Source organism: Pseudomonas kairouanensis, from assembly GCF_004682055.1.
GTDB classification, from domain to species: domain Bacteria; phylum Pseudomonadota; class Gammaproteobacteria; order Pseudomonadales; family Pseudomonadaceae; genus Aquipseudomonas; species Aquipseudomonas kairouanensis.
Window position 1 is genome coordinate 1 of record NZ_QUZU01000027.1, and the last position, 56,211, is coordinate 56,211.

Sequence of the window (56,211 nt, forward strand, 5' to 3'; positions counted from 1 at the left end):
CGCGAATGCGGTGGATCAGTCGATATATTCAGTGACTGACCCACCGCTTTCGCGAGCAAGCCCGCTCCCACATTTGATTGGGGGTGCTGCTATATCGGGGCTGCGAAGTTGAGTCGAAACTGCTGCGGCGTCACCCCAAGCCTGCGGTTGAACACACTGCGCATGTGCTGCGCATCGCGAAAACCGCACTGATAAGCCACGGTCTTGAGCGGTGCATGGCTGCTTTCAAGCATCACCCGCGCCGCGTCCACCCGCGCGCGCTCGACAAACTCCGCCGGGGTGATCCGTGCCTCACGGGCAAACACCCGCGAGAAGTTGCGCGCACTCATATTGGCCGCCTTGGCCAGGTCGACAATGCCCAGGTCTCCCGTCAGGTTCGCCAACACGTACAACTGCACCAGCGCCACCGCCGAGGTGGTTTCGGCGTGGGGCGTAAGAAACGGGCTGAACTGAGACTGCCCGCCCGAACGCTGGGTGAACACCACCAGGCGCTTGGCCACGCTCAACGCCACTTCCGGGCCGTGATCCTGGGCCAGCAGGTACAGCGACAGGTCGATGCCCGCCGTGACCCCGGCCGAGGTGTAGAGGTTGCCGTCCTGTACGTAGAGGCGGTCGGCCTCGACCTGGGCCGTGGGGCACAGGTGCGCCAGGTCGGCGGCATCGTTCCAGTGGGTGGTGACGGTTTTACCGTCCAGCAATCCAGCGCGGGCGAGCATGAAGGCGCCGTTGCAGATCGAGCCGAAGCGCTGGGCTCTTTGGGTTGCGCCGCGCAGCCAGTCATTGAAGGACGCGCCGAAGTCCTCGAAGGGCAACTGCGGGCCACCGGCGACCAAGAGCAGGTCGTAGGCTTGCAAGGCTTCGCTGTAATGCCGGTGAGCTTGCAATGACAGGCCGTTGGAGGCGGCCATGTTGCCCTGCACCAGACCCAGCACTTCAAGTTGGTAGTGGTCTTCAGGCGCCAGAAACCGATTGGCCTCGCAGAACACATCCAGGGGGCCGGTGACATCCAGCGACTGGACACCGGGGAAGATCAGGATGGCGACGGTTTTGCTCATGAACAGGCACACCTTCTCTAACTGGATAAACACAAACCCCTGTGGGAGCGGCGGTGCGACGATTCGACTTGCTCGCGAATGCGGTGGATCAGTCAATGGATGCATTAACTGACAGACCGCATTCGCGAGCAAGCCCGCTCCCACATTTGATCGAGTACACCGTTGGCGCGATGTACAACCACATTGGCCGAGATCGCTCCCCCGCCGCGATAGCCCACGCACTGGCACGCGGCCAGACTGGGATCTTTCCAGAGGAGCACCACCATGACCACCACCATCGCCGGTATCCCGATCCCCGACAGCGCCCTGGCCAGGGCCACCACCGAGTACATCCGCGACGTCGAATCCGACCTGCTCTACCACCACTCGCGCCGCGTGTTTCTGTTCGGCGCGTTGAGCGGTGAGCGCAAGCAACTGGCCTACAACCCGGAACTGCTCTACGTGGGCGCAATGTTCCACGACCTGGGCCTGGTGGAAGGCCATCGCAGTGACAACGACCGTTTCGAAGTGGACGGCGCCAACGCAGCCGCCGCCTTTCTCAAGCCTTACGGGCTGAGCGATGACGATATCGAACAGGTGTGGCTGTCCATCGCCCTGCACACCACGCCAGGCGTGCCGCAGCATCTGCGTCCCACCGTGGCCTTGGTGACGGCGGGTGTAGAAATGGATGTACTGGGCATGGACTACGCGGCGTTTTCCAGCGTGCAGCGCGAAGCGGTGGTGCATGCGCATCCACGGGGTGAAGGGTTCAAGGAGTGCATCATCTGTGCGTTTGCCGACGGCTTGCGCCACCGTCCGCAGACCACGTTTGGCAACGTGAAGACCGATGTGCTGGTGGATCAGGAGCCAGGGTTCAGGCCGATGAATTTTGTGGAGGTGATTCGTACATCACCGTGGGTTGCATAATCGTTGCCTTGAAATGCAATCAAATGTGGGAGCGAGCTTGCTCGCGAATGCGGTGGATCAGTCGGCAAACCTGGTGACTGACACTCCGTATTCGCGAGCAAGCCCGCTCCCACATTTTTTAACCGCGCTGCATCAGTTAGACCGGTGCAGGCGCCCGGCGCTTATCCGGCTGTTGCCAACCATCCGCCGCCGCTTCTTCAATGGCTTGCTGAATCGCCTTCTTGCGCTTCTCTTCAGCACGACGGCTGAAGAACCACACCAGGAAAGTCACCAACGACACCGCCAACAGGATCAGGCTGGCCACGGCGTTGATCTCGGGTTTAACCCCAAGGCGCACCGCCGAGAACACTTCCATTGGCAACGTCGTCGAACCCGGCCCCGACACAAAGCTGGCCAGTACCAGGTCATCGAGGGACAGCGCAAACGACATCATGCCGCCCGCGGCCAACGATGGCGCAATCATTGGGATGGTGATCAGGAAGAACACCTTCCACGGCCGCGCGCCCAAATCCATCGCCGCTTCTTCAATCGACAGATCCAACTCGCGCAAACGCGCCGACACCACCACCGCCACATAGGCCGCACAGAAGGTGGTATGGGCGATCCAGATGGTGACAATGCCCCGCTCCTGGGGCCAGCCGATCATCTGGGCCATGGCCACAAACAGCAGCAACAGCGACAGGCCGGTGATCACTTCGGGCATCACCAACGGCGCGGTCACCAGGCCACCGAACAGCGTGCGGCCCTTGAACTGGCTGATGCGCGTCAACACGAATGCCGCCAAGGTGCCCAGCGCTACCGCCGCCACCGCCGTGTAGCAGGCGATTTCCAGCGAGCGCGCTACCGAGCCCATCAACTGGGTGTTGTCCAGCAGGCCCACGTACCACTTGATCGACCAACCGCCCCACACCGTCACCAGTTTGGATTCGTTGAACGAGTAGATCACCAGGATCAGCATCGGCAGGTAGATGAACAACAGCCCCGCCACCAGCATGAAGCTTGAGAAACTGACGCGCTTCATATCTTGCCCTCCATCTCTTTGGCTTGGCTGCGGTTGAACAGGATGATCGGCACGATCAGGATCGCCAGCATCACCACCGCCAGGGCAGACGCCACCGGCCAGTCACGGTTGTTGAAGAATTCTTGCCACAACACTTTACCGATCATCAGGGTTTCCGGGCCGCCCAGCAGTTCCGGGATCACGAACTCGCCTACCACCGGGATAAACACCAGCATGCAGCCGGCGATGATGCCGTTCTTGGACAGCGGCACGGTGATTTTCCAGAAGCTGTTGAAGGTACTCGAACCCAGGTCGGAGGCGGCCTCCAGCAAGCTCTGATCGTGCTTAACCAGGTTGGCGTACAGCGGCAGGATCATGAACGGCAGGTACGAATAGACCACGCCGATATACACCGCAATGTTGGTGTTGAGGATCTGCAGCGGCTCGTTGATCAACCCCATGGACATCAGGAAGCCGTTGAGCAACCCGTTGTTGCTGAGGATGCCCATCCACGCATACACGCGGATCAGGATCGCGGTCCAGGTCGGCATCATGATCAGCAGCACCAGCACGGTTTGCATCTCTTTGCGCGCGGTGGCAATGGCGTAGGCCATCGGGTAGCCGATCAGCAGGCACAGCAGCGTGCTGAAGAACGCCATTTTCAGCGAGCCCAGGTAGGCGGAGATGTACAGCTCGTCCCCCGCCAGCAGCTGATAGTTGGCCAGGTTCAGCACCAGTTGCAGCTTCTGCTCAACGTAGGTGTAGATCTCGGTATACGGCGGGATCGCCACGTCGGCTTCGGCGAAGCTGATTTTGAGGACGATGAAAAACGGCAGGGCGAAGAACAGGAACAGCCACAGGAAGGGAATCCCGATCACCACCTGCTTGCCGCTGGGAACAAGGCGGTTCAAGCGCCGCTTGAGCTTTTTTGTGTTCATGAGCGCAGTACCACGCCGCTGTCGTCTTCCCACCACACGTACACCTGGTCACCCCAGGTTGGGCGCTGGCCACGGCGTTCGGCGTTGGCGACGAAGGACTGCACCAGCTTGCCGCTGGGCAGCTCCACGTAGAACACCGAGTGGCCACCCAGGTAGGCGATGTCGTGCACCTTGCCGCTGGACCAGTTGTGCTCGCAGGTCGGCATTTCGGAGGTGACCAGCAGTTTTTCCGGGCGAATGGCGTAGGTCACCGACTTGTCTTCCACCGAAGTGGCAATGCCGTAACCCACGTAGATGTCGCGGTCCAGGTCCGGGCACTTGAGCACTGCGTGGCCTTCGGCGTCGTCCACCACCTGGGTTTCGAAGATGTTGACGTTGCCGATGAACTCGCACACCAGGCGGCTGGTAGGGGTTTCGTAGATGTCGATCGGGCTGCCGATCTGGGCGATCCAGCCCAGGTGCATGATCGCGATGCGCTCGGCCATGGTCATGGCCTCTTCCTGATCGTGGGTCACCATCACACAGGTCACACCCACGCGTTCGATGATCTCCACCAGCTCCAGCTGCATCTGCGAGCGCAGTTTCTTGTCCAGCGCCCCCATGGGCTCATCGAGCAGCAGCAGTTTCGGGCGCTTGGCCAGGGAACGGGCCAGGGCCACACGCTGACGCTGGCCACCGGACAATTGGTGCGGCTTGCGCTTGGCGTACTGGCTCATCTGTACCAGCTTGAGCATCTCGGCCACGCGGGCATCGACTTCGGCCTTGGGGATCTTGTCCTGCTGCAGGCCAAAGGCGATGTTCTGCGCCACGGTCATGTGGGGGAACAAGGCGTAGGACTGGAACATCATGTTGATCGGCCGCTCATAGGGCGGCATATCGGTGATGTCCACGCCGTCCAGGTAGATGCGGCCTTCGGTTGGGCGCTCAAACCCTGCGAGCATGCGCAGCAAAGTGGATTTGCCCGAACCCGAACCGCCGAGCAAGGCGAAGATCTCGCCTTTCTTGATTTCCAGGGACACATCGTCCACGGCAATCGTCTCGTCGAACTTCTTCGTGACCCGGTCGATTTTGACCAGCACCTTCTTCGGTGTCTGGTCCCCTTCGAGGGCTTTCTTATAGGCGCCGGAGGCAACTGCCATTTACGAAACTCCCAACAAAATAAACAGTGCAGTTCGCCCGAGGCGGGCGAACCCAGGATAGGTTGAGCCTTACTTGCCCGTCTTGACCTTGGTCCAGCTACGGGTCATCAAACGCTGCACTTTCGGGGGTAGCTCGAAGTTGACAAATGTCCGGTCGAGAACCGCCTGCGGTGGGTAAACCGCTTCGTCGGTGCGTATCGATTGCTCCATCAGTTTGTCCGCCCCAGGGTTAGGGTTGGCGTAGCCGACGTAATCACTGACCTGGGCGATCACCTCAGGTTGCAGCAAATAGTTGATAAAGGCGTGGGCTTCCTTGACGTTGGCGGCATCCTTGGGGATCGCCAGTACGTCAAACCAGAGGTTGCCGCCTTCTTTGGGAATTGCGTAGGCGATGTTCACGCCCTTGCCGGCCTCGGCCGCACGAGCCTTGGCCTGGAACACATCGCCGGAGAACCCGGCAGCCACGCAGATATTGCCGTTGGCCAGGTCCGAGATGTATTTGGAGGAATGGAAGTAGGTCACGTAGGGCCGCACTTTGAGCAGCTTGGCTTCGGCCTTCTTGTAGTCTTCGGGGTTCTCGCTATTGGGGTTCAGGCCCATGTAGTTGAGTACCGCCGGCAGCATTTCATCCGCCGAGTCCATGAACGACACGCCACAGGTGGCCAGTTTCTTCATGTTCTCAGGCTCGAACAGCACGGCCCAGGAGTCGATATGGTCCACGCCCAGCACTTGCTTCACTTTGTCGACGTTGTAGCCGATGCCGTTGGTGCCCCACAGGTAAGGCACGGCGTACTGGTTGCCCGGATCGTTCTTTTCCAGGCGCTTGAGCAACGCCGGGTCGAGGTTGGCGTAGTGGGTCAGCAACGACTTGTCGAGTTTCTGGAACGCCCCGGCCTTGATCTGCTTGCCCAGGAAGTGGTTGGACGGCACCACCACGTCGTAGCCGGTACGTCCGGCCAGCAACTTGCCTTCCAGGGTTTCGTTGGAATCAAACACGTCATACACCGGCTTGATGCCAGTGGTCTTTTCGAAATCGGCCAGGGTGTTGGTGCCGATGTAGTCCGACCAGTTATAAATATGCACCGTTGGTGCGGCCTGCACGCTCAACGTCAGCGTGATACCTGCACCCACCAGCATGGCTTTGCGAAATAAAGAAATTGGCAAGTGGAGGTCCTCTTAAATAGTTGGGCCTGAAAGTTGTTGCCCGGCAACAAAACCGGCGCGCAACTTACCCTCGATAAACCGATCCGGCAAAACTTTCTGTCATTTAATTATTTGTAGGAGCGAGCTTGGGTGGGAGGGGGCTTGCTCCCGATAGCGGAGTGTCAGTCACTGAATCTGTTGCTGATACACCGCCATCGGGAGCAAGCCCCCTCCCACACAAGCTCGCTCCTACAGGTCTAAAGCCTTACTTGCCCGATTTGATCTTGGTCCAGCTGCGTGTCATTTCACGTTGAGTAGCGGCTGGCAGGTCGGCAATCGCGTAGAGCTTGGCTTGCACGTCCGCTGGCGGGTAGATGCCTGGGTCGCTGGTGATGTCTTTGTCCACCAACGCAGTGGCTTTCTCGTTACCGTTCGGGAAGTGCACGCTGTTGGTGATGGCGGCCATGACTTCCGGCTTGAGCAGGTAGTTCATGAACGTGTAGGCGGCGTCGACGTTTTCGGCATCTTTAGGGATGGCGACCATGTCGAAGAAGCTGCCAGCGCCTTCTTTAGGAATGTCGTACGCAACTTTGACCTTGCCGCCTGCTTCAGCTGCGCGGGATTTGGCCTGCTCGATATCACCCGAGTAACCCACGGCCACGCAGATGTTGCCGTTGGCGAGGTCCGAGATGTACTTGGACGAGTGGAAGTAGCCGATCGAAGGACGGATTTTCAGGAACAGGTCTTCGGCCTGTTTCAGGTCGGCCTTCTTCTGGCTGTCGGTCGGCAGGCCCAGGTAATGCAGCGCCACCGGCAACATTTCGGTTGGCGAATCGAGGAAGCTCACACCGCAGCTTTTGAGCTTGGCGATGTTTTCAGGCTTGAGCAGCACGTCCCACGAATCGATCTTGTCCACGCCCAGCGCAGCCTTGACCTTCTCCGGGTTGTAGCCGATGCCGATGGAGCCCCACATGTACGGGAAAGCGTGCTTGTTGTCCGGGTCGCTGACCGACACGGCTTTGAGCAGGGATTTGTTCAGGTTGTCGTAGTTGGACAGCTTGGACTTGTCCAGCTCCTGGTAGACACCGGCCTTGATCTGCTTGGCGAGGAAGTTGTTCGACGGCACGACGATGTCATAACCGGACTTGCCTGCCAGCAACTTGGCTTCCAGGGTTTCGTTGCTGTCGAATACGTCGTACACCACTTTGATGCCCGACTCTTTTTCAAAGTTGGCGATGGTGTCCGGTGCGATGTAGTCGGACCAGTTATAAACGTGCAGTACTTTGTCGTCTGCCTGGGCCGCGCCCGCCATTGCGCCCATCAGGGACAAGGCGAGGAGGGTCTTGCCAGCGTTCTTCAAACCTAATGCCTTCATTTGGTGATGCTCCAATTTTTCTTTTTTGGGCCACGTTCTTACTGCGTTCTGCGGCCTGTCTAAAGGGCAACAAAACAGGGCGACAGTCTGGCAAGTTACGAGGCCGGCTTTCAACCAAAGCCTCACTAATAACTGCTCAAGACGCAGCGCCCGAAAGCCTGCGTCATGAGCCTAGCACTTAGCCCTGCAATGCCGCCAAAGTCAGGTCCAGGCACTGGCGAGCCTTGGCCACCAGCTCGTCGATCTCAGCCTTGCTGATCACCAGCGGCGGCGAAATGATCATGGTGTCGCCCACGGCGCGCATGATCAGGCCATTCTCGAAGCAGAAGGTTCGGCAGATCATGCCCGCGCCCTTGCCCTCGTAACGCTTGCGCGTGGCCTTGTCCTGCACCAGCTCAATCGCCCCCAGCATGCCCACGCCGCGAACTTCACCCACCAGCGGGTGATCAGCCAGTTCCCTCAGACGTTTCTGCAAATACGGTGCCGTTTCGTCGTGCACGCGCTTAACGATTTGTTCATCGCGCATGATGCGGATGTTTTCCAGGGCCACTGCTGCGGCCACCGGGTGGCCGGAGTAAGTGAAACCGTGGTTGAAATCACCGCCTTCGTTGAGCACGGCCACTACGTCATCGCGCACGATCAGGCCGCCCATGGGGATGTAGCCCGAAGTCAGGCCCTTGGCGATGGTCATCATGTGGGGCTTGAGGTCGTAGAAATCGCTACCGAACCACTCACCAGTACGACCGAAACCACAGATCACTTCGTCGGCGATAAACAGGATGTCGTACTTGGCGAGGATTTCCTTCACCCGCGGCCAGTAGGTGGCCGGCGGCACGATCACGCCCCCCGCGCCCTGGATCGGCTCGGCAATAAAGGCACCGACGGTGTCCACGCCCAGTTCCAGGATCTTCTCTTCCAATTGGTTGGCGGCCCACACGCCGAATTCTTCGGGGCTCATGTCGCCGCCTTCGCCAAACCAGTACGGCTGGGCGATGTGGGTGATGCCTGGGATCGGCAAGTCGCCTTGCTCGTGCATATAGGTCATGCCGCCCAGGCTGGCACCGGCCACGGTGGAGCCGTGGTAGCCATTCTTGCGGCTGATGATGGTTTTCTTGTTTGGCTGGCCCTTGATCGCCCAGTAGTGGCGGACCATGCGCAACATGGTGTCGTTGCCTTCGGAGCCGGAACCAGTGAAGAACACGTGGTTCATGCCGGCAGGCGCGATGTCGGAAAGGGCCTTGGCCAGTTCCAGCACCGGCGGGTGAGCGGTCTGGAAGAACAGGTTGTAGTACGGCAGTTCTTTCATCTGCTTGGCGGCGGCGTCAGCCAGTTCATCGCGACCGTAACCGATCGCCACGCACCACAGGCCGGCCATGCCGTCGAGGATCTTGTTGCCTTCGCTGTCCCACAGGTAAACGCCGTGGGCTTTGGTGATGATGCGCGGGCCTTTCTCTTTCAATTGCTTGAAGTCGCTGAACGGCGCCAGGTGGTGATCACTGCTCAAGGCTTGCCATTCACGGGTTTGCGGGTTGTTGCTGGACATACCGATCTCCTAGACTTTTCAGTGAAGGGCGCGCCATTTGCCAGGCGCGCCCGGCGCATCAGACGGCAAAGAGCAGGAATTCCCGCTCCCACGAACTGATCACGCGCTTGAAGTTTTCATGCTCGGCCCGCTTGACCGCGACGTAGCCTGTGATGAATTTCTGACCCAGGTATTTCTCGATGGTCTTGCTGTTTTCCATGCGCTCCAGGGCGTCCTCGATGGTCAACGGCAGGCGCAGGTTGCGTCGCTCGTAACCACGCCCCACCACCGGCGCGCTCGGGTTATGGCCTTCGACCATGCCGATAAAGCCGCACAGCAGGCTGGCGGCAATCGCCAGGTACGGGTTGGCGTCGGCGCCCGGCAGGCGGTTTTCCACGCGGCGGTTCTGCGGGCCGGCATCCGGTACGCGCAGGCCGACGGTGCGGTTTTCTTCACCCCATTCCACGTTCACCGGCGCCGAGGTGTCGGGCAGGAAGCGGCGGAACGAGTTCACGTTGGGCGCAAACAGCGGCAGCAATTCCGGGATGAATTTCTGCAGGCCGCCAATGTGGTTGAGGAACAGCTGGCTCATGGTCCCGTCTTCGTTGGAGAAGACGTTCTTGCCGGTGGCGATGTCGATGATGCTCTGGTGCAGGTGCATCGCACTGCCGGGCTCGCCGGTCATGGGCTTGGCCATGAAGGTGGCAGCCACGTCATGCTTGAGCGCGGCTTCACGCATGGTGCGCTTGAACACCAGGATCTGGTCGGCCAGGGACAGGGCATCACCATGACGGAAGTTGATTTCCATCTGCGCGGTGCCGTCCTCGTGGATCAGGGTGTCGAGGTCCAGTTCCTGCAGTTCGCACCAGTCGTAGACGTCTTCGAACAGCGGGTCGAATTCGTTGGCTGCTTCTATAGAGAAAGACTGGCGACCGGTCTCCGGGCGACCGGAACGACCGATTGGCGGTTGCAGCGGGAAGTCCGGGTCTTCGCAGCGTTTGGTCAGGTAGAACTCCATCTCCGGCGCCACGATGGGCTGCCAGCCTTTGTCGGCGTAGAGCTTGAGGACTTTTTTGAGCACGTTGCGCGGCGACAGCTCGATGGGGTTGCCTTGCTTGTCGTAGGTGTCGTGGATCACCTGGGCGGTGGGCTCGATGGCCCAGGGCACCAGGAATACCGCGTTCTGGTCGGGGCGGCAGATCATGTCGATATCGGCCGGGTCGAGCAATTCGTAATAGATGTCGTCTTCGACATAGTCGCCGGTCACGGTCTGCAGCAGAACGCTCTCGGGCAGGCGCATGCCTTTTTCGGCGATGAACTTGTTGGTCGGCGAGATCTTGCCACGGGTGATACCGGTGAGGTCGCCAATCATGCATTCGACTTCTGTGATCTTGTGGTCTTTCAACCAATCGGTGAGCTGGTCGAGGTTGTTACTCATAAATGCCTCTGGGCTGGGTTTCCTGGCATCCATTAAAGGCCAGGCGTTGGTTGACGCAGCATCCGCGTCGTTGGTTCATTCAGGGTAGGAGCTTACCTGCCATTTGCTGCAACGTTGCATTCCTCACGCCAAAGTTGTGCGCAATCTTGAGCAACACACTGGGCGAGCGCGGTTGAGCGGTAGATGAGGAGGCAAAAAAGAGGTCGGCCCAAGCGTCAAGAATATTGGCCGGGGCGCGGGCGATGCCGCAGGAGGAATGTACGGATGACACAGCCCGGCGCAAGCGGGCCAAGACGCCGTTGGGCGGCAGGTGACACATGAAGCACCCCGGTATTATTGCTGTTATGGGTTTGAATCGAGCTTAGCCTTGTTCATTTTTTTACACAACACCCCCGTAAAAAATACAACACGGCCCGCTCAAGCCTGCGAGTCCTACTCACTTCAAACCCAAAAAACCGCCCCAAAAAGCCCCGAAAATGCCTTTGCGGCGCTTTTTTAGGGCAAAAAAGCCCTCGCTTGACTTCGGCATGCCGTTCGGGTTGACTGAAACCAGAAAAGATCAATGATTGATATTTTTAACAACAAAGGTGTTGCATCATGTCGGTACCCCCGCGTGCCGTTCAGCTTAACGAAGCGAACGCGTTCCTTAAGGATCATCCTGAGGTTCTGTACGTAGACCTTCTAATTGCGGATATGAATGGTGTGGTGCGCGGCAAGCGCATCGAACGTACCAGCCTCCACAAGGTTTACGAGAAGGGCATTAACCTGCCTGCCTCTTTATTTGCCCTGGATATCAACGGCTCGACGGTGGAAAGCACCGGCCTGGGCCTGGACATCGGTGATGCTGACCGAATCTGTTATCCAATCCCCGACACCCTGTGCAACGAGCCCTGGCAAAAGCGCCCCACCGCGCAACTGCTGATGACCATGCACGAACTTGAAGGTGAACCTTTCTTCGCCGATCCGCGCGAAGTGCTCCGCCAAGTTGTAAGCAAATTTGACGACCTTGGCCTGACCATCTGCGCCGCCTTCGAACTTGAGTTCTACCTGATCGACCAGGAGAACGTGAACGGCCGCCCACAACCGCCCCGCTCGCCGATTTCCGGTAAACGCCCGCACTCGACACAGGTCTACCTGATCGACGACCTCGACGAATACGTCGACTGCCTCCAGGACATCCTGGAAGGTGCCAAGGAGCAAGGCATTCCGGCCGACGCCATCGTCAAGGAAAGTGCCCCGGCGCAGTTCGAAGTGAACCTGCACCACGTCGCCGACCCGATCAAGGCTTGCGACTACGCCGTACTGCTCAAGCGCCTGATCAAGAACATCGCCTACGACCATGAGATGGACACCACCTTCATGGCCAAGCCTTACCCAGGCCAGGCAGGTAACGGGCTGCACGTACACATCTCCATTCTGGACAAGGACGGCAAGAACATCTTTGCCAGCGAGGATCCCGAGCAGAACGCCGCATTGCGCCACGCAATCGGCGGTGTGCTGGAGACCCTGCCCGCCCAGATGGCGTTCCTGTGCCCCAACGTCAACTCCTACCGTCGTTTCGGCGCACAGTTCTACGTGCCGAACTCGCCGTGCTGGGGCCTGGATAACCGCACCGTGGCGATCCGCGTACCCACCGGCTCTGCCGATTCAGTACGTATCGAACACCGTGTCGCCGGCGCCGACGCCAACCCGTACCTGCTGATGGCTTCGGTGTTGGCGGGCGTGCACCACGGCCTGACCAACAAGATCGAGCCCAACGCACCGGTGGAAGGCAACAGCTACGAGCAAAACGAACAGAGCCTGCCGAACAACCTGCGCGATGCCCTGCGCGAGTTGGACGACAGCGAGGTGATGGCCAAGTACATCGATCCTAAATACATCGATATCTTCGTCGCCTGTAAGGAAAGTGAGCTGGAGGAGTTTGAACACTCCATCTCTGACCTTGAGTACAACTGGTATCTGCATACCGTCTAACGGGCGGCTGCATTGGAAAAACGCCACAGGCCTCTGGTCTGGGGCGTTTTTTTATGGGTTTCTTCTGGGAGACCGAGGTGGCCTCTTCGCGAGCAAGCCCGCTCCCACATTTAAATGCATTCCAAAGCGGGTACTCGGTCAAATGTGGGAGCGGGCTTGCTCGCGAAGGCGGCCTGGCTGACAACACAGATACCTGCTCATACAATGCCCCCAGCCTTGTAGGAGACTTCCATGACCACCCGCCCCGCCCCTCGCAAACCCCGCGCCCGCAGCCAGGCCCGGATCGATGCGATCCTCGACGCCGCCCGCACCCTGCTGGCCGCCGAAGGCGTGGCCGGTTTGTCGATCTACAGCGTGGCCGAGCGGGCGCAGATTCCACCGTCATCGGTGTATCACTTTTTCGCCAGTGTGCCGGCGCTGCTAGAGGCGCTGACCGCCGACGTGCACGCGGCTTTCCGCGCGGCCATCCAGGCACCCATCGAGCATGATTCACTCAAGCATTGGCGTGACCTGTCCTCTATCGTCGAACAGCGCATGCTGACCGTCTACGACCAGGACGCCGCCGCCCGCCAGTTGATCCTGGCGCAGCATGGGCTTACGGAAGTGACCCAGGCGGACCGTCAGCATGATCTGGAATTGGGCGACTTGATGCTGGCCGTGTTCAACCGCCACTTTGAAGTGCCGACACTGCCGGAGGATGTGGATGTGTTTGCCTTGGCACTGGAGTTGAGCGACCGCGTGTACGCGCGCTCGGTGCATCAGCATGGGTTGATCACGCCGCGGATGGCCGAGGAAGGCATGCGGGTGTTTGATGCGTATGTGGGGCTGTACTTGCCGGTTTATCTGCCTAAGCGTTGAGTTTTGTGGTGGCTGGAAGGGCCTCTTCGCGAGCAAGCCCGCTCCCACATTTGAATGCATTCCAACGTTGGAACTCGGCCAAATGTGGGAGCGGGCTTGCTCGCGAAGGCGGCCTCAAGACCGCCGCAAATCACAACTTGGCGATCGACACCTCGGTGGATTTAACGAAGGCAATCACTTCACTGCCAATCACCAATTCCAGCTCTTTGACCGAGCGCGTGGTGATCACGGAAGTCACGATGCCGGACGCCGTCTGCACGTCGATTTCCGACAGTACATCGCCTTCGACGATTTCCTTGATGGTGCCTTTGAACTGGTTACGCACGTTGATGGCTTTAATAGTCATGTTGTTCTTCCTGTGTGGGACAAGTGAGTTATTGAGCCCAACGCAATTGCGTAGGCAGCGGTGAAACAGGTTCGGGCTCCGGCGGGGTGCCGGGCAACGACAGCACACGGTTGAGCACTTCGGCTTCCAGCGCGGCCAGTCGGTGCGAGCCACGGGCCCGTGGGCGTGGCAGGTCAACGATCAGGTCCAGGCCGATTTCGCCGTCCTCGATCAAAATCACCCGGTCGGCAATGGCCACGGCTTCGCTGACATCGTGGGTCACCAGCAACACAGTGAACCCGTGCTTGCGCCAGAGGTTTTCGATCAGTTGCTGCATCTCGATGCGGGTCAGGGCATCCAGGGCCCCCAACGGCTCATCGAGCAACAGCAGCCGCGGTTGGTGGATCAGCGCACGGGCCAGGGCCACGCGTTGCTTCTGGCCACCGGACAACGCCGCCGGCCACTCATTGGCGCGCTCGGCCAGGCCAACCGCCTCCAAGGCTTCCAAGGCTTTGGGGCGCCAGTTGCCTTTAAGGCCCAGGCCCACGTTGTCGATGATCTTTTTCCACGGCAGCAGGCGCGCTTCCTGGAACATCAAGCGGGTGTCTTCAATCGCTTCGCTCAGCGGGGCGGAACCGGCCAGCAGCTCGCCGCTACTGGCTTTATCCAAACCAGCCAACAGCCGCAGCAGCGTACTTTTACCGCAACCACTGCGGCCGACCACGGCCACGAACTGCCCGGCCGGAATGTGCAGGTCGATGTCCTTGAGTACTTCGCGCGCACCAAAGGCCTTGCGCAACTTGCGTACCGCCAGGGGAATACCCTTGAGCAGGCGCGGGGGTTGTAAAGCTGTCATGCCGCACCTCCTTTGTTCACTTGATAAGCCGGGTGCCAGCGCAGCCACACACGCTCCAGGCCACGGGCGGCCAGGTCGGCGAGCTTGCCGAGGATGGCGTACATGACGATGGCCAGTACCACCACGTCGGTTTGCAGGAATTCACGGGCGTTCATCGCCAGGTAACCGATACCCGAACTGGCCGAGATGGTTTCCGCCACGATCAGCGTCAGCCACATAAAGCCCAGGGCAAAGCGCACGCCCACCAGGATCGACGGCAGCGCGCCGGGCAGGATCACCTGGCGGAACAGGCTGAAACCCGACAAGCCGTAGCTGCGCGACATTTCCACCAGCGCCGGGTCGACGTTGCGGATACCGTGGTAGGTATTCAGGTAGATCGGGAACAGCGTGCCGAGGGCGACCAGGAAAATCTTCGCCGTCTCGTCAATGCCGAACCACAGGATCACCAGCGGAATCAGCGCCAGGTGCGGCACGTTGCGGATCATCTGTACCGAGCTGTCCAGCAGGCGCTCGCCCCACTTGGACAAACCGGTGATAAAACCCAGGGCCAGACCGATGCTGCCACCGATCACAAAGCCCAAGCCGGCACGCCAGCCGCTGATCGCCAGGTGAGTCCAGATTTCGCCGCTGGCCACCAGGTTGACGCCGGCTTCAATCACAGCGCTGGGCGCAGGCAGAATGCGCGTCGACAACCAACCTGCCGACACCGACAACTGCCACACCGCCAGCAATAGAATCGGCAGCACCCAAGGCGCCACCCGATGGCTCAATTTTTCATAGTTCATGGGCTGCCTCAGCTTGCCGACGCAGCTTTGGGAAGGATGTCGTTGGCGACCATCTCGCCGAACGGGCTCACATACCCGGCGCCTTTAGGCAGCTCGGGACGCTCGATATCCAGATGGGGGAACAACAATTCGGCAACCCGGTACGACTCTTCCAGGTGGGGATAACCCGAGAAGATAAAGGTGTCGATGCCCAGCGCCGCGTATTCATTCACGCGTGCCGCCACGGTCGGGCCATCGCCCACCAACGCGGTGCCCGCACCACCCCGTACCAGGCCAACGCCGGCCCACAGGTTGGGGCTGACTTCGAGGTTGTCGCGACTGCCGCCGTGCAAGGCGGCCATGCGTTGCTGGCCCACCGAGTCAAAGCGCGACAGCGAAGCCTGGGCGCGGGCGATGGTGTCATCGTCCACATGGGAAATCAGCTTGTCGGCGGCCTGCCAGGCTTCGGCATTGGTTTCGCGCACAATCACATGCAGGCGGATGCCGAAGCGCACCGTACGCCCCAGCTTGGCGGCCTTGGCCCGCACCTGGGCGATTTTTTCGGCGACGGCCGCTGGCGGCTCGCCCCAGGTCAGCACCATTTCCACTTGCTCGGCAGCCAGGTCCTGGGCTGCTTCGGAAGAACCACCGAAGTACAACGGCGGACGCGGTTGCTGGATCGGCGGGTAGAGCAACTTGGCACCTTTGACGCTGATGTGCTCGCCGTCGTAGTCCACGGTTTCGCCTTCCAGCACACGACGCCAGATGCGGGTGAACTCCACCGACGCCTGGTAACGCTCCTCGTGGCTCAGGAACAACCCATCGCCCGCCAACTCTTCTGGATCACCGCCGGTTACCAGGTTGAACAGCGCACGGCCGCCGGACAGACGGTCCAGGGTCGCAGCCTGACGCGCCGCCACCGTCGGGGAAATGATCCCGGGGCGCAGGGCGACAAGAAATTTCAAACGCTGGGTCACCGGGATCAGCGACGCCGCCACCAACCACGAGTCTTCGCAGGAGCGGCCGGTGGGGATCAATACCCCGCCAAAGCCCAAGCGGTCAGCGGCCTGGGCCACTTGCTGCAAATAACCGTGATCAACGGCGCGAGCGCCTTCGGCGGTGCCAAGGTAATGGCCGTCGCCGTGGGTAGGCAGAAACCAGAAAATATTGAGGCTCATGGAGTTGTCTCCTTCAAGAAGTCGGATTAAGGCGCTTTGGCTACGGCGGCGGGTGGGGTCCAGATCACGTCCTTGATGTTCAAAGGCTTGGGGATCAATTTGAGTTGGTAGAAGCTGTCGGCGATTTTCTGTTGGGCGGCCACCACTTCCGGGGTCAGGAACAGCGCACCGTAGCCTTGGCGTTTCACCGAGGTCAGGGTGATGTCAGCCGGCAGGCCCAGCAGTGGCGCGACTTGTTCGGTGACTTCCTGCGGGTTGGCCTTGGACCATTCGCCCACGGCGCGCACTTCTTCGATCAGCGCCTTGACCACTTCAGGGTGCTTCTCGGCATACGGCTTGGTGGCCAGGTAGAACTGGTGGTTGTCAGCGATGCCAGTACCGTCACGCAGGGTGCGGGCTTGCAGTTGTTTTTCGGCGGCGGCCTGGTACGGGTCCCAGATCACCCAGGCGTCCACGCTGCCACGTTCAAACGCAGCGCGGGCATCGGCGGGCGGCAGGAAGACGGTTTGCACGTCGGTGTATTTAAGGCCTGCATCTTCCAGCGCACGTACCAGCAGGTAGTGCACGTTGGAGCCCTTGTTGAGCACGACTTTCTTGCCCTTGAGCTCGGCTACGGATTTGATCGTCGAATCTTTCGGCACCAGGATCGCTTCGCTGGTCGGCGCTGGCGGCTCGTAGGCCACGTAGAGCAGGTCGGCACCGGCGGCCTGGGCGAACACCGGTGGGGTTTCGCCGGTGACGCCAAAGTCGATGGAGCCCACGTTCAGGCCTTCCAGCAGTTGCGGGCCGCCGGGGAACTCGGTCCACTGCACCTTCACGTCTTGGGCAGCCAGGCGCTTCTCCAGCGTGCCCTTGGCCTTGAGCAGCACCAGGGTGCCGTACTTCTGATAACCGATCCGCAGGGTCTCGGCCGCTTGAGCTTGAACAATGGCGCCGAAGGACACAGCCGCAGCAAACAGTGCGACCAGACCACGACGCAAGATGACAGTGCGCATGGCGCTCTCTCCAAATAGTGCGATAAGGGGGTTGGCTGCACCTGCTTGGCCGTTGGCGGCTGAGTAAGGTGAGTACTTCTATGTTTCGGTGAGGCTTAAATGCTCCAGCGAGCACTCAACAAACGTTCGTTCAACACATTTGGGTCCAGCGGTTTCGGGCGACGGGCCATGGCGCCATAGAGCGTTTCCAGGGCCTCATGCAAACGGTGTTCGAGTACCGGCACCAACTGCGCCTGGGCACTGCCTTCGCCGTAAGCGATCTGGCTGTCTTCGGCAAAGATGCCGTGGAGCAATTCCTGGGCCTTGAGGGCCGACAACACCGGCTTCAAGGCGTAATCCACCGCCAGCATGTGGGCGATGCTGCCGCCGGTGGCCATGGGCAACACGATCTTGTGGGCCAGGGCGCGCTCGGGCAAAAGGTCGAGCACGGTTTTCAACGCACCCGAGAACGATGCCTTGTACACCGGCGTGGCAATCACCAAACCATCGGCATTGGCCACTTGCTGCAGCAGGTCAATGACCTTGGGGCTGTCGAAGCGGGCATGCAGCAAATCTTCAGCCGGGAAGTCCCGTATCTGGTAACTCACCACTTCCACACCTTTGTCTTGCAACCACTGACGGGTTTTTTCCAGCAACACCCCGGAGCGGGAACGCTGGCTGGGACTGCCTCCAAGTGTTACGACCAACATGCAGGAATTCCTTGAGCTAGTGCCGGCGGTTCGCTGTGTGGCGATGGCGCCAAGATGGAACAGACCATATCAGCAGATTTATATATCTTTAAATCTTATTTTTTCATGTGTTTATTCTTTAAATGCATATACGACTTATGAATCGCCAGGCGAAAAAAAAGGCCGTTAAAACGGCCTGAAAACCCCTGCATTGTGAATACACATCGTCAACCCTGTAGGAGCGAGCTTGCTCGCAAAAAACGTCAACGATAACGTGAGCTTTCCGGTCTAACGCGGCGCTCTCAGGTTCTTCGCGAGCAAGCTCGCTCCTACAGGGGTTTTGCGTTAGCGGTTAGGTTGTGGGGTCAGGCGCAGGTACGGCTTCACGGCGCGATAGCCCTTGGGAAAGCGTTTCTTGATCTCTTCCTCATCCTTGAGCGACGGCACGATCACCACTTCATCACCGTCCTGCCAGTTGGCGGGGGTGGCGACCTTGTGGTTGTCGGTGAGCTGCAATGAGTCGATGACCCGCAGGATTTCATTGAAGTTGCGTCCGGTGCTGGCTGGATACGTGATGGTCAGGCGAATCTTCTTGTTCGGGTCGATCACGAACAAGGAGCGCACGGTGAGGGTGTCACTGGCGTTCGGGTGGATCAGGTCGTAGAGGTCCGACACTTTACGGTCGGCATCGGCCAGGATCGGGAAATTGACGATGGTGTTCTGGGTTTCGTTGATGTCTTCAATCCACTTGTGGTGCGAGTCCACCGGGTCCACCGACAGGGCGATGGCCTTGACGCCGCGCTTGGCGAACTCGTCCTTGAGCTTGGCGGTAAAACCCAGCTCGGTGGTGCATACCGGAGTGAAATCGGCCGGATGGGAAAACAACACACCCCAGCTATCGCCCAGCCATTCGTGGAAACGAATCTTGCCGGCGCTGGAATCCTGTTCGAAGTCGGGGGCGATATCGCCCAGTCTTAGGCTCATGGTGTGGCTCCTGGTGAGTGCTTATGGAGCCTACTGTGCATGGATTGGGGATTATTTAAAAAGAATAAATATCGATTTATCTAGACGATAAAAGAATATTAAAAATGTGTTCATTGGACGCCGCAACGGGCGAGGAGCACCATCGCTTTCAAGGTTCGAGAAGGCCTTGAGACGCTGTAAAAAGAGGGGTTCAGGAAGGGCTTGCGGGGGTTTAGCCCGACTTGAAAGCAAAACACCTTGCCCGGCATGGCGCCGGGCAAGGTTTTACAGGCTTACAACAGCTTCACGCTACTAGAACAGTGGCAGCGAGTAGCTGACGATCAGGCGGTTTTCGTCCTGGGAACGGGTGTTCGCCAGGTCGGTGCGCCACATTGCGTTCTTCCAGGCTACGCCGAGGTTTTTCAGCGGGCCTTCTGGAATTACGTAGGCAATGGAGATATCGCGTTCCCACTCGGACTGGCCGGTGATTTCGGTACGTGCAGGGCTGGCACCCACGGTGTCGATATGATCACCCTTCAGATAGACGACACCAGCCGTCAGGCCAGGTACGCCAACTTTAGCGAAGTCGTAAGCGTAGCGAGCTTGCCAGGTACGCTCGCCAGCACGGGCGAACTTCTGGATTTGCATGTCGGTAGTGATGTAAGCCGACGAACCGTCACCCTGGTTCAACCAAGGGAAGTCGCTGCTGCCATTACTGACTTGGTAACCACCACCAAAGGTGTGACCAGCAACGGTGTACAGGAACAGGCCGCTGTACAGGTTGTTATCAACCTTGCCCTTGCCAGTGGTGTAACCGTTGTAGTTACCGCTTGTGTAGTAGGCCGGAGTGTTGCCGTTTTTACCGTCGTCAGAGCTGTTGAAATAACGCAGATCAGACTTCAATACGCCCGGGCCGATCGACCAGTTGTGGGTCAGACCCAGGAAGTGCTGTTTGTAGAAGTCTTCCAGGTTGCCGTAGTAGTACTGGGCAGTCAGGTCTTTGGTGAGCTTGTAGTCGCCACCGGCGTAGTAGAACTTGTTGCTGAACACGCCTGTCTTGTAGTTAGAGCTGGCGTTGGCGCTGGCAATCGACAGGTTTTCGTTGTTGCTGGAGTTACGACCCTTGGCTTTTTCGATCTGGCCGGCAACCAGCGTCAAGTCCTTGATGTCGTTGGTGGTGATCTGACCACCTTGGAAGGTTTGTGGCAGCAGACGACCATCGTTAGTCACGATAACCGGCAGCTTAGGCTGCAGAGTGCCCAGCTTCAGTTCGGTTTGGGAGATCTTGACCTTGCCGGTCACGCCCAGGCTGGCGTAATCGTGGACAGCCTTGTTGCCGTCGCTTGGGAACACGGTGCCACCGGACGCAGTACCGTTGTAGTTACCGTGGTCAGCGCGGCTGGAATCCAGACGTACGCCGTACAAGCCAATAGCATCAACGCCGAACTGAACAGTGCCCTGGGTGTAGCCGGAAATGAAACGCAGGTCGAAACCTTGGCCCCATTCAGCATTCTTGCTCCGAGTGTTCGAGCTAGAGGTTGGCTGCTGATCACGGTTATCCGTGTTGATGTAGAAGTTACGCAGACCCAGTGTGGCCTTGCTGTCTTCGATGAAACCGGCAGCGCCTGCTTGTTGGGCGATTGCGCCCAAAGCAACAGCCAAAGCCAAGGTGGACTTATTCATGTACCGCTCCTCTCATTTCTAATTTTTGTATTTCTTTGGTCTCGGGTCTGACGCCCTCGATCCACAGATGCGCGATTAGCACCGGATAGTGACTGACAAGTCAATCGTAACCTTGTGTGTCTACTACCTTGGTCTAACAGCAGTTGATTTGGTCCCTGCAGGGTAATGAGTTTTTCATACACCCAAAAAGAATTATTTCATTCTTTTTCATACGATTCGGGAATAAGCCTTTTTACGACAAGGACCGATCAGGGTAGACGACCGAACCCATAAGCTAATTCCTAAAGGGTATTTGTTAGCGCTTTTTTAGATCGATTAGTGTGGCCGGACAGTTGCATACGTCACTCACGATCAAAAAGGCGACGCCATCATGGCCAAACGCATATCCTCCCGTCAATTTGTTACAGTTTTTGTGTCACTAATAGTTTCTTTTAGTGTCCAAGCCGCCGATTTGACCATCGGGTACCAAACCGGCATCGACCCGAGCAAGGTGCCCCAGGCCGACGGCCTCTATGAAAAGGCCATTGGCGAGAAGATTGCCTGGCGTCGCTTCAACAGTGGGCCGGAAGTCGTAACTGCCATCGCCTCGGGGGATGTGCAAATCGGCAACCTCGGCTCCAGCCCTCTTGCCGCAGCGGCTTCACGCAACCTGCCAATCGTGGCCTTTATCGTATCGGCGCAGATAAACAGTTCTGAAGCCCTGGTGGTGCGCAACGGCAGCGGCATCGATAAACCCGAAGACTTGGTGGGCAAAACCATTGCCACGCCGTTTGTCTCCACCTCTCATTACAGCCTGCTTGGCGCGTTGAAGCATTGGGGCCTGGACACCAAGAAAGTCAAAGTGGTGAACCTGCAACCGGCTGAAATTGCGGCAGCGTGGAAACGTGGCGATATCGACGGCGCCTTCGTGTGGTCACCGGCCTTGGGCGAGATCCGCAAGACTGGCAAAACCCTGACAGACGCGGCCCAGGTGGGTCAGTGGGGTGCCCCTACCTTTGAAGTGTGGGTCGCGCGTAAAGACTTTGCGGAAAAACACCCTGACGTAGTGGCCAAGTTTGCCAAGGTCACGCTGGACTCTTTTGCTGACTATGCCGCCCATAAAGACAGCTGGACGGTGGATTCCGCGCCAGTGCAGAAAATCGCCAAATTGACAGGTTCCAATGCGGCAGACATTCCGGAGCTATTGAGCGGCACCACGTTCCCGGATGCGCAGGCGCAGCAAACCGACGCGCTGCTTAAAGGCGGTACGGCGAAGGCGATTGGGGAGACGGCGAAGTTCTTGAAGGAACAGGGGAAGGTTGAGGCAGTGCTGCCGGACTATTCGGCGTTTGTGACCGATAAATTCATTCAAGACTAAACACAATCCAATGTGGGAGCGGGCTTGCTCGCGAAGGCGTCGTGTCAGTCAACACATGTAAGACTGATACACCGCCTTCGCGAGCAAGACCGCTCCCACATTTAAAGCTGCTGTATTTCTTGGACCCGGTTTACAGGGCCTTTTCGAAGATCTTCGAATTACGCTGGTAGTTGTACAGCGACGCCCGCGCCGACGGCAGGCGGTCCACGCTGCTCGGCACAAAACCGCGCTCACGGAACCAGTGGGCTGTGCGCGTGGTGAGAACGAACAACGTCTTCAAACCCTGTGCCCTGGCACGGGTTTCGATCCGTTCCAGCAGTTCATCACCACGCCCGCCGTGGCGGTACTCAGGGTTCACCGCCAGGCACGCCAACTCCCCCGCATCCGAATCGGCAATCTGATACAGCGCCGCACAGGCGATGATCATGCCTTCGCGCTCCACCACGCTGAACTGCTCGATCTCACGCTCCAGCACTTCCCGCGAACGGCGCACCAGGATGCCCTGCTCTTCCAACGGGCTGATCAAGTCCAGCAAGCCGCCCACGTCTTCAATCGCCGCTTCGCGCACCAGCTCGAATTGTTCCTGGGCCACCAGCGTACCGCCGCCGTCCCGGGTGAACAGTTCGGTCAGCAAGGCGCCGTCTTCGGCATAACTGACGATATGGCTGCGCCCTACTCCGCCACGGCAAGCCTCGGCGGCCGCGTCGAGCAACTCGGCCTGGTAGTTGCTTTTGCCCAGGCGTTGCAGGTGCGCCGGCACTTGTTGTGGGCGCAACTCGCGCACCAGGCGGCCGTGCTCATCGATCAGGCCCATGTCAGCGCCAAACAGCAACAACTTGTCGGCACCCAGGTCGATGGCGGCGCGGGTGGCGACGTCTTCGCAGGCCAGGTTGAAAATTTCACCGGTCGGCGAGTAGCCCAAAGGCGACAACAGCACGATGGAGCGCTCGTCCAGCAAGCGGTTGATGCCCTTGCGGTCGACCCGACGCACTTCGCCGGTGTGGTGGTAGTCCACACCTTCAAGCACGCCAATCGGCCGTGCAGTCACCAGGTTGCCGCTGGCCACCCGCAGGCGCGAGCCCTGCATGGGCGATGAGGCCATGTCCATGGACAAGCGCGCTTCGATGGCGATACGCAGATGGCCCACCGCATCGATCACACATTCAAGGGTCGCTGCATCGGTGATGCGTAAGCCTTCGTGATACGCCGGGATAAGGCCGCGCGCTTCAAGGCGCGCTTCGATCTGCGGGCGCGAACCGTGTACCAGTACCAAGCGCACGCCCAAGCTGTGGAGCAGCACCAGGTCGTGGACGATATTGCCGAAGTTGGGGTGCTCTACGCCGTCGCCGGGCAGCATGACCACGAAGGTGCAGTCCCGGTGAGCGTTGATATAGGGCGAAGCGTGACGAAGCCAATTGACGTATTCGGGCATAACACCTGGGCCTGTAATAAAAAGCAGCCTAAAAAGGATGAGTCGTGAAAACGCACAGCGGGCTGATGGTTATCGTCGGAACAGGCTTGGCGACACGCTCGCTCTCCTTCTATGTACGAACAGGCAGGGGTTAATTTATGCAGGTTTCAAGCAGTAATGTTCGATCAGTTCCCGCAATAGACGCACTGTAGGCGTCAAGCGTGACATTTCGAGGTACTCACCCGGCTGGTGGGCACAGGCGATATCGCCAGGGCCGAGCACCAGGGTTTCACAACCAAGGCGCTGAAGATAAGGCGCTTCGGTGCCGAACGCTACTGCTTCGGCACGATGGCCGGTCAATCGTTCCGCAACCCGGACCAACTCGGCGTCTTCCGGCTGCTCGAACGGCGGCACTTCGGGGAACAACGGCGCGTAGTCGATCTTGACCTGATGGCGCTCGGCCAAGGGCACCAGCTTCTGCCGGATGGCGTCGCGCAGCACCTGGGGGTCCATGCCCGGCAGGGGGCGCAGGTCGAACTCCAGGGAGCACTGGCCGCAGATACGGTTGGGGTTGTCGCCCCCATGAATACAGCCGAAGTTCATCGTAGGCTGCGGCACACTGAACTGCGGGTTGCGGTACTCGCGCTGCCAGGCCAGGCGCAGGCCACGCAGTTCGCCAATGGCATCGTGCATGGCTTCGAGGGCGCTGTGGCCCAGGCTTGGGTCCGACGAATGGCCGCTTTGGCCCAGGATATCGATGCGCTCCATCATCACGCCTTTGTGCAGGCGAATCGGCTTGAGGCCCGTGGGCTCGCCGATCACCGCCGCACGGCCCAGCGGGCGACCGGCCTCGGCCAGCGCACGGGCGCCGGACATGGAGCTTTCTTCATCGCAGGTGGCCAAAATCAGCAGCGGCTGCTTGAACGGCTGATCCAGCAGCGGCAGCACGGCCTCGATGGCCAGGGCGAAAAAGCCCTTCATGTCGCAACTACCCAGTCCTACCCAGCGGCCGTCAACTTCTGTCAACTTGAGCGGATCGGTCTTCCACAGCCCCGCGTCATAGGGGACGGTGTCGCTATGACCCGCCAGCACCAGCCCGCCAGGCCCACTGCCGAAAGTGGCAAGCAGGTTGAATTTGCCGGGGCTGACTTGCTGGATGTCGATGGCGAAACCTAAATCCCCCAACCAACTGGCAAGCAAATCGATGACCGGGCGGTTGGTCTGGTCGAGAGACGCTTGGGTGCAACTGACCGACGGCGCGGCAATCAGCGCGGCGAACTGCTCTTTCATGGACGGTAACGGCATGCGCGGTCTCTCAACTTCCCGGATGAGCCCCACTATAGAACCATCTGCACGACACAATAAACCGTTGCGGCACGTTGCCGGGCTCAGTCCTGTACACTGCACGACCTTGGCAGCCACACTTTTCCCCGGCTGCGCTCCCGATCCTGGATTTTCCGGCCATGCAGAAAGAAACCGAAATCAAGCTACGCGTCAGCCGCGAAACACTCGCCGCGCTGCGTGAGCACCCGTTACTGAAAAAACGCAACAAAAGTGGCTGGGAACGCCGTGAGTTGATGAACCAGTATTTCGACACCCCCGAGCGCGACCTGGCCCAGGCCAAAGTCGCCCTGCGCCTGCGCAAGGACGGTGACGCCATCATCCAGACCCTCAAGACCCGCGGCCAAAGCATCGCCGGCTTGTCGGAACGCAACGAGTACAACTGGGACCTGCCCAAAGCCAAGCTCGACGTGAAAAAACTCGACGGCGAATGCTGGCCCGAGCAACTGGCCGAGCTGGATAAAAAGACCCTCAAGCCGATCTTCACCACCGACTTCGTGCGTGAGCGCGCCGAAATCGCCTGGGGCCGTGGCAAGGCTAAAGTCGTCATCGAAGCGGCCCTGGACCTGGGCCACGTAGTGGTCGGCAAGCAGAAAGAAGAAATCTGCGAGTTGGAACTGGAACTGCGCGAAGGCGAACCGGCTGCCCTGCTGGAGCTGGCCGCCGAACTGGCCGCCACACTGGCGCTGATGCCGTGCGATATCAGCAAGGCCGAGCGCGGCTACCGCCTGTACGACGCCAGCAGCTACTCCCTGAGCCTGCCGGCGCCGCAGATCCACGCCGAAATGCCGCTGGACGACGCCTTTGCCGCGATCATGTGGCACCTGCTCGGCAGCAGCCAACGCCTGGCTGAACAATACCGCTTCAACGGCCACTGGCGCCTGCTGCAAGACTGGGTCGACAACCTCGGCGAACTGCGTGCCCTGGTGGGCAGCCTCGGCCAGGCCGCTCCACGTCAATCCACCAGCGAGCTGCGCAGTGCGCTGGACGCCCTGCTGGAAGACTGGCGCCCACTGGTGCAAGCCGGTGACGACGATGAAGACATCCGCAAAGCCGCACCGGAGCAATTCGCCGAAGAACTGGAAGATGTACGCTGGGGCCTGTTCTCACTGAACGCTTCCCGCTGGCTGCTGGCCCGCACCTGGACCGCCGACCGCAATGTACGTGGCAACCGCCAGGGCGCCGCGCAAATCACCAACTGGCTGCCACGCCTGCTGGCCGACGACGCCGTGGCCCTGCAACTGCCGCGCTACCAGCAACAACCGGAAGACCTGGCCGAGCAGTTGCCGCGTATCGAACGTATCCAGGCCTGGCTGCACCATGCCCGCCATGTGGTGGATATTCCGGAGCTGGACCGCCTCTATGGTGAGCTGAACAAGCTGGTGCAACTGGCCAACCAGCCGATCACCGACGAGTCGCTGGATGCGCGGATGCATCAGGCGATTGCGGTGTATCAGAATCGCGCCTGGAAGACTTTATTGCGTCTGTGAGGACGCCATCGGGGGGCAAGTCGAATCGTCGCACCGCCCCCGATGAGGCCAGCACTGTCAGCGCAACACTGGCAGGCTGGTAGTGGACTTGATTTCAGAAAGCGCCACAATCGAATTGACCTCCTGAATCCCCGGCACCATCGACAACTTCTCGAAGAAGAACCGCTCGTACGCCTCGATATCCGCCGTCACGATACGCAACAGAAAGTCCACCGCCCCCATCAGCACATAGCACTCCAACACCTCCGGAAAGCCGCGAATCGCCTCGGTGAATTCCGTGAAGTTGGATCGGCCGTGGGCGTTGAGTTTTACCTCGGCAAAAATCTGCGTGTTCAGGCCGATTTTCTTGCGGTCCAGCAGCGTCACCTGGCCGCGAATCACCCCCTCCTCCTTGAGCCGCTGAATACGTCGCCAGCAGGGTGACTGGGACAGGCCCACTTGCTCGGCTATCTGCGCACTGGACAGTGAAGCGTCCTCTTGCAGCAGGGCCAGGATGCGGCGGTCATAAGCGTCCAGCTCGCTGTGCATAAAAATACCCTTAATAGCTATTACGTCAGATTGTTTGATTCGATAAAGCGTGATTAAGGCCTATCTTAGATAAGAAATCTCCGCTGACGAATGTAAAAATTCCCCATCGAATCCGGAGACTTCCCATGCATGCCGTCGAAACCAACCCGTCTGTGACCCGCGTCGACGCGTGGGCCGTCAACAGCGCCCATTGCCAGGCACATTACCGAATCGTCGCCGAAGCCGAGCCGGATGTGTTGTGCCGGGTGCTCAACTATTTCGCCCTGCAGTTTCTTACCCCGCAACAGGTCACAGTGAACCGCGAGCAAGACCTGCTGAGCATCGATATCGTGATGGACGGCCTGAGCTGGCACCGTGCCCAAGTGATCGGTGAAAAAATTCGAAACCTGATCAGCGTGTGCTCCCTGGATATATGGCCGGCTGACTGCGCAAGGCCGGAAGCGGTGGTGGCCATCGCCCAGTAAAAAACTGCAATACACCCTGGAAGGAGAATATCCAGAGGCTGACTAGCCTGGGATTACCTCTGGCCCCTCCCAGGAAACCTTGATGTCCATTGATCAAAGATTGGAATTGCAGCCGTTGTTGGCAGCCTTGGTCGACGCAGGCTTAGTCACCCCTGAAGTAGAGAAACGCTTGTCTGCGCTGCCGATGAGCGCCGCCCAACACCCATTGGAATGCATCGCCGCCCAAGGCCCTTGCCTGGAAGTACTGACGCAATGGCTGGCGCGCCATGTCGGGCAGCCTTATCTGCGCATTGATCCGTTGAAGATCGACGTGGCGATGGTGGTCCCCCTGATGTCACACGCATTTGCCCAACGTCACGCCATCCTGGCAGTGGCGGTGGACGCGCACACCGTCACCATCGCCAGTGCCCAGCCGTACCTCTGTGGCTGGGAGGCCGGCTTGGCGCAAGTGCTCAAGCGCTCGATCAAGCGCGTGGTGGCCAACCCCCTGGAGATTCGGCGCTATACCGACGAGTTTTACCGGCTGGCGAAATCGGTCAGCGGGGCCGACCAGAAGATCGCGGCGCCTGGCCATTCCGAACTGCTCACCCTTGGCGCCAGCGACCAGGAGCCCGACGCCAACGACGCACATATCGTCAATATCGTGGATTGGCTGTTGCAGTACGCCTTCGGCCAGCGGGCCAGTGATATTCATCTAGAACCATGTCGCGAGCACGGCCGTGTGCGCTTTCGCATCGATGGGCTGTTGCATGATGTCTACCAGTTTCCACCTCAGGTGACGGTGGCGGTGGTCAGTCGCCTCAAAAGCCTGGCGCAGATGAACGTGGCCGAGAAACGCAAACCCCAGGACGGCCGGGTCAAGACCCACAGCCCGGCGGGCGGGCAGGTAGAGTTGCGTCTTTCCACCTTGCCCACGGTATTCGGCGAAAAGCTGGTGATGCGGATTTTCGATCCCCAGGTGTTGCTCAAGGGCTTCGACCAATTGGGCTTGTCCAAGGATGACCAACGGCGCTGGCACAGCATGACAAGCCAGGCCAACGGCATCGTCCTGGTCACCGGCCCGACCGGTTCGGGCAAGACCAGCACGCTCTACACCACCCTCAGGCAGTTGGCGACCCGTGAAGTGAACCTGTGCACCGTGGAAGATCCCATCGAGATGGTGGAGCCGGCGTTCAACCAGATGCAGGTGCAGCACAATATCGACCTGACCTTCGCCAGCGGCATCCGCGCCCTGCTGCGCCAGGACCCGGACATCATCATGATCGGCGAGATCCGCGACCAGGAAACCGCCGAAATGGCGATTCAGGCCGCATTGACCGGGCACCTGGTGCTCTCGACCCTGCACACCAACGATGCGCCGAGTGCCATCAGCCGTTTACAGGAATTGGGGATTGCTCACTATTTGATCAAAGCTACGCTTATAGGGGTGATGGCGCAGCGCTTGGTACGGGTGTTATGCCCCCAGTGCAAGCGCGCGACAGATACAACCTTTGAGCCCACCGGATGTGCAGACTGCCGAAACAGCGGCTATCAGGGGCGCGCCGGAGTCTACGAGATAATGCTCATGGACGAACCCCTCAAGGCGCTGATCACACCGGCGGCGGACGTACAGGCCTTGCGCCGGGCTGCCATTGCCCAAGGCATGTGCAGCCTGCGAGAGGCCGCACGGCAGAAAGTCGATGCCGGGTTGACCACAATGGCGGAAGTCTTGCGGGTAACGCCTGGAGATTCAGAAACAAATGCTTTTATTGTCAGGGCGTGAATCCGTCCTTATCCGTGACAAGACCGTTACAATCGGCCGTCGTTTTACTGACACCATCAGATAGGGAATCGTTATGCAGATCGGAACCGTACTGCTTCTTTTCGTGGGTTTGGCCGTGGCCATCCTGTTCATGGGCTTCAAGGTGGTGCCCCAGGGCTACCAGTGGACCGTCGAGCGCTTCGGCCGCTACACCAACACCCTCAAGCCCGGCCTGAACATCATCATTCCGGTCATGGACCGTATCGGTCGCAAGATCAACGTGATGGAAAGCGTGCTGGATATCCCGCCGCAGGAAGTGATCACCGCCGACAACGCCACCGTACAGATCGACGCCGTGTGCTTCTTCCAGGTGGTCAACACCGCCCAGGCCGCCTACGAGGTCAACAACCTCGAACATGCCATTCGTAACTTGCTGCAAACCAATATCCGTACCGTCCTCGGCTCCATGGAACTCGATGCCATGCTCAGCCAACGTGACGGCATCAACGAAAAACTGCTGAAAACCGTGGACGAAGCCACCGCGCCTTGGGGCATCAAGATCACCCGTATCGAGATCAAGGACATCAGCCCGCCTGCAGACCTGATGGCCGCCATGTCCGGCCAGATGAAAGCCGAACGGATCAAGCGCGCACAAATCCTCGAAGCCGAAGGCCTGCGCGCATCGGCGATCCTGACTGCAGAAGGCAAGAAGCAGGCCCAGATCCTTGAGGCCGAAGGTAGCCGCCAGGCTGCATTCCTTGAATCCGAAGCCCGTGAACGTCAAGCCGAAGCTGAGGCCCGCGCAACACAGGTGGTCTCGGAAGCGATCGCGTCGGGCAACGTGCAGGCGGTCAACTATTTCGTTGCGCAAAAATACATCGATGCACTGGGCAAGCTGGCTTCGGCCAACAACAGCAAAGTGATCCTGATGCCGCTGGAAGCCAGCCAGGTAATCGGTGCGGTCGGCGGTATCGGCGAGATCGTCAAGGCCACCTTCGACAGCAAGAAAGGCTGAAGCCATGTGGGACTTCCTGCAGCACCTGTCGTTCTGGGATTGGCTGGCACTGGGTACGGTGCTGTTGATTCTTGAGGTATTCGGTGCCGGCGGCTACCTGCTGTGGATGGGTATTGCCGCAGCAGCCGTGGGCGTGATCAAGTTTCTGGTACCGCCGCTGGGGCTGGAATGGCAACTGCTGCTATTTGCCGTGTTGTCGATAATGACGGCAGTGTACTGGTGGAAGCGCCAGCGCAGCAGTGCCAAGGCCAGTGACCAGCCGGGGCTTAACGAACGAGGGTCCGAATTGATTGGTTGCACCTTTGTAGTGCATCAAGCCATTGTGGATGGGCGGGGCAAGGTAAAAGTCGGTGACGGGGTGTGGATGGTTACCGGCCCCGACAGCCCTGTAGGCGCTCAAGTACGGGTGATTGGGCAGAACGGCGTGGTGTTGACGGTTGAAACTGTTTAGTCAGTGATGGAACTCGGCTGGGCTAACTACAATCATAAAGTACAGATCACCCAACCGGAGTCACCCATCATGCGTCTTAAATATGCTGTCGCAACCCTTGCTGTGCTTTCCCTTCCTGTCGGTTCAGCGATGGCCGACAGTTTCTGGCGCAATGTCATCTCGTCGGGGGCCACCACTGGCTCGACGTACCTGACGTTCAAGGACCACAAGCTGGTGGTTGCCGCACAAGACGACGCCGGCAGCTTCGTTGCCAGCGACGGCGGTATCCGCGGCCCATACCTGGAAGCCGCCATGCAGAAAGTCCGCGCCGAGAACCCTGGCCTGCAAGCCACGGACATGGAGCTGGCCAACGCTATCCTGGCGAAAAACGCTGTTACCGAGTGATTCCAATGCTCTGAAGAATGCCGCTTTTCGAAGCGGCATTTTTTTGTCCAAAGCATGACGATTCATTCACGGGTGACAGGCTATATTCAGTCGGGCCGTGCAACCATGCCGGTAATGATCTGCCTCTTACTCATCGCCCATCTGAAACGGATGCCATCGTCGTCATGAGCCAACTGCCCTTCCTGCCGTTCTCCAAACCCACCATTGATGAAGCCACCATTGCGGCGGTTGGCGATGTACTGCGCTCAGGCTGGATCACCAGCGGCCCAAAAGTGCAGGCATTCGAAGCGCAGTTGTCGGCCTATTTTGGCGGACGTCCGGTACGCACATTCAACTCGGGCACTTGCACCATGGAGATTGCCCTGCGCATCGCCGGTATCGGCCCTGGCGATGAGGTCATCACCACGCCGATCTCATGGGTTGCAACGGCCAACGTGATCCTGGAAGTCGGCGCCACGCCGGTGTTTGCCGATATCGACCCGATCACCCGCAATATCGACCTGGCCCAGGTGGAGGCGGCAATCACCCCACGCACCAAGGCAATCATCCCGGTGTACCTGGCTGGCCTGCCCCTGGACATGCCGATGCTTTACGCACTGGCCAACAAGTACAACCTGCGCATCATCGAGGACGCTGCCCAGGCGCTGGGCTCCAGCTGGGATGGCGAGCGCATCGGCGCCACGGGGGACTTCGTGTCCTTCAGCTTCCAGGCCAACAAGAACATCACCTCCTCCGAAGGCGGTTGCCTGGTGCTGAACAACGCTGAAGAAGCACGACTGGCGGAAAAATACCGCCTGCAAGGCGTGACCCGTACCGGCTTCGATGGCCTGGATGTGGATGTACTGGGTGGCAAGTTCAACATGACGGACATCGCCGCCGCCATTGGCCTGGGGCAATTTGCTCATATCGAAAAGATCACCGCCCATCGCCAGAACCTGGCGCGGCATTACTTCAAATGCTTCGGCGCTGACTTTGAAGCGCATTACGGCGCGCAACTACCTCCAGCCGATTTCGAAAACAGCAACTGGCACCTGTTCCAACTGGTTCTGCCGGAGCGTACAGACGGCCTGCCCGCCCGCGCCACGTTCATGGAACAGATGCATGCCCACGGAGTAGGGATTGGCTATCACTACCCGCCGATCCACCTGCTGAGCCTTTATCGGGCACAAGGGTTCAAGGAAGGCATGTTCCCGGTGGCGGAAAAGGTGGGGCGCTTGATTGTGTCGTTGCCGATGTTTACGGCGATGACGGAGGCGGATGTGGAGCGGTCGGTGGCAGCCGTGAAAGCAGTGCTGAAAGTGAGCTGAATACTGAAGCCTGACACCGTTGAATGTGGGAGCGAGCAAGTCGAATCGTCGCACCGCCGCTCCCACACAAACCCACTTTCACATGAGCGCTGTGTTTATTCGCCGATGGCGGCTTTGTAGCCAGCAGCATCCAGCAGCTTGGCCAGATCGCCTTCAGCATTGCTTGGCTTGAGCTTGAAGATCCACGCGCTGTAAGGCTCGGAATTCAACGACTCAGGGCTATCGGCCAGTTCTTCATTGACCGCAATCACTTCACCGGCAACCGGCGAGTAGATATCCGAAGCGGCTTTCACAGATTCCACGACGCCCGCAGTATCGCCAGCGGCAAATACCTTGCCCACTTCTGCCAACTCAACAAACACCACATCACCCAACGCTTCCTGGGCGTGGTCGGAGATACCGACGGTCACGCTGCCGTCAGCTTCCAGACGGGCCCATTCATGACTCTCGGCAAAACGCAGGTCGGCCGGGATATTGCTCATAGTCTGTGTCCTCAAGAAATAATGTCAGCGGCCTTTGGCCTGCCGGAAATAGGTTAGATCAAAGTTTTGCCATGGCGTACGAAGGTCGGCTTGACCACTCGAACCGGGTACCACTTGCCGCGGATTTCCACTTCGGCCCGATCGGCAGTCGCCGTCGGTACGCGCGCCAGGGCAATGGATTTGCTCAGCGTAGGAGAGAAACTACCACTGGTGATCTCCCCTTCGCCAACATTGGCGATACGAACCACCTGATGAGCGCGTAAAACCCCACGTTCTTCCAGCACCAGCCCGACCAATTTGAACTGCACACCCGCCGCCAGTTCGGCTTCCAGCGCAGCACGGCCAATGAAGTTGCGTTCGGCAGGCTCCCAGGCAATGCTCCAGGCCATATTGGCGGCCAAAGGCGAAACATCCTGGTGGATGTCCTGGCCGTACAGGTTCATGCCGGCTTCCAAGCGAAGGGTGTCGCGGGCACCAAGGCCGATGGGTGAAATGCCAGCGCCTACCAGGTCGTTGAAAAAGCCTGGCGCCTGATCGGCAGGCAGCACAATTTCCAGGCCGTCTTCACCGGTGTAACCGGTGCGGGCGATAAACCAATCGCCGTCTGCCTGGCCTTCGAAAGGCTTGAGCTGGTGGATCAGGGTACTGCGGGACTGGGTGACCAGCTCGGCGATCTTCTGCCGGGCGTGCGGGCCTTGAATCGCCAGCATCGCCAACTCGGGCCGCTCGTGCAGTTGCACCTGATAGCTGCCCAGTTGCGCCTGCATCCAGGCAATGTCCTGGTCGCGGGTAGCGGCGTTGACCACCAGTCGATAACCGGCCTCGGTGCGGTAGACGATCATGTCGTCCACCACGCCGCCCTTGTCATTGAGCATGGCGCTGTACAACGCACGGCCGCAGCCATGCAGACGATCCACATCATTGGCCAGCAGGTGCTGCAGCCATTCCTTGGCCTGGGGGCCTGTGATATCGATCACGGTCATATGAGATACATCGAACACCCCACAGTCGCGTCGCACCTGATGGTGTTCTTCAACCTGCGAGCCGTAATGCAGAGGCATATCCCAACCGCCAAAATCGACCATCTTCGCGCCGAGGGCGAGATGCAGGTCATACAGAGGCGTACGCTGTCCCATGGGTTTCTCCTTCCGGGCTTGGCGAAGGTGCGCAGCGTGGCCGTTTGCGCTGGACACCTTGAGTTACAAGGCCTGCAGCTACTTACAGCAACCCAGTCCGAAAGACGGAGCGCACCGAATGCCGCGCATTGTAGCCGCAAGCCGTAGGACTGGCACCTAACCGATTTGCCGGGCAGAGCGTCGGATCAGCCCGATCACCGGCAGCAGGCCCACCAACACCAATGTCAACGCGGGCAGCGAGGCTCTCGCCCACTCGCCTTCGCTGGTCATCTCAAAGATACGAACCGCCAGGGTGTCCCAGCCGAACGGGCGCATCAGCAGGGTCGCGGGCATTTCCTTGAGCACATCGACAAATACCAACAACGCCGCACTCAACGTCCCCGGCAGCAACAACGGCAGATACACTTTGCAAAACAGTCGCGGCCCGCTCACGCCAAGACTGCGGGCGGCTTCAGGCAGCGATGGGCGGATGCGCGCCAGGCTGTTTTCCAGCGGCCCATAGGCCACCGCCAGAAAGCGCACCAGGTACGCCAACACCAACGCCGACAGACTGCCCAGCAGCAGCGGCTTGCCCGCGCCACCCAGCCAGCCGGAAAAGGGCACCACCAGTTCACGGTCCAGGTAGCTGAACGCCAACATGATCGAAACGGCCAGTACCGAGCCCGGCAAGGCATAGCCGACGTTGGCCAGGCTGATGCCGGAGCGGATCGCCCGCGTCGGCGCCAGGCGGTTGGCGAATGCCAGCACCAGCGCCACGCTGACAGTGATCAGCGCTGCAATCCCGCCCAAGTAGAGGGTGTGGACGATCAAGCCCGAGTACCGCTCATCCAGGTCGAAGCGGCCGCGCTGCCAGAACCAGGCGACCAGTTGCAGCATCGGGATCACGAAGGCACAGGCGAACACCAACCCACACCAACCACTGGCTGCGGCAGCCTTGAACCCGCGCAGGTGATACAGCGCCTTGCCCCGAGGCCGCTCATTGCTGGGTCGGCTGGCACCACGGGCGCGGCGCTCGCCGTACAGCACCACCATCACCACCAACAGCAACAGGCTGGCCAATTGGGCCGCGCTGGATAGGCTGAAAAAGCCGTACCACGTTTTGTAGATCGCGGTGGTAAAGGTGTCGAAGTTGAACACCGAAACAGCGCCAAAATCCGCCAAGGTCTCCATCAGCGCCAAGGCCACCCCCGCCCCAATCGCCGGTCGCGCCATCGGCAGCGCTACGCGCCAGAACGCTTGCCACGGCGACTGCCCCAGCACCCGCGCCGCTTCCATCAGGCCTTTGCCCTGGGCCAGGAACGCGGTGCGCGCCAGCAAGTAGACGTAGGGGTAGAACACCAGCACCAACACGATGACCACGCCGCTGGTAGAACGCACACGGGGCAAGCGCAGGCCGCTGCCGAACCATTCGCGCAACAGGGTTTGCACGGGGCCGGCAAAATCCAGAAGGCCGACAAACACAAAGGCCAGCACATAGGCCGGAATCGCGAAGGGCAGCATCAATGCCCAGTCGAGCCAGCGCCGACCAGGGAATTCGCAGAGACTGGTGAGCCAGGCCAGGCTGACGCCGAGCAACGTCACGCCGACACCAACGCCCAGCACCAGGGTCAGGGTGTTGCCCAGCAGGCGCGGCATCTGGGTTTCCCACAGGTGGGACCAGATCTGTGCGTCGATACTTTGCCAGGACAGCAGCAATACGCTCAGCGGCAGCAGCACCAGGGCGGCGACGGTGAAGACCGGCAGGTACCAGCGGCGTTGGGCGGGGTGGGCCAAAGTCGGTTCTCAGTAAATGGATATCTTGAAGTCACCACAATCCAATGTGGGAGGGGGCTTGCCCCCGATTGCGGTGGATCAGTCACTGATGAGTAGACTGACACTCCGCTATCGGGGGCAAGCCCCCTCCCACATTTAGACTTGCAGTGTGTCAGTTCCAGCCAGCCCGATCCATCAAGCGAATCGCCTCGGCCTGACGCTTGCCGGCCACTTCCACCGGCAATGTGTCTGCTACGAACTTGCCCCAGCTCGCCACTTCGGCCGACGGCGGCACCGTCGGGTTGGCCGGGAACTCCTGGTTCACGTCGGCGAAGATCTTCTGCGCTTCAGGCGTGGTCATCCACTCCACCAGCGCCTTGGCCGCTTCCGGGTGCGGTGCATGTTTGGTCAGGCCGATACCCGACAGGTTCACATGCACGCCACGGTCGCCCTGGTTCGGCCAGAACAGCTTCACCGCCAGGCTCGGGTTCTGCTTGTGCAGGCGGCCGTAGTAGTAGGTGTTGACGATGCCAACGTCGCACTGCCCGGCGTTGATCGCTTCCAGCACGGCGATGTCATCGGAGAACACGTCGGTGGACAGGTTGTTGACCCAGCCCTTGACGATTTCTTCGGTCTTGGCCGCGCCATGGGTTTCGATCAGGGTGGCGGTCAGTGATTGGTTGTAGACCTTTTTCGCCGTGCGCAGGCACAAGCGGCCTTCCCACTGTTTATCGGCCAGGGCTTCATAAGTGGTGAGATCACCCGGTTTTACCCGGTCGGTGGAATAGGCGATGGTACGCGCACGCAGGCTCAAGCCGGTCCAGGCATGCGCCGAAGAGCGGTATTGCAGGGGGATGTTCTTGTCGATCACGGGGGAGGTGAACGGTTGCAGGATGCCCATCTGTTCGGCCTGCCAGAGGTTGCCGGCATCGACGGTGAGCAGCAGGTCGGCGGTGGCGTTTTCGCCCTCGGCCTTGATGCGCTGCATCAGTGGGGCTTCCTTGTCGGTGATGAATTTGATCTTCACCCCGGTTTTCTGGGTATAGGCGTCGAAAACCGGCTTGATCAGTTCATCGATGCGCGAGGAGTAGACCACCACTTCGTCGGCAGCCTGCACGGTGGTGCTGCCGATCAGGATGAGTGCCAGAGCAGTCAGGAGGCGCTTGGGTGCCAACATGGGGGCGGTCTCTCATTTGCAAAAAGAGGGCAAATGATAAGGACTCACATTTGGTGATGCTTGGCGGAGGCGTTACCAGATGTTGCACAAACCTTTCAGGGCTTGGCCAACTCCGGTAGATCTCCAGTCAAGCCCAGCGCCTGACGCACAAACACCGCTTTCGCTTCTGGCATCTGGTCAACCATCTTCAGCCCCGCGTTGCGCAGCCAGCGCAGCGGCAGTTGGTCGGCCTGGAACAGTCGTTCAAAGCCTTCCATCGCCGCCATCAACGCCAGGTTGTGGGGCATGCGTCGGCGCTCGTAGCGGCTCAGCACTTTCACATCCGCCAGGCGTTCGCCGCGTTCGGTAGCCGCCAACAGCACTTCGGCCAGGGTCGCCGCGTCGAGGAAGCCCAGGTTTACGCCCTGCCCTGCCAATGGGTGGATCACATGGGCGGCATCGCCGATCAAGGCCAGGCCTTCGGCCACATAGCGTTTGGCGTGACGCTGACGCAGCGGAACGCAGACTCGCGGGTCGGCACTGACCACAGTGCCCAGGCACCCTTCAAAAGCGCGCTCCAATTCACGGCAGAAGCGCTCGTCATCCAGCGCCATCAGGCGCTCGGACTCTGCCGGTGTAGTCGACCAGACAATCGAACACCAATCCTCCTGCCCATCGCGCACCAGCGGCAAAAACGCCAGCGGGCCGGTGTCGGTAAACCGTTGCCAGGCCGTACGCCGGTGCGGCTGGCTGCTGCGTACGCTGGTAACGATGGCGTTATGCAGGTAATCCCATTCGCGGGTGGCGGTGCCGGTCAGGCGGCGCACCGCAGAGTTGGCGCCATCGGCCGCCACCACCAGCGGGGCACGCAGTTTGCGGCCATCGGCCAGGGTCAGCAGCCAGTCGTCGCCGGAGCGGCGCATCTGCTCCAGGCGCGCATTGGCCAGCAGGCCCAGGTCGCAGTCGTGCAGGCGATCGAGCAGCGCATCCTGAACCACGCGGTTCTCAACGATATGCCCGAGCACTTCGGCGTGCACACTGGCGGCCGAAAAGTGGATCTGCCCGGTGCCGCTGCCGTCCCACACCTGCATCTCGCCATAAGGGCTGGCGCGGCGTTCGACGATGCCATCCCACACCCCAAGGCGCTCCAGGATGCGCTGGCTGGCGGCCGACAAGGCGCTCACCCGGGGCTCGAATGCCGCGTCGTGGTCGAAGGGCTTGACGCTCAACGGGCTGCCGTCAAGCAGCAGCACCTGCAAGCCACTGCCCTGCAACGCCAGCGCCAGGGCGCTTCCGACCATTCCGGCCCCGACAATCAGCACATCTGCGCGCATGTCCATGGTTTAAGCCTGTCTCGCTGGCGGCTTGCGCCGCACGTAAAGGGTTTTGTCGACCCGCGCCACCAGAGTGCCGGAGCCGTCATGAATCTGTACCTTGAGGTGGGGCAAGTACTTCTCGCCACCTTCAGTCTGCCGTCGGATCTCATCGAGCAAGGCGTCGTCGATGGAAAATTCGGCAAACACCGGGCCTTTGCCCGGTGAGATGAAATCGATGCTCGCGGCCTTGTCCCAGACGATGTAGTCGCGGCCCAGGTTCTCCATGAGCATCAACATGTAGAACGGATCGACCATCGAATACAGGCTGCCGCCGAACTGCGTGCCGACGTAGTTGCGGTTGTACCAACCCAGGCCCATGCGCACTTTGACGTGACGAAAATCGGCGCTCAAGTGCTGAACGCTGACGCCCGCGCCCAAGTACGGTGGGTACAGGGTCATGATCCAACGCAACAACCGCGCCTTGCCCAGACGCTCGATCAACCACTTACGCATCGGGACGCGTGCCCAGCCCCATGGCCTGACGGGCGAACCAACGCTTGGCCGGTGGCAGCAGGTCCAGGCCCAGCAGGCCCATGTTGCGGCCCAGCGCCACCAGCGATTGGGCACTGCCAAACAGGCGCGTGACCTGGTCGGAAAAACCCACGGTCAGCTTCTGGTCCAGGCGCTGGCGTTCGCGATAGCTCTGCAAGGTGGCCAGGTCGCCCGGCACCTGGGGCCCGGCCAGCAAGGCTTCGGCCAAGGCATTGGCATCGCGCAGGGACAGGTTGAAACCCTGCCCGGCAATCGGGTGCAGGCTGTGGGCGGCATTGCCGAGGATGGCCAGGTGGGAGCGCACTTGTTCTTCGGCTTCCACCAGGGTCAGCGGGTACAAATGACGCGCACCCACCTGCTTGAGCGTACCCAGGCGATAACCGAACACGCCCTGCAATTCGCTGAGAAAGGCGCGCTCATCGAGGTTGGCCAGGCGCTGGGCGTCCATGCCGATGCGCGTCCACACCAGGGCGCAGCGGTTGTCCGGCAGCGGCAGCAGGGCCATCGGGCCGTCATCGGTGAAGCGTTCGAAAGCTTCGCCGTTGTGGGCTTCGCTGGGGGTGATGTTGGCGATCAGTGCGCTCTGGTTGTACGGGCGGGTTTTCACGCCGATGCCCAGTTGCTCGCGCAGACCGGAACGGCCGCCATCGGCCAGCACGGCGAGGTCGCACTCCAGCACGGTTTCATCGTTGAGGGTCAGGCGGTAGCCATCGGGCAGCGGCTCCATGCGCGTGACTTCGGCCGGGCAACGCCAGCTGACCACGTCCTTGTCCAGGCCTTGCCACAGGCATTGGCCAAGCCAGGCGTTTTCCACCACATAACCCAGGGCCGGTACGCCTTCTTCCATGGCAGACAGGCGCGCCGTGGAAAAACGCCCGCGGTCTGACACATGAATCTGCTTGATCGGCTCGGCGCGGCGGGAGATGGCCTGCCACAGGCCCAGGCGCTGATAAATCTGCTTGGCGCCGTAGGACAGCGCCGACGAGCGCGCATCGTAGCTCGGCTGATAGCTGTCGCCTGGGGCAAACGGTTCGATCAGCACGATCTTCCAGCCACGGGCCTTGGCCCCGGCCTGCAACGCCAGCGCCAGGCTCGCGCCCACCAGGCCGCCACCGATAATGGCCAGGTTGACCCGGCTCATCGGGCCGCCGCCATCAGCGCTTCGATCTCGGCGACCGCCTTGGGCACGCCGCCGGTCAGGATTTCACAGCCTTGCTTGGTCACCACCACGTCGTCCTCGATGCGTACGCCAATGCCACGCCATTTCTTTGCCACATTCAGATTGTCCGGCGCGATGTAGATGCCCGGCTCCACGGTCAAGGCCATGCCGACTTCCAGCACCCGCCATTCACCGCCCACTTTGTACTCGCCCACATCATGCACATCCATGCCCAGCCAGTGGCCGGCGCGGTGCATGTAGAACGCCTTGTAGGCTTCGCTGGCGATCAACTCGTCCACGTCGCCCTGCAGCAAACCCAGCTTGACCAGCCCGGCGGTAATGACGCGCACCGTGGCCTCATGAGCCTGGTTCCAGTGCTTGTCGGGGGCGATTTCGGCAAAGGCGGCTTCTTGGGAGGCCAGCACAATGTCGTAGATCGCCTTCTGCTCTGGTGAAAACTTGCCGTTGACCGGCCAGGTGCGCGTGATGTCGCTGGCGTAGCAGTCGATCTCGCAACCGGCGTCGATCAGCACCAGGTCGCCGTCCTTGAGCAGCGCGTCATTCTGCTGGTAATGCAGGATGCAGCTGTTGCGCCCGGCGGCGACGATGGAACCATAGGCCGGCATCTTCGCGCCGCCCTTGCGAAATTCGTAATCGAGCTCGGCTTCGAGGCTGAACTCATGCAACCCCGCGCGACTGGCCTGCATCGCCCGCACATGGGCGGCGCAGGAAATGCGTGCCGCTTCGCGCATCACCTTCACTTCTGCCGCCGATTTATACAGGCGCATGTCGTGAAGCAGATGATCCAGGGCAACGAATTCGTTCGGCGGCTGGGCGCCGAGGTGCGCTTTAGAGCGGATCACGTTGATCCACTCCATCAGGTGGCGGTCGAATTCGGCGTTGCTGCCCATGGCCGAATACACCCGGTCGCGGCCTTCGATCAGGCCGGGCAGGATGTCGTCGATATCGGTGATGGGAAACGCGTCGTCGGCGCCAAAGTCACGGGTCGCGCCTTCGGTGCCGGCGCGCAGGCCGTCCCACAGTTCACGTTCGGCGTTGCGCTCGCGGCAGAACAGCACGTATTCGCCGTGCAGGCGACCGGGCATCAGCACGATCACAGCTTCCGGTTCGGGGAAACCGCTCAGGTACTGGAAGTCGCTGTCCTGGCGGTACACGTGCTCGACATCACGGTTGCGAATGGCCACGGCGGCGGCCGGCAGGATCGCGATGCTGTTGGGTTCCATCTGCGCCATGAGCGCCTTGCGGCGCCGGGTGTATTCCGCTCGGGGGATATGAATCATGGGCAGATGGGCTTCCTTTCTTAGTGCAGCGACGGCTTGGGCGCGGCCGGCTCAGCGGACTTCTTGGTCTCGGTGAACAGCAGCAGCGGCGCTACGCGCAGGTATTCCATCACTTCCATGTAGTCGCCTTCACCGTCTTCGGACTCTTCCAGGGCGTCTTGCACCTGGGAGATGGCCGCCAGGTCCTGCAGCACTTCCTTGGCGTCGGTGCTCAGTTCCAGGCCACCGGCGTTCACGCCAAAACCGTGGAGGAAGCCCTGGCACCATTGGCCCAGGGCAGCGGCACGTTCAGCGAGCGGTGCGTCGTCGGTGGGCAGCAGCAGGACCACAGTGACGTCGTCACCGGTCAGCTCGCCCTTGACCATTTCCTGCAGGCCGATCAGCGCGTTGCGCACGTTGTCGGTCGGCTCGGTTTCCAGCAGCTCGGCCACATCGGCCAGCCAGTTGTCGGCATCAAAGCCAACGCCGGTGCAGCTGCGGCCCAGCAACACGCCGTGCAACTCGGCAGGCGAGCAAGGGTGGCCGCTGGTGCTCAGCAGTTTGGAGAAAGCATCGTACGGGGAGTTCTGAATGGGCATGGTGAGCTAGGCGCCAGACGGCGCAATGTCTAGAATGGAGCGCTGTATCCTAGCACCGGCAGACGTACCAAGACTATCAAGGGCGTCAGATCGTTTATCCTGCAGTTGCCATTCATCAGACAAATCCAGTGGAACCCAATGGAAGACACCGACCTGCAAGCGCTGATGGCCAGACTCGAATTGCTAATTACTCGGGTCGAGCAACTTAAGAGTCAAAACGGACTCCTACTAGCTCAGGAAAAAACCTGGCGCGAGGAACGCGCTCACCTCATTGAAAAAAACGAAATCGCCCGGCGTAAGGTCGAATCGATGATTTCGCGCCTGAAGGCCCTGGAGCAAGACTCATGAGTTCAAGCAATAGCGTCACCGTGCAGATCCTCGACAAAGAGTATTCGATCATCTGCCCCCAGGAAGAGCGCAACAACCTGGTGAGCGCCGCCCGCTACCTGGATGGCAAGATGCGCGAGATCCGCAGCAGCGGCAAAGTGATCGGCGCCGACCGTATTGCCGTGATGGCCGCGTTGAATATCACCCACGACCTGCTGCATAAGCAGGAACGCCCGGACGTGCAGGCCAGCGGGTCGACGCGTGAGCAGGTGCGTGACCTGCTGGACCGTGTCGATCTGGTGCTTTCCAGCGATTCAGACGCACCCAAGGGCTGATTGCCGTGAGTGTTTAAGGTATACTCGCCCCACTCCCTGGCGTGTTTGCCAGTCGGCGATGTCCCTGAGCCGATTCGCACTACCCTGGAAGTTGCACGTTGGGCTGGTGTGCATGTCCGCTAGACGGAAAGCCTTAAAGCCTACTGCTTCTTCCACCTTGAACTTTCGGGTTCAAGGGCTAAGTCGACAGCGGCTCTGTCGGGGAGCCTGAATTCCCAAACTCAATGCCAGTCCTCGGACTGGCATTGTTTTATGAGCCAAAAACCATGACCGAACCTGCGCCGCTTTCCCGTCCGCAACTTCGACGCATGTTGCGCAAGGCCCGCCGTGCTCTTACGCCGAGCGAGCAGCGCAAGGCCGCCCACGGCCTGTATCGGCAACTGGCACAGCACCCGCTGTTTCGCCGGGCCAAACATATTTCCCTATACCTACCGACGGACGGTGAAATCGACCCGCGCCTGCTGCTGCGTGCTGCCCAGCGCCGGGGCAAGGCCACCTACCTGCCGGTGCTCAGCGCCTGGCCACGGACCAAGATGGTGTTCCAGCGCGTGCGCCCCGGTGAAAAGCTGCTGCCCAACCGCTTTCGCATTCTTGAACCACGGGTAAACATCAGCCGGCAACGCAAGGTGTGGGCGCTGGACCTGGTGCTGCTACCGTTGGTGGGGTTCGATGAGACGGGTGGGCGCCTGGGGATGGGCGGCGGGTTCTACGACCGCAGCCTCGCCTACCTGGCGCGGCGCCAGAGCTGGCGCAAGCCGACGTTGCTGGGCCTGGCCCACGAATGTCAGAAAGTCGAGCAGCTGGTGCAGGCGAGTTGGGATGTGCCGTTGGTGGGCACCGTCACCGATAAGGGTTGGTACATCGCGCAGACGCCGCAATAAAAGCGGCGCCTGGAAGAAGGGTCAGCGTTTGAACGGTTGCGGCTGTTGCTGGGTCAGTTCAACGGGAGCATCGGTCTTGTTCGACCACAAGCTTTGCGCATACCCGGTGGTCACGACGCCCAGACCAAACAAAATAACCAAAATCCATAGTAAATCCGGTTTACGTTGCATCGATTGCCCCCCTTCAGGCACCTCGTACACGATGACAACAACGTTCCAAAGTAGTCCGTTGCAGCTGCGTCAAGCTTTAAAAGCCGGCATTCTGCGGTAACGTGAACCAACACGCAAACCTTGGCGCCAACCGACTGTCGGTTTGTCATTAAATTGCCAGACAACTTGCCCACTGCCTTTTTCAGGAGCCCAAAAATGGCCTACTGGCTGATGAAATCCGAGCCCGACGAACTCTCCATCAAAGGCCTGGAAAAGCTCGGCCAAGCGCGCTGGGATGGGGTGCGCAATTACCAGGCGCGCAACTTTCTGCGCGCCATGGCCGAGGGTGACGAGTTTTTCTTCTATCACTCCAGCTGCCCCGAGCCAGGGATTGCCGGCATCGGCAAAATCATCAAGGCGGCTTACCCGGACCCCACTGCCCTGGAACCGCAAAGCCATTATTTCGACGCCAAGGCCAGCGCGGAGAAAAACCCGTGGAGCGCCATTGATGTGGCGCACGTCAAAACCTTCCCCAAGGTGCTGGGCCTGGGCTACCTGAAACAACAAACGGCGCTCGCCGAATTGCCCTTGGTGCAAAAAGGCAGCCGGCTTTCGGTGATGCCTGTGACTGCCGAACAATGGGCAGCCGTGCTCCAACTGCGTTAACTGTAGGAGCGAGCTTGCTCGCGAAAAACGCAAAGTCACCGCGCCCTTACAGACGGACCGCGCTATCGTTGACGTTTTTCGCGAGCAAGCTCGCTCCTACAGTTCATTTGACCGGCATCAACCGCCCTGGAGCGCCCACCGGTCAAACTAGGACGCTAATGCCGCAGGAAGCCGCCATGTCGACGAACCACCACATCTCCCGTTTTTTCGCCATCGCATTGATCGCTCTGCTGCTGGGCGCTGGCGGCTTTGGTTACTGGCGCTCCACCCAGGACCGCCTGCCCGAAGGCCTGAGCATGGGCAACGGCCGCCTGGAATCCACCGAAGTGCAGATCGCCGCCAAGATCCCCGGGCGCCTGGCCGAAGTGCGCGTGGATGAAGGCGACAAAGTGCTCAAGGGCCAGTTGCTGGCGCGCATGGACACCCGCACCCTCGAAGCCCAACGCGCCCAGGCCGAAGCCGAAGTGCTGCGTGCCAAGGAAAACTTCGCCGCCGCCGAGGCCAACGTGCAGCTGCGCCAGAGCGAGCAACTGTTGGCCAACCAGGAACTCAAGCGCACCCAGGAGCTGTACAAACGTGGCTTTGCCAGCACCCAGTTGATCGATCAACAGCAGGCGCGGCAGAACACCGGCAACGCGGCGGTGATCGCTGCGCAAGCCCAGGTCAATTCGGTCAAGGCCACCATCGGCGCCGCCCAGGCCCAAGTGGCCCAACTCACCAGCGAAATTGATGACAGCAGCCTGCGCGCGCCCATCGACGGGATCATCCAGCTGCGCCTGGCCGAACCCGGCGAAGTGCTCGGCGCGGGCGGACGCGTTCTCTTGCTGATCGATCCCAATGACCAGTACATGAACCTCTACCTGCCCGCCTCCGTCACCGGCCGCCTGACCGTCGGCAGCGATGCGCGCATCCTGCTCGACGCCCTGCCCCAGCAACCGCTGCCGGCCAAGATCAGCTTTGTCGCGGCCAAATCCCAGTTCACCCCCAAGGAAGTGGAAACCCGCGACGAACGCCAGAAGCTGGTGTTTCGCGTCAAACTGCGCCTGACCCAACCCAGTACCGTGCCCCAGGCCAAGCCCGGTATGCCCGGCGCTGGCTATGTGCGTACGGCTGACATCGACTGGCCGGCCAACCTGCAATGACCGGCCTGGCGCTGCACGCCATCGGCATCAACCATCGCTACGGCAAGCAACAGGCACTGCTCGACATCCGCTTCAGCCTGCCGGCCGGCACCCGTTGCGGGTTGATCGGCCCCGATGGCGCAGGCAAATCGAGCCTGCTGGGCCTGATCGCAGGGGTTAAAAAGCTTCAGGACGGCCAGTTGGACGTACTGGGTGGCGCCATTGACGACCGGCGCCATCGCAACAGCCTGTACCCGCGCATCGCCTTCATGCCCCAAGGCCTGGGTGGCAACCTGTACCCCGAGTTGTCCATCAACGAAAACATCCGTTTCTTCGCCACCCTGTTCGGCTTGTCCAAGGATGAGTGCGACCAGCGCATGCACAACCTGCTGCTGGCCACCGACCTTGCGCGCTTTGACGAGCGCCCGGCGGGCAAACTTTCCGGCGGTATGAAACAAAAGCTCGGCCTGTGCTGCGCGCTGATCCACGACCCGGACCTGCTGATCCTCGACGAACCCACCACCGGGGTCGATCCGCTGTCCCGCCGCCGCTTCTGGGAACTGGTCGAAAGCGTACGCAATGAGCGCCCGCAACTGACGCTACTGGTGGCCACGGCCTACATGGAGGAAGCCGAGCAATTCGAACACTGCCTGATGCTCGATCGCGGCAAGCTGATCGCCGACGGCCTCACCCGCGACCTGGCTGCGGCCACACCCAGCGGCAAACTCGATGAGGCGTTCACCCACTTCCAGGGCGACAGCGCCCACGACAGCCAGCCTTTGGTGATCCCGCCGCGCGCAAGCACCAACCGCGACATCGCCATCGAGGCCCACGACCTGACCCTGCGCTTTGGCGACTTCACGGCGGTCAACAAGGTCAGTTTCGCCATTGGCCGGGGCGAGATCTTTGGGTTTCTCGGCTCCAACGGCTGCGGCAAGACCACCACCATGAAAGTCCTCACCGGCTTGATGCCCGCCACCGAAGGCAGTGCGAAGCTGCTGGGCAACCCGGTGAACGCCAAGGACCTGGCCACCCGCAAGCGCGTGGGCTTCATGTCGCAGAGCTTCTCGTTGTACGGCGAACTCAGCGTGCGCCAGAACCTGGTGCTGCATGCGCAACTGTTTGACCTGCCCAAGACCGACAGCGGCCCACGTATCGATGAGTTGATCCAGCGGTTTGACCTCGGTGAAGTTGCCGAGCAACCGTCTGGCGAATTACCCCTGGGCCTGCGCCAACGCCTGTCACTGGCGGTGGCGGTGCTGCATCGCCCGGAAGTGCTGATCCTGGACGAGCCCACCTCAGGCGTCGACCCGGCGGCGCGGGATGATTTCTGGCGGCTGCTGATCGAGCTGTCCCGCGAGCAAGGCGTGACGATTTTCCTGTCTACCCACTTTATGAACGAAGCCCAGCGCTGCGACCGCATCTCGCTGATGCACGCCGGCAAGGTGCTGGCCTGCGACACGCCACACGCGCTGCAACAGCAGTTCCAGGGCGACACGCTTGAGGCGGCATTCGTCACCTGCCTGGAACAAGCCCAAGGTGAACCCGAACCCCAGGCGCCCGCCACCACGGTCAACCAAACCACTGCACCGCCCGTGAGCAAACGCGGTTTCAGCCTGGCCCGCCTGCTGGCCGTGGCCAGCCGTGAAGGCAAGGAGTTGCTGCGAGACAAAGTGCGCATGGCCTTCGCCCTGCTGGGAGCGCTGTTCATGATGGTGATCTTTGGCTACGGCATTTCCCTGGATGTGGAAAACCTGGCCTTCGCCGTCTACGACCAGGACCAGACCCCGCAGAGCCGCGCCTACCTTGAGGCGTTCCGCAGTTCGCGCTATTTCGCCGAGCAGTCCCCGATCCAGAACGCCAACGAACTGCACCGGCGCCTGCAACGCTCGGAAATCAAACTGGCGGTGGAAATCCCGCCGGGCTTTGGCCGCGACCTGTACGCCGGTCGCCAACCCAGCGTCGCGGCGTGGCTCGACGGCGGCATGCCGTTTCGCGCAGAAACCAGCCGCAACTACGTCGAGGCCGTGCACCAGGGCAACCTTCAACAACTGGCCGAACTGAGCAGCCTACCTCGCAGCAGCCAAGGCGCGGCCCAGTTGGAAACGCGCTTTCGCTACAACCAGGACGTGGTCAGTGTGAATGCCATCGGCCCCGGCGTAATGGCGCTGATCCTGGCGTTTATCCCGGCAATGCTCACGGCCCTGGGCATCGTGCGCGAAAAGGAGCTGGGCTCGATCACCAACTTCTACGCCACGCCCCTGACCCGCCTGGAGTTCCTGCTGGGTAAACAGGCGCCGTACCTGGCGGTAAGCCTGGTCAACCTGGCCCTGCTGGTGGCGATGAACCGCTGGCTCTTTGGCGTGCCGTTCAAGGGCAGCGGTATGACCCTGGCGTTCGGCGGCCTGCTGTACGTGCTGGCCACCACCAGCATGGGCCTGCTGATTTCCGCGTTCACCCGCACCCAGATCGCGGCGATCCTGGGCACCATGATCATCACCAGCCTGCCGACCATCCAGTTTTCCGGGCTGATCGTGCCGCGCTCGTCTCTGGAAGGCGCGGCCGCACTGATGGGCATGCTGTTTCCGGCGGGGCATTTCCTTGATATTGCGGTAGGCACCTTCACCAAAGCCCTGGACCTGCGCCAGTTATGGCCGCAGTGCCTGGCGTTGTTCGGGTTCTTTGTCGGGTTCACCGGGCTGAGCCTGGTCATGCTCAAGAAGCAGGAGGCCTGATGCCTAAGTTCGCCCACATCCTACGGCTAGGCCTCAAGGAATTGACCAGCCTGCGCCACGACAGCGTGCTGCTGCTGTTTCTGTTCTACGCCTTCACGGTGGCCATCTATATGCCGGCGGCCGGTTCGGTGATCGGTGTGCACAACGCCAGCGTGGCGTTTATCGATGAAGACCACAGTGCGCTCTCGCGCCAGATGGCCGAAGCACTGCAGCCGCCCGAGTTTCAACCCCCCGTGCCATTGGCGTATGACCAGCTGGACAAGGTCATGGACAGCGGCGAATACACCTTCGTGATCAACGTACCGGCGAACTTCCAGGCCGATCTGCTGGCCGGGCGCCAACCGGGCGTGCAGGTGAACGTGGATGCCACGGCGATGAGCCAGGCGTTTATGGGCGCGGGGTATATCGGGCGGATTTTCCAGCGAGAGCTGCTGGCGTATGGCGGCCAGGCCGATGCCACCAGCCATGCACCCGCGCTGCTCACCACCCGCGCGTTGTTCAATACCAACCTGGAAGGCGGCTGGTTTTTGGCCGTGATCCAGATCGTCAACAACATCACCATCCTTGCCATCGTGCTCACCGGCACCGCGTTGCTGCGTGAGCGCGAGCACGGCACCCTCGACCATTTGCTGGTGCTGCCACTCACCGCGCTGGAGATCATGCTGGCGAAAATCTGGAGCAACATGCTGGTGGTGGTGTTGTGTACCTGGGTGTCGCTGGAGGTGGTGGTCAAGGGCTTGCTGGGTGTGCCTTTGGCAGGGTCGCTGAGCCTGTTCCTGTTGGTGACGGCGCTGTATCTGTTTGCCAGTACGGCGCTGGGCATCTTCCTGGCCACCCTCGCCCGCTCGACGCCTCAGTTCGGCTTGTTGGCGATCCCGGTGATTATCCCGATGCTGTTGTTGTCAGGCGGCAGTACGCCATTGGACAGCATGCCCGAGTGGTTGCAGTGGGTGATGCAGGGGTCGCCGTCGACGCACTTTGTGAGCTTGAGCGCGGCGATTCTGTTTCGGGATGCGGGGGTTGGCGTGGTGTGGCCGGATTTGCTGGCGTTGGCGGGGATTGGGTTGGTGTTTTTCCTGGTGGCGTTGGCGCGGTTCAGGAAGAGTTTGGCCTCTTGAGGTGACTGTCAGGGCCACTTCGCGAGCAAGCCCGCTCCCACAGTTGGCCGCGTTTCAACATGAAAATGCGATCGAATGTGGGAGCGGGCTTGCTCGCGAATGGCGCGAAGCGCCGCCGTTACTGAATGATCAGGTTGTTGAACAACAGGTCTTCCACCACCGGCTTGCCGGTTTCGTCATTCATCACTTGCTGGGTCTGTTTCAGGGCTTCCTGGCGCAGTTTCTCTTTGCCTTCCACCGTGCTCATGGTCTCGTTGGTCTGCTGGGTGAACAGCGCCACCAGTTGGTTGCGGATCAACGCGTCGTTGGCTTTGACCGCAGCGGCCGCTTCGGGGCCGGTCACGCGCAGGGCGATGTCGGCCTTGAACACCTTGAGTTTCGCGGTGCCGTCCAGGCCATAGTTACCCACGAACGGCGGGCTGAGGCTGATGTAGCTGATCTTCGGCGCCTCGCCTTCTTTGGCCTCTTCGGCCTGGGCTGCCATCGGCAAGGTCAGGGCCAGCATCAACAGGATCCACGCTTTCACAGTTCATTCCTCTCATTCGGTGGCCAGTAGCATAACGCTAGCAAGGCTGAGTACAAGCTTATGGCGACTTATCAGGCCGGGGCATGCTCGTTGACCCACTCGCCTACCCTCCTACACTTATCGGCCACGACGCCAAAAGGAATAGTCCGATGAAAGCTGTGCTGTGCAAAGCCTTCGGCCCCGCCGAAACCCTGGTGCTGGAAGAAATCGAGAGCCCAGCGATCAAGAAGAACGAAGTTTTGCTGGAGGTGCATGCCGCCGGAGTCAACTTTCCGGACACCCTGATCATCGAAGGCAAGTACCAGTTCAAACCGCCCTTCCCGTTTTCGCCGGGTGGCGAAGCGGCAGGCGTGGTCAGTGAAGTGGGCGAAAAGGTCAGCCATTTGAAGGTCGGCGACCGCGTCATGGCGCTGACTGGCTGGGGCAGCTTTGCCGAGCAGGTCGCAGTGCCGGGCTATAACGTGCTGCCGATTCCGCCCAGCATGGACTTCAACACCGCCGCGGCCTTCAGCATGACCTACGGCACCTCCATGCACGCCCTCAAACAACGGGCCAACCTGCAACCCGGCGAAACCCTGCTGGTGCTCGGCGCCTCCGGTGGCGTGGGCCTGGCCGCCGTGGAAATCGGCAAGGCCATGGGCGCCCGCGTCATCGCAGCGGCCAGCAGTGCCGACAAACTCGCCGTGGCCAAGGCGGCCGGCGCCGATGAGTTGATCAACTACAGCGAAACCAGCCTGAAAGACGAGATCAAGCGCCTCACCGACGGCAACGGCGCCGATGTGATCTACGACCCGGTGGGCGGCGACCTGTTTGACCAGGCCATCCGCAGCATTGCCTGGAACGGCCGCTTGCTGGTGGTGGGGTTTGCCAGCGGGCGCATTCCCGAACTGCCGGTGAACCTGGCGCTGCTCAAGGGTGCGGCGGTGGTCGGGGTGTTCTGGGGCTCGTTCGCCCAGCGCCAGCCGCAGGACAATGCGGCGAATTTCCAGCAGTTGTTTGGGTGGCATGCCGAGGGCAAGTTGAAGCCGTTGGTGTCGCAGGTGTATCCGCTGGAACAGGCGGCCCAGGCGATCAATGATCTGGGGCAGCGTCGAGCGGTGGGCAAAGTGGTCGTCCAAACCCGCTAATAGCTTTGAAATGCGATCAGTGTGGGAGCGGGCTTGCTCGCGAAGGCGGTGTGTCAGTCAATACATTCGGTGACTGACCCACCGCTTTCGCGAGCAAGCCCGCTCCCACATTTTGATCTCCACTGTCTGGAGCGCATCTAACGACCCACACTTACCCATTCGCGACATGTTCGTAAAAGAACACGCACTGGCTCCCATTTCCTGTGTTTGCAGATAAGAGGCGATGCTATTTTCGGTAACGAAACTGTAACATTCGCATCCGCAGTCAAAACAAGAAATCTGGAGCTCTTGAATGTTTGCTTTCTTTCGTCCTGCCGCACATCAGGCGCCCCTGCCTGAAGAAAAAATAGACAGCACCTACCGACGCCTGCGCTGGCAGATCTTCGCCGGTATTTTCTTCGGTTACGCCGGCTACTACCTGCTGCGCAAAAACTTCTCCCTGGCCATGCCCTACCTGATCGACGAGGGTTACACCCGTGGCGAGCTGGGCCTGGCCATGTCGGCCATCGCGATTGCCTACGGCTTGTCCAAGTTCTTGATGGGCCTGGTGTCCGACCGCTCCAACCCGCGTTACTTCCTGACCTTCGGCCTGCTGGTGTCAGCAGGGGTGATGTTCATTTTCGGTTTCGCACCTTGGGCAACGTCCAGCGTGACCATGATGTTCATTTTGCTGTTCATCAACGGCTGGGCCCAGGGCATGGGCTGGCCGCCGAGTGGGCGGACCATGGTGCACTGGTGGTCGCAGAAGGAACGCGGCGGCGTGGTGTCGGTATGGAACGTGGCGCACAACGTCGGCGGTGGCCTGATCGGCCCGCTGTTCCTGCTGGGCATGGCGTGGTTCAACGACTGGCACGCAGCGTTCTACGTACCGGCCACCGTGGCGTTGCTGGTGGCCGCGTTTGCCTTCATCACCATGCGCGACACCCCGCAATCGGTGGGCTTGCCGCCGATCGAGCAGTACAAGAACGATTACCCGGAAGGCTACAACGCCAGCCACGAGGAAGAATTCAGCGCCAAGGAAATCTTCGTCAAGTACGTGCTGCGCAACAAAATGCTCTGGTACATCGCCTTCGCCAACGTGTTCGTCTACCTGCTGCGCTACGGCGTGCTGGACTGGGCGCCGACCTACCTCAAGGAAGCCAAGCACTTTGACGTGGATAAAACCTCGTGGGCGTACTTCTTCTACGAGTGGGCAGGTATTCCGGGCACGCTGCTGTGTGGCTGGATGTCGGACAAGATCTTCCGTGGCAACCGTGGCCTGACCGGCGTGGTGTTCATGGCGCTGGTGACCGTGGCGACCCTGGTGTACTGGCTCAACCCGCCGGGCAACCCGATGATCGACATGATCGCGCTGTTCTCCATTGGCTTCCTGATCTATGGCCCGGTGATGCTGATCGGCCTGCAGGCACTGGAGTTGGCCCCGAAGAAAGCTGCCGGTACCGCGGCGGGCTTTACGGGTTTGTTCGGCTACCTGGGCGGTTCGGTCGCCGCGAGCGCGGCCATGGGCTACACCGTGGACCATTTCGGCTGGGACGGTGGCTTTGTACTGCTGGTGGGCGCGTGCCTGCTGGCGATTGCCTTCCTGATCCCCACGCTGTGGCACACCAACAGCGTCAGCGCGGCGCGTTAATCGCCGCCTGAACAGCCCTTCGCACAACGCTTGAGCCGCGCCTCCAGGTTTTTATCTGGCATGGCGTGGCTGCGCAGGGCGTTGACGGTCTGCTCGACATAATCGCGCGTAGTGCCGTAACGCCCGCAAGCGCTTTGCAAAACGTGATTCAACACCTGGTCGGGCAAGTTCCCCGCATAACTGGGCAAGTGCCGCTCCAACACAAACCCCAACGCCTGCACCTGGGTGCCGTCCTCAAGACGGCAGCTGAGCCAGTGTGGCCGGTACGAGGGATAGGGCATTTCGCGGCACCACAGGGCATACAGCGAGGCTTCCAGCTGGTCTTCCGGTAACTGGTAGGCAAACCCGCTGCAAGAGCCGCCACGATCCAGACCAAACACCAGGCCCGGGATTTCCGGGGTGCCCCGATGCTCGTGTGACCACAGGTACAGGCCCCGGTGATAACCGTGAACCCGCGCCCGCATGCGTTTGGTGGAGGAGCACTCCGGACGCCAGATCAACGAACCGTAAGCAAACAGCCAGACCGGCCCACCCTTGTGCCGCCCCATGGTGGCCTGCATTGAGCTCATCAACTGCTCGTGAGTGAGTTGCGGCCCAAGATCGAGCCGCGGGGGGTAAGCCAATTGCATAAGATCGGTTTCAATGACAGTCATGGCGAATAGCGGAGCGCCTCCTGTGTGTTACCAGTTGTAAGCGACTTTACCGTAATAAAACGCGCCGCTGTAACCGTACGGCGAAAAAGTGCTATAGGCGAGGTTGCCGCCGCTGCTGGCGAAGGCATTGACCTTTTCCGGGTATTTGTCGGTGACGTTGTCGCCGCCCAGGGTGAAGGTCCAGTTCTTGAACTTGTAATCCGCGGACAAATCCAGCACCCAGGCGGCCTTGAAGGTCTGGTCGTTGACCTTGTCCGCCTGGTAGCTGGTGAACTCACCATAGCGCACCAGATTGCTGTGCAACGCCCAATTGCCATAGGTGAAGTCGTTACCCAGGGTCAGCTTGTGCTCAGGCGTGGTATCGCCAAGCAAACCGCTTTTCTCGCGCCGATCCACCCGTACCAGGTTGGCGCCCAGGCTGTCGAGGATGGCCGGGTTGGCCTTCACGTCCGTCACCTTGGTGTGGTTGTAGTTGTAGCCCACCGTGCTGTTCCAGCGGATGCCGTTATCGAACTGGTAACGATAGTTGGCCACCAGATCGACGCCGTCGGTGCTGGTGTCGGTGGCATTGGTGAAGTAGCGGGCGGTGGTGTAGTTGACGTTGCCGACGCCGTTGGCTTGCAGATAGGCCTGGGTCGCCGGGCTCAAGTTGAGGTTGGACGACAGGCTGATGCGGTCGCGAATATCGATGCGATACACATCCACCGTCACCGTCAGGTCATCGGCGGGTTCCAGCACCAGGCCCAGGCTGTAGTTGCGCGATTTCTCGGCCTTCAGGTCTTCTGCGCCGAGCAAGCGCGCGACCTGGCTGGAGGCCGGGAAGGTGCCGGCTTCGCGGATTTCGCTGCCGATCAGCTGGGACGAGGTAAACGCAAAATTCTGCTGGGCCAGGGACGGCGCACGGAAGCCGTTGGATATGCTGGCGCGCAACGCCACCTGCGGGGTGAAGTCGTAGCGCGCCGACAGCGAGCCGCTGACATTGGAGCCGAAGTCACTGTAATCCTCATGCCGCACGGCGGCCGAGGCGCTGAGTTTGTCGGTGAAGTTGGTTTCCAGGTCCAGGTACTGCGCCCAGTTGTGGCGCGAACTGGTGCCGGCGTCCGCCTCACGGAAGCCGCCGAGGCCCGAGCTGCCCGTCTGGTAGTAAGACGCCGCGTCGCCCGCTTCGATTTCATAACCCTGGCGCAGGTATTCGCCGCCAAATGCCACCGACACCGGATACGGCAGGAAGCCCACGTCGAACTCACGGGACAGGTCCAGGCTGACCTGCTTCTGGTCGTTGCTCAGGGTGCCGTTGTCGAACTTGCGCGGCGTGGCCAGGCCCAGGGAGGTGTTGATGGTTTCTGTGCTCAGGTCGTATTGGTTCTTGCCGTAGTTGGCCGACAAATCGTAATGCCAGTCGTAGGCCAGCAAGCCCCGCAGCCCCACCACCAGCGAGGTGTCTTCAAGGTTGCCCTTGATCAGCGGCAAGTAGCCGTTGGGGTTGAGTGCCGGGATGTTATTGCTCGCGTTGCTCGCCCGGTAGAACGCCGCCGTCTCGCCGCGCCGCTTGCTGTAGCCGCCGAAGCTGTAAAGCTCGGCCGCGTCGTTGAAGGCATATTCGGCATTGAACTGGAATTTCCCTTCGTTCGTTGCCGGCTCGCCCTGGCGAAACACCTGTTGGCCATAGGTGGTGGAACCGATGCTCGCGGCGCGGTAATCCTTGCCGGCGCGGTTGGTGTAATCGTTGTCGGCACCTTCCCCGGAGAGGCTGATAAAACCGTTGTCGCCCAGCGCCAGGCCAGTGTTGCCGCTGATATTGCGCTGTATGCCATCGCCCTTCTTGTACTCGCCGAATTTGCTGGAGATCGAGCCGCCATGGTCGGCGTGCTTGAGGATCACGTTGATCACCCCGGCAATCGCGTCCGAACCGTAGCGCGCGGAGGCGCCGTCACGCAGCACTTCGATATGGTCCACCGCCGACAGCGGGATCGCATTCAAGTCCACCGGTGCCGAACCACGGCCCACCGCACCACCCAGGTTGACGAACGCACTGGTGTGACGGCGCTTGCCGTTGACCAGCACCAGCACTTGGTCGGGCGACAGGCCGCGCAACTGCGCCGCGCGCACCAGCTCGGCGCCGTCCACCAGGCTTGGGCGCGGGAAGTTGATCGACGGGATCAGGCGCGCCAGTACCGCACCCAGCTCATCAGAGCCGGTGCTGCGCAGGGTGTCGCCGGAAATCACATCCACCGGGGACAGCGAAGCGCTGGCCGTGCGCTCTTGGGCGCGGGTGCCGGTGACAATCACGGTGTCGAGTTCGGGTGCATCGGTGGCGGACGTTTCGGCCGCGAAGACTGGGTTCAAGCTTGCGGCGGTCAGCAAATTGGCCGACAAAATCGCCGAGTACAGCGCGTGTTTCTGGTAACTCCCCATACCGCTCCCCTTGGAATCAAGACTCAGAGCGTCATGCCCTGAATGCGTACGATCGATCCGGCTGGCGGGCGGTGGCGGTCAGTTATTAGTGTTTGGCAGAAAATCGGTAGTCCGTTGCGATATAGCTTAAAGATATCTTCAAGATAAATTAAATACCTTAAAAGAATAAGCAAAAGCATAAGCCCGATGCCCCGCCCGTCAGGATTGAAGGGGACATTCCCGCTACTTTCAGCCCCGGTTCAGCCTGGGAGCGCAGCAAACCGTCAAAATGGCGCGCACACAACGACCCACTTAGCCGCCCTTCAAACCGACTATCGAGGTCGCACCGATGAAAAAATTCCGATTGCCGGGCCTGCTGTTCCTGGCCCAGGCCACCACTGCACTGGCGGGCGAAGCACCAGCGACCGAAGACGACAAAGGTTTCTGGTACGCGCAAACCAGCCTCTACACCCGGCACTTCGCGCCGGACCCCGAGCACAACAACAACCAGGACCTGATAGGCCTGGAGCGCAACGAGGCCTCAGGCTTGGTGTATGGCGGGGCGACGTTTCGCAACTCGTTCAGACAGCGCTCGTACTATGCGTACGCGGGCAAGCGCTACGACATGGATGACTATCCGGTGTACCTGAAGCTGACAGGCGGGGCGATCCAGGGTTATCGCGGCAAGTACCGTGACAAGATCCCGTTGAACCGTTATGGCGTGGCGCCGGTGATCATTCCGTCGGTGGGCACCCATTACGGGCCGATGGCGGCGGAGTTGGTGTTGCTGGGGTTTAATGCGGCGATGGTGACGACGGGTGTGCGGTTCTAACCCTTACACCACACA

Annotated in this window: 53 protein-coding genes and 1 other RNA gene; 22 read left to right on the top strand and 32 right to left on the bottom strand. The window is 60.5% G+C overall.

Going from position 1 to position 56,211, the window contains the following annotated elements:
* Positions 1–89 precede the first annotated feature (89 nt).
* Positions 90–1,055, bottom strand: a complete 966-nt coding sequence (locus tag DYL59_RS19790; RefSeq protein WP_135290674.1) for a GlxA family transcriptional regulator — start codon at positions 1,053–1,055, stop codon at positions 90–92.
* 264 nt (positions 1,056–1,319) lie between these two features.
* Between DYL59_RS19790 and DYL59_RS19795 the strand changes: the two genes are divergently transcribed.
* Positions 1,320–1,961, top strand: coding sequence for an HD domain-containing protein (locus DYL59_RS19795; RefSeq protein WP_135290675.1), 642 nt, complete (start codon positions 1,320–1,322; stop codon positions 1,959–1,961).
* A 136-nt stretch (positions 1,962–2,097) separates the two neighbouring features.
* Here DYL59_RS19795 and DYL59_RS19800 read toward each other — a convergent pair whose 3' ends face one another.
* The 7 genes from DYL59_RS19800 to DYL59_RS19830 form a co-directional block, all read right to left on the bottom strand.
* The gene (locus tag DYL59_RS19800; protein WP_135290676.1) at positions 2,098–2,982 is read right to left on the bottom strand and encodes an ABC transporter permease subunit; all 885 of its coding nucleotides are present in this window, start codon (positions 2,980–2,982) and stop codon (positions 2,098–2,100) included.
* On the bottom strand, positions 2,979–3,899 hold the full coding sequence (locus DYL59_RS19805) for an ABC transporter permease subunit (RefSeq protein WP_135290677.1): 921 nt from the start codon (positions 3,897–3,899) through the stop codon (positions 2,979–2,981). The genes DYL59_RS19800 and DYL59_RS19805 overlap by 4 nt, the downstream gene beginning before the upstream one ends.
* Entirely contained in the window at positions 3,896–5,038 is a 1,143-nt protein-coding gene (locus tag DYL59_RS19810) for an ABC transporter ATP-binding protein (RefSeq protein WP_105697208.1), read from the bottom strand. The genes DYL59_RS19805 and DYL59_RS19810 overlap by 4 nt, the downstream gene beginning before the upstream one ends.
* Before the next feature lie 69 nt (positions 5,039–5,107).
* On the bottom strand, positions 5,108–6,202 hold the full coding sequence (locus DYL59_RS19815) for a polyamine ABC transporter substrate-binding protein (protein WP_135290678.1): 1,095 nt from the start codon (positions 6,200–6,202) through the stop codon (positions 5,108–5,110).
* 244 nt (positions 6,203–6,446) lie between these two features.
* Positions 6,447–7,541 (bottom strand): polyamine ABC transporter substrate-binding protein, encoded by a 1,095-nt coding sequence (locus DYL59_RS19820; protein WP_122488825.1) that lies wholly within the window; start codon positions 7,539–7,541, stop codon positions 6,447–6,449.
* A gap of 193 nt (positions 7,542–7,734) precedes the next feature.
* Positions 7,735–9,099, bottom strand: coding sequence for an aspartate aminotransferase family protein (locus DYL59_RS19825; protein WP_135290679.1), 1,365 nt, complete (start codon positions 9,097–9,099; stop codon positions 7,735–7,737).
* Between the two features lie 58 nt (positions 9,100–9,157).
* Positions 9,158–10,516 carry a glutamine synthetase family protein gene (locus tag DYL59_RS19830; RefSeq protein WP_135290680.1) on the bottom strand — a complete coding sequence of 453 codons (1,359 nt, stop codon included), beginning with the start codon at positions 10,514–10,516 and terminating at the stop codon, positions 9,158–9,160.
* 597 nt (positions 10,517–11,113) lie between these two features.
* Between DYL59_RS19830 and DYL59_RS19840 the strand changes: the two genes are divergently transcribed.
* Positions 11,114–12,490 (top strand): glutamine synthetase family protein, encoded by a 1,377-nt coding sequence (locus DYL59_RS19840; RefSeq protein ID WP_135290682.1) that lies wholly within the window; start codon positions 11,114–11,116, stop codon positions 12,488–12,490.
* 231 nt (positions 12,491–12,721) lie between these two features.
* On the top strand, positions 12,722–13,348 hold the full coding sequence (locus tag DYL59_RS19850; RefSeq protein WP_135290684.1) for a TetR/AcrR family transcriptional regulator: 627 nt from the start codon (positions 12,722–12,724) through the stop codon (positions 13,346–13,348).
* A 130-nt stretch (positions 13,349–13,478) separates the two neighbouring features.
* On the opposite strand, the gene DYL59_RS19855 is transcribed toward DYL59_RS19850, so the two are convergent.
* The 8 genes from DYL59_RS19855 to DYL59_RS19890 all read right to left on the bottom strand — a co-directional run bounded on the left by DYL59_RS19855 (position 13,479) and on the right by DYL59_RS19890 (position 20,780).
* A complete protein-coding gene (locus tag DYL59_RS19855; protein ID WP_003213899.1) occupies positions 13,479–13,694 on the bottom strand; it encodes a TOBE domain-containing protein in 216 nt (71 codons plus the stop codon).
* Positions 13,695–13,722: 28 nt separating this feature from the next.
* Positions 13,723–14,529 carry an aliphatic sulfonates ABC transporter ATP-binding protein gene (gene ssuB / locus DYL59_RS19860; protein WP_135290685.1) on the bottom strand — a complete coding sequence of 269 codons (807 nt, stop codon included), beginning with the start codon at positions 14,527–14,529 and terminating at the stop codon, positions 13,723–13,725.
* Complete coding sequence (gene ssuC, locus DYL59_RS19865; RefSeq protein ID WP_038850711.1) at positions 14,526–15,314, bottom strand: aliphatic sulfonate ABC transporter permease SsuC; 789 nt, start codon at positions 15,312–15,314, stop codon at positions 14,526–14,528. Before ssuC ends, ssuB begins: the two co-directional genes overlap by 4 nt.
* Before the next feature lie 8 nt (positions 15,315–15,322).
* Positions 15,323–16,471, bottom strand: a complete 1,149-nt coding sequence (gene ssuD / locus DYL59_RS19870) for an FMNH2-dependent alkanesulfonate monooxygenase (RefSeq protein WP_135290686.1) — start codon at positions 16,469–16,471, stop codon at positions 15,323–15,325.
* A 26-nt stretch (positions 16,472–16,497) separates the two neighbouring features.
* Complete coding sequence (locus DYL59_RS19875; protein ID WP_135290687.1) at positions 16,498–17,466, bottom strand: sulfonate ABC transporter substrate-binding protein; 969 nt, start codon at positions 17,464–17,466, stop codon at positions 16,498–16,500.
* Positions 17,467–17,561: 95 nt separating this feature from the next.
* Positions 17,562–18,155 carry an NADPH-dependent FMN reductase gene (gene ssuE, locus DYL59_RS19880; protein ID WP_135290688.1) on the bottom strand — a complete coding sequence of 198 codons (594 nt, stop codon included), beginning with the start codon at positions 18,153–18,155 and terminating at the stop codon, positions 17,562–17,564.
* Between the two features lie 324 nt (positions 18,156–18,479).
* Positions 18,480–19,118: a peroxiredoxin gene (locus DYL59_RS19885; protein WP_135290689.1), complete on the bottom strand. Its 639-nt coding sequence runs from the start codon at positions 19,116–19,118 to the stop codon at positions 18,480–18,482.
* A gap of 291 nt (positions 19,119–19,409) precedes the next feature.
* Positions 19,410–20,780: an OprD family porin gene (locus tag DYL59_RS19890; RefSeq protein WP_135290690.1), complete on the bottom strand. Its 1,371-nt coding sequence runs from the start codon at positions 20,778–20,780 to the stop codon at positions 19,410–19,412.
* Positions 20,781–21,150: 370 nt separating this feature from the next.
* Here DYL59_RS19890 and tauA point away from each other — a divergent pair, with 370 nt between their 5' ends.
* Complete coding sequence (gene tauA / locus DYL59_RS19895; protein WP_135290691.1) at positions 21,151–22,137, top strand: taurine ABC transporter substrate-binding protein; 987 nt, start codon at positions 21,151–21,153, stop codon at positions 22,135–22,137.
* A 130-nt stretch (positions 22,138–22,267) separates the two neighbouring features.
* Here tauA and argA read toward each other — a convergent pair whose 3' ends face one another.
* Together argA and argE are read right to left on the bottom strand one after the other, a co-directional pair.
* Complete coding sequence (gene argA / locus DYL59_RS19900) at positions 22,268–23,569, bottom strand: amino-acid N-acetyltransferase (RefSeq protein WP_135290692.1); 1,302 nt, start codon at positions 23,567–23,569, stop codon at positions 22,268–22,270.
* 135 nt (positions 23,570–23,704) lie between these two features.
* On the bottom strand, positions 23,705–24,853 hold the full coding sequence (gene argE / locus DYL59_RS19905; RefSeq protein ID WP_135290693.1) for an acetylornithine deacetylase: 1,149 nt from the start codon (positions 24,851–24,853) through the stop codon (positions 23,705–23,707).
* A gap of 158 nt (positions 24,854–25,011) precedes the next feature.
* On the opposite strand from argE, the gene DYL59_RS19910 reads away from it, so the two are divergent.
* Positions 25,012–26,379, top strand: coding sequence for a CYTH domain-containing protein (locus DYL59_RS19910; RefSeq protein ID WP_135290694.1), 1,368 nt, complete (start codon positions 25,012–25,014; stop codon positions 26,377–26,379).
* 57 nt (positions 26,380–26,436) lie between these two features.
* Here DYL59_RS19910 and DYL59_RS19915 read toward each other — a convergent pair whose 3' ends face one another.
* The gene (locus DYL59_RS19915) at positions 26,437–26,907 is read right to left on the bottom strand and encodes an Lrp/AsnC family transcriptional regulator (protein WP_007928270.1); all 471 of its coding nucleotides are present in this window, start codon (positions 26,905–26,907) and stop codon (positions 26,437–26,439) included.
* Between the two features lie 125 nt (positions 26,908–27,032).
* Here DYL59_RS19915 and DYL59_RS19920 point away from each other — a divergent pair, with 125 nt between their 5' ends.
* The 6 genes from DYL59_RS19920 to DYL59_RS19945 all read left to right on the top strand — a co-directional run bounded on the left by DYL59_RS19920 (position 27,033) and on the right by DYL59_RS19945 (position 32,269).
* A complete protein-coding gene (locus DYL59_RS19920) occupies positions 27,033–27,371 on the top strand; it encodes a hypothetical protein (protein ID WP_135290695.1) in 339 nt (112 codons plus the stop codon).
* 82 nt (positions 27,372–27,453) lie between these two features.
* Positions 27,454–29,133, top strand: coding sequence for a GspE/PulE family protein (locus DYL59_RS19925; protein ID WP_135290696.1), 1,680 nt, complete (start codon positions 27,454–27,456; stop codon positions 29,131–29,133).
* A gap of 73 nt (positions 29,134–29,206) precedes the next feature.
* Positions 29,207–30,127, top strand: a complete 921-nt coding sequence (locus tag DYL59_RS19930; protein ID WP_065902324.1) for an SPFH domain-containing protein — start codon at positions 29,207–29,209, stop codon at positions 30,125–30,127.
* A 4-nt stretch (positions 30,128–30,131) separates the two neighbouring features.
* On the top strand, positions 30,132–30,578 hold the full coding sequence (locus DYL59_RS19935) for an NfeD family protein (RefSeq protein WP_135290697.1): 447 nt from the start codon (positions 30,132–30,134) through the stop codon (positions 30,576–30,578).
* Positions 30,579–30,647: 69 nt separating this feature from the next.
* Positions 30,648–30,962 carry a DUF2388 domain-containing protein gene (locus DYL59_RS19940; protein ID WP_135290698.1) on the top strand — a complete coding sequence of 105 codons (315 nt, stop codon included), beginning with the start codon at positions 30,648–30,650 and terminating at the stop codon, positions 30,960–30,962.
* Positions 30,963–31,126: 164 nt separating this feature from the next.
* Positions 31,127–32,269 (top strand): DegT/DnrJ/EryC1/StrS family aminotransferase, encoded by a 1,143-nt coding sequence (locus DYL59_RS19945; RefSeq protein WP_135290699.1) that lies wholly within the window; start codon positions 31,127–31,129, stop codon positions 32,267–32,269.
* 95 nt (positions 32,270–32,364) lie between these two features.
* Here DYL59_RS19945 and gcvH read toward each other — a convergent pair whose 3' ends face one another.
* From gcvH to DYL59_RS19990, 9 genes are all read right to left on the bottom strand, one after another.
* On the bottom strand, positions 32,365–32,751 hold the full coding sequence (gene gcvH / locus DYL59_RS19950; protein WP_135290700.1) for a glycine cleavage system protein GcvH: 387 nt from the start codon (positions 32,749–32,751) through the stop codon (positions 32,365–32,367).
* Between the two features lie 53 nt (positions 32,752–32,804).
* Positions 32,805–33,887: a glycine cleavage system aminomethyltransferase GcvT gene (gcvT, locus tag DYL59_RS19955; RefSeq protein ID WP_135290701.1), complete on the bottom strand. Its 1,083-nt coding sequence runs from the start codon at positions 33,885–33,887 to the stop codon at positions 32,805–32,807.
* Positions 33,888–34,043: 156 nt separating this feature from the next.
* Complete coding sequence (locus tag DYL59_RS19960; RefSeq protein WP_135290702.1) at positions 34,044–35,660, bottom strand: ABC transporter permease; 1,617 nt, start codon at positions 35,658–35,660, stop codon at positions 34,044–34,046.
* A gap of 151 nt (positions 35,661–35,811) precedes the next feature.
* Positions 35,812–36,816 (bottom strand): extracellular solute-binding protein, encoded by a 1,005-nt coding sequence (locus DYL59_RS19965; RefSeq protein ID WP_135290703.1) that lies wholly within the window; start codon positions 36,814–36,816, stop codon positions 35,812–35,814.
* A 95-nt stretch (positions 36,817–36,911) separates the two neighbouring features.
* Positions 36,912–38,129 carry a 2-octaprenyl-3-methyl-6-methoxy-1,4-benzoquinol hydroxylase gene (locus DYL59_RS19970; protein WP_167496697.1) on the bottom strand — a complete coding sequence of 406 codons (1,218 nt, stop codon included), beginning with the start codon at positions 38,127–38,129 and terminating at the stop codon, positions 36,912–36,914.
* A gap of 9 nt (positions 38,130–38,138) precedes the next feature.
* Positions 38,139–38,624: a DUF4442 domain-containing protein gene (locus tag DYL59_RS19975; protein ID WP_135290705.1), complete on the bottom strand. Its 486-nt coding sequence runs from the start codon at positions 38,622–38,624 to the stop codon at positions 38,139–38,141.
* Positions 38,617–39,804 carry a 2-octaprenyl-6-methoxyphenyl hydroxylase gene (gene ubiH / locus DYL59_RS19980; protein WP_135290706.1) on the bottom strand — a complete coding sequence of 396 codons (1,188 nt, stop codon included), beginning with the start codon at positions 39,802–39,804 and terminating at the stop codon, positions 38,617–38,619. Before ubiH ends, DYL59_RS19975 begins: the two co-directional genes overlap by 8 nt.
* A complete protein-coding gene (pepP, locus tag DYL59_RS19985; protein WP_135290707.1) occupies positions 39,801–41,123 on the bottom strand; it encodes a Xaa-Pro aminopeptidase in 1,323 nt (440 codons plus the stop codon). Before pepP ends, ubiH begins: the two co-directional genes overlap by 4 nt.
* Before the next feature lie 20 nt (positions 41,124–41,143).
* On the bottom strand, positions 41,144–41,701 hold the full coding sequence (locus DYL59_RS19990; RefSeq protein ID WP_021492630.1) for a YecA/YgfB family protein: 558 nt from the start codon (positions 41,699–41,701) through the stop codon (positions 41,144–41,146).
* A gap of 138 nt (positions 41,702–41,839) precedes the next feature.
* Between DYL59_RS19990 and DYL59_RS19995 the strand changes: the two genes are divergently transcribed.
* The 4 genes from DYL59_RS19995 (at position 41,840) to DYL59_RS20010 (ending at position 43,244) form a co-directional block, all read left to right on the top strand.
* Complete coding sequence (locus tag DYL59_RS19995; protein ID WP_007982902.1) at positions 41,840–42,049, top strand: TIGR02449 family protein; 210 nt, start codon at positions 41,840–41,842, stop codon at positions 42,047–42,049.
* The gene (locus DYL59_RS20000) at positions 42,046–42,363 is read left to right on the top strand and encodes a cell division protein ZapA (protein ID WP_105697237.1); all 318 of its coding nucleotides are present in this window, start codon (positions 42,046–42,048) and stop codon (positions 42,361–42,363) included. The genes DYL59_RS19995 and DYL59_RS20000 overlap by 4 nt, the downstream gene beginning before the upstream one ends.
* A gap of 30 nt (positions 42,364–42,393) precedes the next feature.
* Positions 42,394–42,572: non-coding RNA, 6S RNA (gene ssrS / locus DYL59_RS20005), on the top strand.
* A 57-nt stretch (positions 42,573–42,629) separates the two neighbouring features.
* Positions 42,630–43,244 carry a 5-formyltetrahydrofolate cyclo-ligase gene (locus DYL59_RS20010; RefSeq protein WP_135290708.1) on the top strand — a complete coding sequence of 205 codons (615 nt, stop codon included), beginning with the start codon at positions 42,630–42,632 and terminating at the stop codon, positions 43,242–43,244.
* 21 nt (positions 43,245–43,265) lie between these two features.
* Here the strand turns inward: DYL59_RS20010 and DYL59_RS20015 are convergent, their stop codons facing one another.
* Positions 43,266–43,415: a hypothetical protein gene (locus tag DYL59_RS20015; protein ID WP_092355790.1), complete on the bottom strand. Its 150-nt coding sequence runs from the start codon at positions 43,413–43,415 to the stop codon at positions 43,266–43,268.
* A 195-nt stretch (positions 43,416–43,610) separates the two neighbouring features.
* Between DYL59_RS20015 and DYL59_RS20020 the strand changes: the two genes are divergently transcribed.
* The 4 genes from DYL59_RS20020 to DYL59_RS20035 all read left to right on the top strand — a co-directional run bounded on the left by DYL59_RS20020 (position 43,611) and on the right by DYL59_RS20035 (position 49,034).
* Complete coding sequence (locus tag DYL59_RS20020) at positions 43,611–44,060, top strand: EVE domain-containing protein (RefSeq protein ID WP_135290709.1); 450 nt, start codon at positions 43,611–43,613, stop codon at positions 44,058–44,060.
* 176 nt (positions 44,061–44,236) lie between these two features.
* The gene (locus DYL59_RS20025; RefSeq protein ID WP_135290710.1) at positions 44,237–45,202 is read left to right on the top strand and encodes an HlyD family secretion protein; all 966 of its coding nucleotides are present in this window, start codon (positions 44,237–44,239) and stop codon (positions 45,200–45,202) included.
* The gene (gene rbbA / locus DYL59_RS20030; protein ID WP_135290711.1) at positions 45,199–47,916 is read left to right on the top strand and encodes a ribosome-associated ATPase/putative transporter RbbA; all 2,718 of its coding nucleotides are present in this window, start codon (positions 45,199–45,201) and stop codon (positions 47,914–47,916) included. The genes DYL59_RS20025 and rbbA overlap by 4 nt, the downstream gene beginning before the upstream one ends.
* A complete protein-coding gene (locus tag DYL59_RS20035) occupies positions 47,916–49,034 on the top strand; it encodes an ABC transporter permease (RefSeq protein ID WP_135290712.1) in 1,119 nt (372 codons plus the stop codon). The genes rbbA and DYL59_RS20035 overlap by 1 nt, the downstream gene beginning before the upstream one ends.
* 118 nt (positions 49,035–49,152) lie before the next feature.
* On the opposite strand, the gene DYL59_RS20040 is transcribed toward DYL59_RS20035, so the two are convergent.
* Positions 49,153–49,560, bottom strand: a complete 408-nt coding sequence (locus tag DYL59_RS20040; RefSeq protein ID WP_135290713.1) for a flagellar basal body-associated protein FliL — start codon at positions 49,558–49,560, stop codon at positions 49,153–49,155.
* Between the two features lie 149 nt (positions 49,561–49,709).
* On the opposite strand from DYL59_RS20040, the gene DYL59_RS20045 reads away from it, so the two are divergent.
* Both DYL59_RS20045 and glpT read left to right on the top strand, forming a co-directional pair.
* Positions 49,710–50,687 (top strand): NADPH:quinone oxidoreductase family protein, encoded by a 978-nt coding sequence (locus DYL59_RS20045; protein ID WP_135290714.1) that lies wholly within the window; start codon positions 49,710–49,712, stop codon positions 50,685–50,687.
* A 292-nt stretch (positions 50,688–50,979) separates the two neighbouring features.
* Entirely contained in the window at positions 50,980–52,317 is a 1,338-nt protein-coding gene (gene glpT / locus DYL59_RS20050) for a glycerol-3-phosphate transporter (protein WP_135290715.1), read from the top strand.
* On the opposite strand, the gene DYL59_RS20055 is transcribed toward glpT, so the two are convergent.
* Positions 52,314–52,970 (bottom strand): gamma-glutamylcyclotransferase, encoded by a 657-nt coding sequence (locus DYL59_RS20055; RefSeq protein ID WP_135290716.1) that lies wholly within the window; start codon positions 52,968–52,970, stop codon positions 52,314–52,316. The two genes, glpT and DYL59_RS20055, sit on opposite strands and share 4 nt — an antisense overlap.
* A gap of 27 nt (positions 52,971–52,997) precedes the next feature.
* The gene (locus DYL59_RS20060; protein WP_135290717.1) at positions 52,998–55,385 is read right to left on the bottom strand and encodes a TonB-dependent receptor plug domain-containing protein; all 2,388 of its coding nucleotides are present in this window, start codon (positions 55,383–55,385) and stop codon (positions 52,998–53,000) included.
* A gap of 328 nt (positions 55,386–55,713) precedes the next feature.
* Here DYL59_RS20060 and DYL59_RS20065 point away from each other — a divergent pair, with 328 nt between their 5' ends.
* The gene (locus tag DYL59_RS20065; RefSeq protein ID WP_135290718.1) at positions 55,714–56,196 is read left to right on the top strand and encodes a sn-glycerol-3-phosphate transporter; all 483 of its coding nucleotides are present in this window, start codon (positions 55,714–55,716) and stop codon (positions 56,194–56,196) included.
* Positions 56,197–56,211: the final 15 nt, after the last annotated feature.

Coding starts and splice junctions, on each gene's coding strand:
- DYL59_RS19790 (WP_135290674.1), bottom strand. CDS start 1,055: ATGAGCAAAACCGTCGCCATCCTGATCTTCCCCGGTGTCCAGTCGCTG.
- DYL59_RS19795 (WP_135290675.1), top strand. CDS start 1,320: ATGACCACCACCATCGCCGGTATCCCGATCCCCGACAGCGCCCTGGCC.
- DYL59_RS19800 (WP_135290676.1), bottom strand. CDS start 2,982: ATGAAGCGCGTCAGTTTCTCAAGCTTCATGCTGGTGGCGGGGCTGTTG.
- DYL59_RS19805 (WP_135290677.1), bottom strand. CDS start 3,899: ATGAACACAAAAAAGCTCAAGCGGCGCTTGAACCGCCTTGTTCCCAGC.
- DYL59_RS19810 (WP_105697208.1), bottom strand. CDS start 5,038: ATGGCAGTTGCCTCCGGCGCCTATAAGAAAGCCCTCGAAGGGGACCAG.
- DYL59_RS19825 (WP_135290679.1), bottom strand. CDS start 9,099: ATGTCCAGCAACAACCCGCAAACCCGTGAATGGCAAGCCTTGAGCAGT.
- DYL59_RS19830 (WP_135290680.1), bottom strand. CDS start 10,516: ATGAGTAACAACCTCGACCAGCTCACCGATTGGTTGAAAGACCACAAG.
- DYL59_RS19840 (WP_135290682.1), top strand. CDS start 11,114: ATGTCGGTACCCCCGCGTGCCGTTCAGCTTAACGAAGCGAACGCGTTC.
- DYL59_RS19850 (WP_135290684.1), top strand. CDS start 12,722: ATGACCACCCGCCCCGCCCCTCGCAAACCCCGCGCCCGCAGCCAGGCC.
- DYL59_RS19855 (WP_003213899.1), bottom strand. CDS start 13,694: ATGACTATTAAAGCCATCAACGTGCGTAACCAGTTCAAAGGCACCATC.
- ssuB (WP_135290685.1), bottom strand. CDS start 14,529: ATGACAGCTTTACAACCCCCGCGCCTGCTCAAGGGTATTCCCCTGGCG.
- ssuC (WP_038850711.1), bottom strand. CDS start 15,314: ATGAACTATGAAAAATTGAGCCATCGGGTGGCGCCTTGGGTGCTGCCG.
- ssuD (WP_135290686.1), bottom strand. CDS start 16,471: ATGAGCCTCAATATTTTCTGGTTTCTGCCTACCCACGGCGACGGCCAT.
- DYL59_RS19875 (WP_135290687.1), bottom strand. CDS start 17,466: ATGCGCACTGTCATCTTGCGTCGTGGTCTGGTCGCACTGTTTGCTGCG.
- ssuE (WP_135290688.1), bottom strand. CDS start 18,155: ATGTTGGTCGTAACACTTGGAGGCAGTCCCAGCCAGCGTTCCCGCTCC.
- DYL59_RS19885 (WP_135290689.1), bottom strand. CDS start 19,118: ATGAGCCTAAGACTGGGCGATATCGCCCCCGACTTCGAACAGGATTCC.
- DYL59_RS19890 (WP_135290690.1), bottom strand. CDS start 20,780: ATGAATAAGTCCACCTTGGCTTTGGCTGTTGCTTTGGGCGCAATCGCC.
- tauA (WP_135290691.1), top strand. CDS start 21,151: ATGGCCAAACGCATATCCTCCCGTCAATTTGTTACAGTTTTTGTGTCA.
- argA (WP_135290692.1), bottom strand. CDS start 23,569: ATGCCCGAATACGTCAATTGGCTTCGTCACGCTTCGCCCTATATCAAC.
- argE (WP_135290693.1), bottom strand. CDS start 24,853: ATGCCGTTACCGTCCATGAAAGAGCAGTTCGCCGCGCTGATTGCCGCG.
- DYL59_RS19910 (WP_135290694.1), top strand. CDS start 25,012: ATGCAGAAAGAAACCGAAATCAAGCTACGCGTCAGCCGCGAAACACTC.
- DYL59_RS19915 (WP_007928270.1), bottom strand. CDS start 26,907: ATGCACAGCGAGCTGGACGCTTATGACCGCCGCATCCTGGCCCTGCTG.
- DYL59_RS19920 (WP_135290695.1), top strand. CDS start 27,033: ATGCATGCCGTCGAAACCAACCCGTCTGTGACCCGCGTCGACGCGTGG.
- DYL59_RS19925 (WP_135290696.1), top strand. CDS start 27,454: ATGTCCATTGATCAAAGATTGGAATTGCAGCCGTTGTTGGCAGCCTTG.
- DYL59_RS19930 (WP_065902324.1), top strand. CDS start 29,207: ATGCAGATCGGAACCGTACTGCTTCTTTTCGTGGGTTTGGCCGTGGCC.
- DYL59_RS19935 (WP_135290697.1), top strand. CDS start 30,132: ATGTGGGACTTCCTGCAGCACCTGTCGTTCTGGGATTGGCTGGCACTG.
- DYL59_RS19940 (WP_135290698.1), top strand. CDS start 30,648: ATGCGTCTTAAATATGCTGTCGCAACCCTTGCTGTGCTTTCCCTTCCT.
- DYL59_RS19945 (WP_135290699.1), top strand. CDS start 31,127: ATGAGCCAACTGCCCTTCCTGCCGTTCTCCAAACCCACCATTGATGAA.
- gcvH (WP_135290700.1), bottom strand. CDS start 32,751: ATGAGCAATATCCCGGCCGACCTGCGTTTTGCCGAGAGTCATGAATGG.
- gcvT (WP_135290701.1), bottom strand. CDS start 33,887: ATGGGACAGCGTACGCCTCTGTATGACCTGCATCTCGCCCTCGGCGCG.
- DYL59_RS19965 (WP_135290703.1), bottom strand. CDS start 36,816: ATGTTGGCACCCAAGCGCCTCCTGACTGCTCTGGCACTCATCCTGATC.
- DYL59_RS19970 (WP_167496697.1), bottom strand. CDS start 38,129: ATGCGCGCAGATGTGCTGATTGTCGGGGCCGGAATGGTCGGAAGCGCC.
- DYL59_RS19975 (WP_135290705.1), bottom strand. CDS start 38,624: ATGCGTAAGTGGTTGATCGAGCGTCTGGGCAAGGCGCGGTTGTTGCGT.
- ubiH (WP_135290706.1), bottom strand. CDS start 39,804: ATGAGCCGGGTCAACCTGGCCATTATCGGTGGCGGCCTGGTGGGCGCG.
- pepP (WP_135290707.1), bottom strand. CDS start 41,123: ATGATTCATATCCCCCGAGCGGAATACACCCGGCGCCGCAAGGCGCTC.
- DYL59_RS19990 (WP_021492630.1), bottom strand. CDS start 41,701: ATGCCCATTCAGAACTCCCCGTACGATGCTTTCTCCAAACTGCTGAGC.
- DYL59_RS19995 (WP_007982902.1), top strand. CDS start 41,840: ATGGAAGACACCGACCTGCAAGCGCTGATGGCCAGACTCGAATTGCTA.
- DYL59_RS20000 (WP_105697237.1), top strand. CDS start 42,046: ATGAGTTCAAGCAATAGCGTCACCGTGCAGATCCTCGACAAAGAGTAT.
- DYL59_RS20010 (WP_135290708.1), top strand. CDS start 42,630: ATGACCGAACCTGCGCCGCTTTCCCGTCCGCAACTTCGACGCATGTTG.
- DYL59_RS20015 (WP_092355790.1), bottom strand. CDS start 43,415: ATGCAACGTAAACCGGATTTACTATGGATTTTGGTTATTTTGTTTGGT.
- DYL59_RS20020 (WP_135290709.1), top strand. CDS start 43,611: ATGGCCTACTGGCTGATGAAATCCGAGCCCGACGAACTCTCCATCAAA.
- DYL59_RS20025 (WP_135290710.1), top strand. CDS start 44,237: ATGTCGACGAACCACCACATCTCCCGTTTTTTCGCCATCGCATTGATC.
- rbbA (WP_135290711.1), top strand. CDS start 45,199: ATGACCGGCCTGGCGCTGCACGCCATCGGCATCAACCATCGCTACGGC.
- DYL59_RS20035 (WP_135290712.1), top strand. CDS start 47,916: ATGCCTAAGTTCGCCCACATCCTACGGCTAGGCCTCAAGGAATTGACC.
- DYL59_RS20045 (WP_135290714.1), top strand. CDS start 49,710: ATGAAAGCTGTGCTGTGCAAAGCCTTCGGCCCCGCCGAAACCCTGGTG.
- glpT (WP_135290715.1), top strand. CDS start 50,980: ATGTTTGCTTTCTTTCGTCCTGCCGCACATCAGGCGCCCCTGCCTGAA.
- DYL59_RS20055 (WP_135290716.1), bottom strand. CDS start 52,970: ATGACTGTCATTGAAACCGATCTTATGCAATTGGCTTACCCCCCGCGG.
- DYL59_RS20060 (WP_135290717.1), bottom strand. CDS start 55,385: ATGGGGAGTTACCAGAAACACGCGCTGTACTCGGCGATTTTGTCGGCC.
- DYL59_RS20065 (WP_135290718.1), top strand. CDS start 55,714: ATGAAAAAATTCCGATTGCCGGGCCTGCTGTTCCTGGCCCAGGCCACC.